Source organism: Streptomyces sp. NPDC058240 (assembly GCF_042882135.1).
Taxonomy (GTDB): domain Bacteria; phylum Actinomycetota; class Actinomycetes; order Streptomycetales; family Streptomycetaceae; genus Streptomyces.
In genome coordinates this window covers 436,503-492,574 of record NZ_JBHVWT010000001.1, presented here as the reverse complement: position 1 = coordinate 492,574, position 56,072 = coordinate 436,503, and the positions used below count along the sequence as shown (strand labels likewise).

Sequence of the window (56,072 nt, the reverse complement as noted above, 5' to 3'; positions counted from 1 at the left end):
CCCTGCTGACGAATGCCGAGGGCAAGGTCGGCAGCGACGGAAACTTCGTCTTCTTCAACAACCTGAAGAGCCCCGACGGCTCCGTCGAGCACACCGGTGACAACCTCACCGGTGAGGGCGAGGGCGACGACGAGGTCATCAAGGTGAACCTGGCCGGCGTCCCGGCCGATGTCGACAAGATCGTCTTCCCGGTCTCGATCTACGAGGCCGAGACCCGGCAGCAGAGCTTCGGCCAGGTGCGCAACGCGTACATCCGCGTGGTCAACCAGGCCGACAACAGCGAGCTGGCCCGCTACGACCTGAGCGAGGACGCCTCGACGGAGACCGCCATGGTCTTCGGCGAGCTGTACCGCAACGGGGCGGAGTGGAAGTTCCGTGCCATCGGTCAGGGGTACGCCTCGGGCCTGCGCGGCATCGCGCAGGACTTCGGCGTCAACGTCTGAGAAGGCGCGACCGGGCCGGGCCGCTGAGGCGCGGCCCGGTTCACGCCAGCATGTACCTCGTCCGGCGCCGCACCCTCGTGCGGCGCCGGACGCGCTCGACAGACGGCTCGGGGGCTGCACGGCCCAACGGGCCCAGCAGACGGTTCATCGACTCGGGGAGGACACACACCATGGGCGTCACGCTCGCCAAGGGAGGCAATGTCTCCCTCTCCAAGGCCGCACCCAACCTCACCCAGGTGCTGGTCGGTCTCGGCTGGGACGCACGATCCACCACGGGCGCCGACTTCGACCTCGACGCCAGCGCGCTGCTGTGCCAGTCGGGCCGGGTGCTCGGCGACGAATGGTTCGTGTTCTACAACAACCTCACGAGCCCCGACGGCTCCGTGGAGCACACCGGCGACAACCTCACGGGCGAGGGCGAGGGCGACGACGAATCGGTCATCGTGAACCTCACTCAGGTGCCGGCGCACTGCGACAAGATCGTTTTTCCGGTCTCCATCCATGAGGCCGACAACAGGGGTCAGACCTTCGGCCAGGTCAGCAATGCATTCATCCGCGTGGTCAACCAGGCGGACGGTCAGGAACTCGCGCGTTACGACCTCAGCGAGGACGCCTCGACGGAAACCGCAATGATCTTCGGCGAGCTCTATCGGTACAACGGCGAGTGGAAGTTCCGTGCAGTGGGACAGGGGTACGCGTCCGGGCTGCGCGGCATCGCTCTAGACTTCGGGGTCAACGTTTCGTAAAGCCGCGCACGGCGCGGGGGAGCCCCGTACACCTCGGGGGAGACCCGTTACATACACGATGGGGTAGCCAGTGCTTCTGAAAACCTTCGGCTGGTCGTTCGCGATTACCGCGCTCGGCCTGGTCGCAGCTGTGATCTACGGGGGGTGGGAAGCCTTCGGGGTCGTTGCGATTCTTTCCGTCCTGGAGATCTCGCTGTCCTTCGACAATGCGGTGGTCAACGCCGGAATCCTGAAGAAGATGAATGCCTTCTGGCAGAAGATCTTCCTCACGGTCGGCGTGCTCATCGCGGTCTTCGGTATGCGGCTGGTGTTCCCCGTCGTGATCGTGGCCATCACCGCCAAGCTGGGTCCGATCGAAGCGGTCGACCTTTCGTTCAACCAGCCCGACCGCTACCAGGAACTGGTCACGGACGCCCACCCGGCGATTGCCGCCTTCGGTGGCATGTTCCTGCTGATGATCTTCCTCGACTTCATTTTCGAGGACCGTGACATCCAGTGGCTGCGCTGGATCGAGCGTCCGCTCGCCAAGCTCGGCAAGGTCGACATGCTGTCGGCCTGCATCGCGCTGATCGTGCTGCTGATCTCGGCCATGACCTTCGCGACCAGCGCGCACCAGCACGGTGGCGGTCACGCGGACAAGGCGGAGACGGTCCTGCTCGCCGGTGTCGCCGGTCTGATCACGTACCTCATCGTCGGCGGTCTCTCCGGCTTCTTCGAGAACAAGCTGGAGGAGGAGGAAGAGCGCGAGCACGAGGTCGAGGAGGAGGCCAGGAAGAGTGGCAAGAAGGTCTCCGCGATCGTGCTCTCCGGCAAGGCCGCGTTCTTCATGTTCCTCTACCTGGAAGTGCTCGACGCGTCCTTCTCGTTCGACGGTGTCATCGGCGCCTTCGCCATCACCAACAACATCGTGCTGATGGCCCTCGGCCTCGGTATCGGCGCCATGTACGTCCGTTCGCTCACGGTCTACCTGGTCCGCCAGGGCACGCTCGACGACTACGTCTACCTGGAGCACGGCGCCCACTACGCCATCGGCGCGCTGGCCGTGATCCTGCTCGTCACCATCCAGTACCAGATCAACGAGCTCATCACCGGTCTCGTCGGTGTCGTGCTGATCGCCTGGTCCTTCTGGTCCTCGGTCCGGCGCAACAAGGCGCTGGAAGCCGAAGGCGGCGACGACGCCGGTTCCAAGGCGGAAGTCCCGTCCGGGGTGTGACCCGGTAGGGATTGAGGAACGCTCTACGCGGGGCGGTCCGTGAGGCAACGGTTCTCCGGAGACATCCGGACCCGGCCCCGCGGCCGCCCCGCAGCGATGTGGGCGTCCCCGGCGAGGCACGGGGCGGCTGCGGGGGCCGGGGCACTTTTTCTACACGTGTGGGGGTTGGGGATGGCGTTCTGGGACAACCTGTGGCCGCGGCGGGAGGCACAGTTCGAGTCGGGCAGCGCGGCGACGAGCTCCATCGTGCTCTCCAGGCGGCACGCCACGGTCTCGCTCACCAAACAGGGCGCGCTGACCGGCAATCTGCGGGTCAACCTCTCCTGGCAGATGCGTACGTCGGACATCATGGGCCGGTCGCGGCAGAGCGGCCGGCTGCTGCGGCCGATGAATCTCTTCAAGCCCGAGGTGGTCCAGGCCCACACCCAGGGCATGGTCAACGTCGACCTGGACCTGGGCTGCATGTACGAGCTGAAGGACGGCACCAAGGGCGTCGTCCAGCCGCTGGGCAACCTCATCGGCGACCTGAACGGGCCGCCGTACATCCGGCTCAGTGGGGACGACCGCTTCGGTGCGCCTTCGGGTGAGACCGTCTACGTCAATCTCGACCAGCGCGACCAGATCAAACGGCTGCTGTTCTTCGTCTACATCTACGACCAGACGCCGGCCTTCGACCGTACGCACGCCAAGGTGACGCTCTACCCGGGCAACGGTCCGCGGATCGAGATCGAACTCGACGAGCATGCCCCGGAGGCCCGTTCCTGTGCCGTGTTCACGGTGGAGAACATCAAGGACGAGCTGATCGTGCGGCGCGAGGTGAAGTTCGTGTACGGATTCCAGTCGGAGCTGGACCGGCTGTACGGCTTCGGCATGCAGTGGGGGCGCGGCTACAAGTCCCGGACCTGAACGACGCCCGGGAACCGGGCCCTGAACGACGCCCCGGAACCCGGCCTCACCGGGGCCCGGGGGGCTTCGGAGCGATCCCGGCCCTCACCGGGGCCCCGGGGGACCTCGGAGCGATCCCGGCCCCGTCCCTCAGGACCGTACGAACTGCGGCCCCTGCGGCGGCAGCACGAAATTCGGGTCCGGGGCGGGCGCCGCGGCCGCGGCGGGCTGCGGATAACCGTAGGCCGGCTGAGCGGTGGCGGGCTGTGGGTACCCGTACGCGGGCTGGGGGGCGTGCTGGGCCGCCGCGGGCTGCGGGTAGCCGTACGCGGGCTGCTGGTGCTGGACCGTGGCCTGCGCGTCGGGGCCGGGTGCCGCTGCCGGCGGGAAGTCGGGCGCGGGCGGGAACCCGGGCGCCGTCACCGGCACGGGCGCGGGAGCCGCCGCGTGCGACGGGGCCGGCCCGGGTTCGGCCGCGGTCTCGTCGACCGAGATGCCGAAGGCGGTCGCCAGACCGACCAGCCCGGTCGGATAGCCCTGTCCCACGGCTCGAAATTTCCAGCCATCGCCGCGCCGGTAGAGCTCGCCGCAGATGATCGCCGTCTCCTCGCCGGTCTCCGGCCGCACATCGAAGACCGCGAGCGGATCGCCGTCGGCCGACGCCGCGTCGTACAGCAGGATGCGCAGATCGTGCACCTGAGCGAATGCGGCTCCGTCGGAGGACGCGGCGACGACCACCTGCTCGACCGAGGCGTCGAGCCCGCCCAGATCGGCCTCGATGGTGTCCGTGAGGCCCTCGGGGACACTGCGCTTCGGCAGCCGTCGTACCAGGCCGGAGGGGTGGCGGGGCTGGTTGTAGAAGACGAAGTCCTCGTCCGAGCGCACGCGGCCACCGGCTCCGAGCAGCAGCGCCGAGGCGTCCACATCCGGAACTCCGGTGCCCGGGGTCCAGCGCAGCACGGCCCGTACGGCCATGGCGTCCAGAGGGACGTTCGAGCCTTTCACCATCGCGTGCGTCATGCCCGTCATCCTGCCTGCTGGCTGCCCACGCGGACAACGCGGGGGTCGTACCAGGTGTCCGGGCGGCATACCGGAAGCACACGGTCCGCAGCGCCCCCACCCGTCGGGAAATGGACGAGTTACCCGGAATTCATGCACGTGGGGAACTGTTGACACCCGTCCATACGTACTATTACCGGCCATGCGTTGTCCGGCCGGTCCGGCAGTTCGGGGGAGTTACATGCGTCATTTCGGGCATATTGCGCCCACTGAGAGGGAGAGGCTGTTCTTCCAGGAGCCGTGCGAGTTCGGTCCGGGCTCGTCGGCCCGCGTGCTCGCGGCCGCCCTGGGGGCGACCCTGTACAGCCCTGCCACCCGGCCGAGGCTTGCTGACGACGTCATCAAGCAGGCCGGACGCGGTGTCGTCTCGATGGTGCTGTGCCTGGAGGATTCGATCGACGACTCCGAGGTCGCCGGTGCCGAGGAGAACCTGGTCGGACAGTTCGCCGACCTCGACGCGCGTGGCGCCGAGGTGCCGCTGCTCTTCATCCGGGTCCGGGAGCCGGGTCAGATTGCCGACCTGGTGCAGCGGCTCGGCTCTACCGCCCGAATGTTGTCTGGTTTTGTACTTCCGAAGTTCACCGAAGAGCGTGGCGTGCCCTTCATGGAGGCGCTCACCAACGCCGAGAAGACGTGCGGCCGACGCTTGTTCGCGATGCCCGTTCTCGAATCTCCCGAGCTGCTGCACCTGGAGACCCGCGGGGAAACTCTCCGGGGAATAGCCCGCACCGTCGACAAGTACCGCGAGCGGGTGCTCGCGCTGCGGCTCGGCGTCACCGACTTCTGCTCGGCGTACGGACTGCGCAGGGCGCCCGACATGACGGCGTACGACGTGCAGATCGTCGGCGCCGTGATCGCCGACGTGGTCAATGTGCTGGGCCGCGCGGACGGCACCGGCTTCACGATCACCGGGCCGGTGTGGGAGTACTTCCGGCTCCAGGAGCGCATGTTCAAACCCCAGCTGCGCCGCAGCCCCTTCCTGGAGGGCCGGGCCGAGGAGCTGCGCACGGCGTTGATCGAGCACGATCTGGACGGCCTGCTGCGCGAGATCGAGCTCGACCGGGCCAACGGCCTGCTCGGCAAGACCTGCATCCACCCGTCGCATGTCGCGCCCGTGCACGCGCTGTCCGTGGTCAGCCACGAGGAGTTCAGCGACGCGGAGGACATCCTGCGGCCGGAGCGCGGCGGCGGTGGCGTCGTGCGCTCCGCGTACACGAACAAGATGAATGAGGTGAAGCCGCACCGCGCCTGGGCCGAGCGGACCCTGCTGCGGGCCGAGGTCTTCGGAGTGGCCCGGCAGGACATCGGCTTCGTGGAGCTGCTGGCCGCGGGCCTTGCCGAATGAGCGAGCACTCGGCAAGGACGGAGAAGGCACGGCCGGAGAAGGCAAGAACAGAGAAAGCACGGACAGAGAAAGCACGGACAGAGAAAGAGACGGCGAACGTGGTGTGGTCGGGCAGCTGGGTGGCGGAGCGACTGGGCGTCGAGCTCGTCGGTGACGGGAAGCCCGACGGCGACAGCGAGCTGAGAGAGCTGCTGGGCCTCGCCCTGCGCCGCAACCCCAAGCGGGCCCACCTCCTCGTGTCGAACGTGCTCGGCAAGCACGTGCCGCAGAAGCCCTCCGTGGTGTACGGCGCCGGCTTCGAGCTCGGCCGGCGGGTGCGCGAACTCCTCGGTGACGCCGAGGCGCGCCGGGCCGTGGTACTCGGCTACGCGGAGACGGCCACCGGCCTCGGCCACGCGGTCGCCGACGGGCTGGGCGTGGCGCCGTACCTCCACTCGACGCGCCGCCCCGTCGAGGGCGTGGCGCGGGCGGGCGGCTTCGAGGAGTCCCACTCGCACGCCACCTCGCACCTGCTGCTCCCGGAGGACCCGGATCTGCTGGCGGGCGAGTGCGGCCCGACGGGCGCGGACGTAGACCCGGATGTGGGCGCAGACGCGGACGCGGGCATGGGTACGGGCGCAGACGCGGATACGTACGCAGGCGCGCCGCTGGTCCTGGTGGACGACGAATTCTCCACGGGCAACACCGTGCTCAACACCATCCGCGCACTGCACGAGCGGTACCCGCGCAGCCGTTACGTCATCGTCGCCCTGGTGGACATGAGGTCGCCGGCCGACCGGGGAAGGCTGACCGAGTTCGCCGCGGAGATCGGTGCCCGCGTCGACCTGGTGGCGCGCAGCTCGGGCACGGTCGCCCTCCCGGAGGGCGTCCTGGAGAAGGGCCAGGCACTGGTCGCCGCGCACGAAGGGGCCGGTCCCGCCGCCCCCCGAGCGGCCGTCGAGCCGGGGCGCCGGCCCTGCACCCGGGTGGACCTCCAGTGGCCCGCCGGTGTGCCCGACGGCGGACGGCACGGCTTCACCCCCGCCCACCGGGCGACCCTGGAGCCCGCCCTCCCCGCCATGGCCGCCCGCATCGCCGAAGCGCTGGGCGACGCCCGCCGCGTACTGGTCCTCGGCTTCGAGGAGCTCATGTACGCCCCCCTGCGCCTGGGCACGGCCCTGGAGGACCACACCGACGCCGAGGTGCGCTACTCCACCACCACGCGTTCCCCCGTCCTCGCCGTGGACGACCCGGGCTACGCGATACGGACCCGGCTGGTCTTCCCGGCCCACGACAACCCGGCCGACGGACCCGGCGACCGGTACGCGTACAACGTCGCGGGCGCCGGTTTCGACGCCGTGGTGCTCGCCGTCGACTCCGCCGCCGACACCCCCGAACTCCACGCCCCCGACGGCCTGTTGGCGCAGCTCGCCGCACACACCGACCACGTCCTGCTCGCGGTCGTCCCCTCGTACGTCCCGACGCGCCCCCGCACGGACACCCCTGAACGGCAGGAACCCCCCATGCTGCCCGAGCCCCTCCGCGGCCCCGCCTTCTCCTCCTACGCGCCGGACGAGGTCGGCTGGCTGCTCCAGGACCTCTCGGACACCGAGCTGGAGGCGCCCACCGAGGAGCGCGAGGAGGCGATACAGAGCGGTGGCGCGCACTACGCCGAGTCGCTGCCCGTCGAGTACCAGCCGTCCGCCCAGTACCAGGACCTGTTCAAGGCGGCGCTGGAGCTGTCGGCCGCCCGCGTCGCCCGCGCCGTGGGCACCGTCACCGAGACGGTGCTCGCCGAGCGCACCCCCCGCCCGGTCCTGGTCTCGCTCGCCAGGGCGGGCACGCCGGTCGGCGTACTCATGCGCCGCTGGGCCCTGCACCGGTACGGCATCGATCTGCCGCACTACGCCGTCTCCATCGTGCGGGGCCGCGGTATCGACGCCAACGCCCTGCGCTGGCTGGCCGCCCACCACGACCCGGCGGACGTCGTCTTCGTCGACGGCTGGACCGGCAAGGGCGCGATCACCCGTGAACTCTCCGTGGCGCTCGCCGAGTTCGAGGGCTTCGACCCCGAGATCGCGGTACTGGCCGACCCGGGCGGCTGCGTCCGCACCTACGGCACCCGCGAGGACTACCTCATCCCGTCGGCCTGCCTCAACTCCACCGTTTCCGGGCTGATCTCGCGGACCGTCCTCCGCTCCGACCTGGTGGGCCCCGAGGACTTCCACGGCGCGAAGTTCTACCGGGAACTGGCGGACACCGATGTGTCCGGCCATTTCCTCGACACCGTCGCCGCCCACTTCGACGAGGTCGTCGACGCCGTGGACGCCGAGGTCAAGGAGCTGCTCGCGGCCGACCGCGCGCCCACCTGGGAGGGCTGGGCCGCCGTGGAGCGGATCAGCGAGGAGTACGGCATCCACGACGTCAACCTCGTCAAGCCGGGCGTCGGCGAGACGACCCGGGTACTGCTGCGCCGCATCCCGTGGAAGATCCTCGCCAAGCGCGGCGCGGGCGCGGACCTCGAACACATCCGCCTGCTGGCCGAGCAGCGGGGCGTACCGGTGGAGGAGGTCGACGCACTCCCGTACACCTGCGTCGGTCTGATCCACCCGAAGTACACCAGGGGCGCGACGGGCGCGGACGGCAAGGCGGTGGAGTCGAAGTGACCACCCCGACGGCCCCGGCCACATCTGCTCCTGCTCCCGGTCCGGCCGCCGCCCCCGTGACGCTCGTCGCCAGCGACCTCGACCGCACCCTGATCTACTCCGCGGCGGCGCTCCAGCTCGCCATGCCGGACGCCGAAGCCCCCCGGCTGCTCTGCGTGGAGGTCTACGACCACAAGCCGCTCTCCTATCTCACGGAGACGGCCGCGGCACTGCTCGACGAACTGGCCGGCACCACGGTCTTCGTCCCGACGACCACCCGCACCCGCGAGCAGTACGGACGCATCCACCTGCCCGGCCCCGCACCGAGGTTCGCGATCTGCGCCAACGGCGGACACCTGCTCGTCGACGGCGAGTCCGACCCCGACTGGCAGCGGCAGGTGGCCCGCAGGCTCGCCGACGAATGCGCCTCCCTCGCCGAGGTCCGCGCCCACCTCCTGGCCGCGGCCGACCCCGCCTGGCTGCTCAAGGAACGGGTCGCCGAGGACCTCTTCGCCTATCTCGTCGTGGAACGCCCGCTGCTGCCCGAGGACTGGGTCAAGGAACTGGGGGAGTGGGCGCGGACGCGTGGCTGGACGGTCTCCCTCCAGGGCCGCAAGATCTACGCCGTTCCGGGCCCGCTCACCAAGAGCGCCGCGATGAACGAGGTGGCCCGCCGCACCGGCGCCACGCTCACCCTCGCCGCCGGCGACAGCCTCCTCGACGCCGATCTGCTTCTCGCCGCCGACCGCGCCTGGCGCCCGGCCCACGGCGAACTGGGCGATACCGGCTGGCACGCCCCGCATGCCGAGGTGACGGCCGCGCACGGCGTGGCAGCGGGGGAGGAGATCCTTCGGCACTTCCTCCGGGCCGCGGGCGAGGCAAGATCGTCCTGACGCCGGGCGCAGGCGCACCGGCCGATCGACGCATGAGGAGCGCAGGATGACCAAGGGCAACGAAACCAAGATCACGGACGAGCTGTACGCGTACATGCTGGCGCACAATCCACCGCTCGACTCGGTGCAGCGCGAGCTCGTCGAGACCACGTACGCACGCCTGCCCGAGCACGCCGGCATGCAGTCGGCCGAGGAGCAGGGACCGCTGCTCGCCTTCCTCGTACGGCTGACCGGGGCCCGGCACATCGTGGAGGTCGGGACGTTCACCGGATTCTCCGCCCTGTCGATGGCGCAGGCACTGCCCGCCGACGGACGGCTGATCGCCTGCGACATCTCGGAGGAGTGGACCGCCTACGGCAGGGAGGCCTGGGCGAAGGCGGGCGTCGCGGACCGGATCGAGCTCCGTATCGCCCCCGCGCTCGACACACTGCGGGCGATGCCGGCCGAGCCGCACATCGATCTCGCCTACCTGGACGCCGACAAGGGCAACTACATCCCGTACTGGGAGGAACTGGTGCCCAGGATGCGGCAGGGCGGTCTTGTCGTCACGGACAACGTGCTCTTCCATGGCGGGGTGACCGACCCGCGGGCGACCGGCGGAGCGGCGGCGATCAAGGAGTTCAACGACCATGTGGCCGCCGATCCGCGGATGGACAGCGTGCTGCTGACCGTGTCCGACGGCCTCACGCTCTCCCGCAAGCGATAGCGGAAGCGGCCCCGGGCCGCCGAGGGCTGCTCGCCGCTCAGCCGCAGCAACCCCCACCGCAGCAGCCGCCCCCGCCCCCGCCGCCGGCCGACGGGGCGGCGGGCGCGGACTTGGCGGACGACCCGCCGACGGCCACGGTGGAGAGCAGCTTCACGGTGTCGGCGTGCCCGGCGGGGCAGGAGGCCGGGTCGGAGGACCGAGCCATGGGGCGGCTGAGTTCGAAGGTGTCTCCGCAGGAGCGGCAGCGGAATTCGTAACGAGGCATGGCCCCAGGCTAACCGTCACCGCTCTGCCGGAGACAGACACCACGGGCGGCGGATGAGGGGCGGGTACGCGCACGAGTACGGGTACGGAGACCGGTACGGGCTCGGGCAGGGTTACGGACACCGGTACGGGCACGGGTACGGCGCCGGGTCAGGGACTACGCCGTACGCCTGGCATCGACGGCGTGGTCGCCTTCCGGTTCAGCCGCATTTCCCGCGCGGCTTCCTCGGGGTGGCGGGCCCGCCAGTACGGGTTGTCGTGCGGAAGGCCGCCGCTGACCCGTCCGTACATCCCGAAGACCATCAGCATCAGCCCCACCACAAAGCTGAACAGCACGTTCTGGATGTGGAAGGCGAGGAAGTTGTAGTCGGTCTCCAGCAGCGCGAGATTGACGAAGCCACTGAGGATGAAGGCGATGCCCAGAATCATGTTGAGCGTCGAGGCGAAGTTGCCGCCGATCACCATCCCGATGAACAGGAGCAGGCCGACGCAGATGGACAGGACGCTCAGGGCACCGTTGGTGTTGAGGCCGGCGACGGTGGCTCCGCCGGTGTTGAAGAAGCCGATCTTGTCGATCAGTCCCAGGACACCGAAGGCGAGCAGCACCAGCCCCATCAGCCCCGCCCCGACCCGATAGACGCGGCTGAGCCGGTGATCGACCGGCAGATGCTGGTCGAGCCGGGTGACCTTGCGGCGACGGGGCGACCGCCGTCCCGTGGCGTGCAGTGCATGGGTGGCCATGTCGGTCGGCCTCCTTCGGGCGTACTACCAGGATCCGCCCAAGGTGTGGCTGCCGCACACCAGAGAACCCGAGAGCCCGTACGCAGCCCGTGACCGAGCCCGTATGCACGGAGCCCGTGACCGACCCGTACGCACGGAGCCCGTAGCCGAGTGCCCGTACAGCTCAGGCGCCGGCCCCGCGCTCCTCACGGATCTCGGAGACCACCCGCGCAGCCGTCCGCCGCACCGCTTCGGTCTCGGTCAGGAAATGCCAGTAGTCGGGGTGACGCCCATCGAGTCCGGCGACGGCGCGATCCAGCCGGGCCACGGCATCGTCCAGCGGACGGGCGTGGCGCGGATCGGGCGTGCTGCGACCGGCCATGGCCAGGCGCTGCGCGTCCCGGACCGCGAACCGGGTCCGCTGGATCTCCTGCTGCGGGTCCTTGGCCACGTCGTCCAGCCGGTGCAGCCGGTCACCGGCCGCGGACACCGCCTCGTCCGTGGCGTTCAGCAAGGCGCGGACCGTGCTCAGCCGGGACGTCGCATCGGCCCACCGCTGCTCGTCCCGCGCCTGGGCGGCTTCCTTCAGCTTCTCCTCGGCCTGCCGCACATTGACGGCCGCCTGCTCGGGCACCGGCTGGAGATCCTGCCAGCACGCCGCCGAGAAACGCCGCCGCAACTCGCTCAGCACCGGCTCCACCGAGCCCGCCCGGGTCGTCAACGCCTGGGCGCGCGTACGCAGCGACACCAGCCGGTGGTCGATCTCGGCGGCGCGCTCGGGCAGCTGGGCCGCTTCGGACCGCACCGCCTCGGCATCGCGCAGCACCCGATCGGCGCGCTGCAAGGTTTCCGGAACGCCGTGCTGTCCGGCGCCCTGGTTGAGCTTGGTCAGCTCGGGGGCGAGCGCCGCCAGCCGGGCGGCGAGATCATCCGCCCGCAGCCCGGACGCGCGCACCGCGTCGAGAGCGTTGCTCGCACCGAGCAGGGCCTGCCGGGCCCGCTCCACGGCGGGCGCGAGCCGGGCGAGCTGCGTCTCCGCGCTGCCCAGCAGCGGACCGAGTCCCTGCGCGAACCGGTCCAGCTCGGCCTTGACCCGTACCAGCTCGTCCTTGGCCGTGGTCAGCTCGGTCCGCGCGCGGGCGGCGACCGACGGTTCCAGATCGTCCCGGTCCAGGTCGTGCGCATCGACCGCGGTGATGTACGTATGACTGGCCTCGTCGATCCGCCGCCCCAGGGCGGCGAAGTCGTCCACGGCCCTGCGCGCGGCGGGCGAGCTGTCCACCGCGGTGATCGTCTCGATCGAGATGCGCAGATCGCGCTGGGCCGTGTCCAGCTCGTAGAAGGCCGACGCTGCGGCGTCCTTCGCGGCCTGCGCCTCGACGCGCTGACCCTCCCCGCGCCCGCCGAACCAGCGCCTCGTACCGCCACCGGCGAAGGCGGCCGGCAAGGCGGCGGCGAGCAGCGGCACCGGCAACAGCATCAGCACGAAGACGTCCCTGACGGCGGAGCTCCCACCCGCTCTCGCTCGCGGCTGCGCGTGTGTCGCCGTCACATCCCTCTCCCGTGCCGTTTCGCCCTGCCCGGTACATTCTCCCACCAGGTAAGGACGAACACACAGGCCGGTTAGTTCACGCTTCGCACGGTGACTTCGCCGTTGTCGCTCCGGGCCTTCACCACATGGCTGCTGCCGTCGCTGCGCGGTGCGTCCACCGAGGTGCTTCCGTTGCGGGCGACGGCATCCACCGCATACCTCACGGAGCCGCCCGGCAGATCGATGGTGATCGCCCCGTTGTCGCTCACGGTGTCCACGAGATCCGGCACGGCCGCGAACCCCAGCCGGATGCTGCCGTTGTCGGACCGCGCCGACACGGACTTGGCCGAGACCCTCTCGGCGACGATGCCACCGTTGTCGCTCTCCAGCTTGAGCGGCCCGGTGGAGTCCCGGACGGTCACCTTGCCGTTGTCGGCGTGGAGGGTGAGGGGGGTGCGGAAGCCGGAAGCGACGACCGTCCCGTTGTCCCCCTTGACGACCACGGCCACCCCGCGCGGCACCTTCACCTGATGCTCCGCGGCACAGTCGCTGATCAACGCCTCGCACTTCACGCGAAGCGTGAGCGTGTCGTCCTGCATCTCCCATTGCGGATCGGGCCCGTTCCCGAACGCCACCCACCCGTCGACCCGACGGGTCACCTCGACCTTCTGCACATCGGCCGGTACGAGCTCCAGCGACGACTGCCCGGAATCGATGGTCAGCGTCTTCCCGCCCAACGCGAACGACTTGTGCTCGGTGGGCGCGCCGCCCACGTCCGTACTGCCACAACCGGCAAGAGCAAGAACCATGAACACGGCGCCACCGGACGCGATGAGAGTGCGGGTGCGGGTGCGGACTGCCACGATGATCTTTCCCCCAGGTCGTACGGCGGACGCTGCCGATACTGCGGACCTCACCGTACGTACGCGACCGCCTCCGACAGAATCCGGACGGCTACCGTATGCGGGGTGGGGATATCCCCCGTATACCCCCGCCACCACGCTCCGCCGTCTCGCCGGCTGCCGTCCCGTTCGCTCGTCCCGTTTGCTGCCGCCGGGGATCGTTTGTGACCATGGGCCGTAGTCCATGTACGCTGTTGCCTCATCCACGGGTGCGTAGCTCAGGGGTAGAGCGCTGCTCTTACAAAGCAGATGTCGGCGGTTCGAAACCGTCCGCGCCCACAGTAGGAAACCGCAGGTGAGAGCCTGATATGGCCCTCCGGTCGAACGTGACTGGAGGGCCTTTTTCATGATCGAGTCCACATGGATGCCACATCCCCGAAGAGATGAGCGCCTCTCATCATTCGATAGAGGTCTGGTCCAAGGTGCCGGCAGCGGGTGCACATCGGTCTCGTCGAAGTGCCCAGTCTGCCCAGCCTGCGCGCTTCTCCCGCTCGGCGTACAGATCGAATCCAGTGGTTGCAGGTCCAGAGACCGAGCTCTGCTACCCGTGATGACGGTCCTGCCTCTCTGAACCACGGAGGCAGGACCGTACACCTACTACCGGCCGACCGAAGCCTGCCGGAGGACTACTCCTAGGACGGGGGCATGAGGACCGTGTCGACGAGATAGACCGTGGCGTTGGCCGTCTTGATGTCCCCACAGACGATCTTCGCGGTGTCGTTGACCTTGAACGACGTGCCCGACCCGGAGGTCTTGAGCATGGAGCCCTCCAGCGTCTTGAAGCTGCCGTTGGGAAGCTCGCTGGGGGTGATGGTCTTGTCCACGACGTGGTAGGTCAGGACCTTCTTCAGCTGCGCCTTGTCCTTGAGGAGGCCGGCAAGCTGCATCTTCGAAACCTTGTCGAAGGCCGCGTTCGTGGGGGCGAAGACCGTGATGGGCTTCGCGTCGTTGAGCTTGGTGGTGAGCCCGGCGTCCTTCAACGCGAGTACCAGCATGGTCAGTTTCGGATTGTTGGCCGCTGCGGTGGCCACGCGTTCCTTGGACATGCCAGCGGCGCTGCCCTTGCCGCTGTGCGGCAACGAGGAGCATCCCGGACCGAACGGGCTCGGTGTGTCCGCGAACGCTTGTGGAGCGAGAGCACCGAGCGAGAGCGGGAGGGCCACCACAGCGGTGAGTGCTGCGGTGCTCGTGCGGATGCGATGTGAACTCATACCGATTCCTCTTCCCTCTAGGAGGAGGTCCGTGAGGTGTCGATGCCGACCCTCGTAGGACGAGGAGTGTGGCCGCTTCTGGCCGGGGTGTCGCGTGCACCGCTCCGGCGTACCCAGTGGGCCATCGGAACAAGGTTAGGCATCGTCAGCGAGAATCGCACCCCGAAGACGATCGCCTGGTTGTGCCACGCGCCCACCACATGCGAAGCCGCCTGATCTACATCGATCCGACTCCGGCTCCGCCCGTGATCCGCCGGACAGGACCTGGCGGTGAGGCGTTCGAAAACCAGTGGAGCAGCGCCGCTGTGCGCCGCTACCGTGCTGCCGAGCCAAGTCGTCTAGTAGTCAAGGACGTTCCGTTGTACACCCTGTGAGACCTCCCGAGTGCTGATTCGTCGCGCGTCGCGCCTGTGCGCCGCGCTCCTTTCTGCTGCGGTCTTCTCACTGAAACCGGTGTACTTCTGTGCTCAATAACTGGGTGGTCGTGCCCACCTGCCTGCCGCTCGTGCTCCGCCGTTGCCATGTGTGCGCGTCCGAGCGCTTCAAGGCAAGCGGTAAATTTCGCGTCAACGCAAACCACAAGCTCATCGACGCCTGGCTCCTCGCGCTCTGTACCGCTTGCGGGGAAACTGCGAAGCTCACGGTCCTGGAGCGGATGAATGTGCGCTCCGTACGACCTGAGCTGCTGGACCGGCTGCATGACAACGACCTTGGCCTGACAGCTGAGCTGCTCCAGGATCCGGTCGTGCGGCGCCGTAATCGCATCGCCCTCGACTGGGACAACGCCTGGCGCCTCGACACCGACGGATCGGATCACCTGGACCGCGAGGTGATCGACGTCTCGGTCCGCTTTGCGGCGCGGATCCCTGTCCGGCCGGTGCGACTGATCGCTGAAGGTTGCGGTCTTTCGCGGGCCGAGGTCGAGAGGCTGATCACGGAGGGGAAGCTCGTTTCGGCAGTCCGGCTGACCGGCAAGCTCTCCGGCGACTTCACCTTCATGCTCAAGCGCTGAGCCCTCCTCGAGGCCAGGGGCCTGTCCGGCAAGATCCGCCGGGCAGGCCCCTGGTCCGCCATGGTTGACGAGGCGAGGCACGATCTCCACCGCGGCGGAGGCTGGTTCTCGTACGTCATCCAGAAGCGCAAGGAAGCCGAGCGCAAGGAAGCCGAGCGCAAGGCGAAGGCGCCCGCCGGCGCGAAGGCCCCCAGCAGCTGTCATCATCAGCGGATGACGGGCGAGCAGCTGCCGGCAGGGTGGACTCTGGAGGAGATCCGCAGCGTCTCCGGCGACCGGGAGGCGACAGTGCTCGACAGCGGTCGCTCTGTGAGGTGGCTGGGCTGGCCGGGGGAAGACGAACAGCTCTGCCCTGAAATCGTCTTGGGATTCCACGGACTGTGTCTGGTGAAGCCTGTCGGCGACGACGACTGGTACATGGGGAGTCTGAACGACGACGGCAGCGTCGACTGTTGGAGTGCCTACGCCGATTTCCGCGAGGCGCTGCGCGGACTGTAGTGCCGAGCGCATCTGCCGGTGCCCCGGGAGGCACGTGCTCTTCCCGGGGCACTACGGAGCAGGGTTCCAGGGAACTCGGTGGGTTCCGTTCAGGCGTTGGGGCGCTTGCCGTGGTTGGCGTTCTTCTTCTTGCGGGCGCGGCGCTTGTTTCCTCGCTTGGCCATGAGATACCTCCCTCACCTGGGGTTTTCGTGCCTCCGTCAGTTTAGGTTCGGCCTGCCTCGGGCGCATCAGCGGTGTTGTCCGAGGCCAAGGCCTCGATGAGCCAGGTGAAGGCCGGTCTCGGGTTGTCCGGGGGTGGCCAGGAGTTGATTACGGCGAGCAGGTGGAGGTAGCGCTGACGGCGGGGGTCGTTCGCCGTTTCCAGGAGTGGCAGCAGGTCGTGGCCTGTGGTGTGGGCGTATTCGGCCGTGATCGCCTTGACGACCGGGGCGGCCTGGGGCGATGTCGGGGCGATGCCCGCTCGCAGGGCCGGGGTGACGTGGTCGCGGACCATTGCGGCGGGGTCGGGGCGGGTGACGTCGGTTGTTACGTGGTCGGCCATGCGTCGCACGAGGGCGGCGAAGTCCGGGTCCTGGGTCAGTTCGGCCAACTCGATCCAGGCTTCGACCTGTTCGGTGTCGGGGTTATCGGGCAGCTCCGGGGTCATCGAGCGCCTGATTCCGGCGAACCCCGGCGCGGCGTCCGGGCCGCCGAACGCGGTGGCGAGGAAGTCGTCGATCAGGTCGCGGCGTTCGTGCTCGGAGAGCCTGGCCAGTTCGTGCATGGGTTCCAGCTCCTCAGGTGCGGAACCGCGCCTGGCCGCTGCCGCCGGCACCGCGCGTCGCATCCGCAGCGTACGGATCTGCACCGTCAGCGCCTGGGCGTGCGCTGCGGCGACCTCGGGGAGGGAAAGTTCGCGGTCGGCGACCTTGCGGATCGTGGGAAGGTCCAGCCCCAGCTCGCGCAGCGTCCGGACCAGGCGGAGGCGTGCGACGGCGTCGGGACCGTAGCGGCGGTAGCCGGCCGGGGTGCGGTCGGCAGGGGGCACGATCCCGCGGTCGGAGCAGAACCGGATGGTCTTCACCGTCAGCCCGGTCAGCCTGGCCAGATCCTCGATCGGGAGGAGCGCGTCGCCGTTCATGTCCGCGACCTTCGAGCCTCCCCCTGCGGGAGAGTCAAGGCCGGGCCCGCCGTAACGTGTCTTGTTCACGTCAGCACCATCCCAGGGGGGATACATGTCGTACGGCTATCCGCCGCCCCAGCCCGGTCAAGAGCCTCAGCCGGGTCAGCAGCCTCAGCAGCCTCAGCCCGGTCAGCAGCCGTCCTCGTCGCCGTACGAGCACTGGCCGCAGCCCGGCCCCGGGGCGTACGGCTATCCGCAGCCGCCGAGGAAGTCCCGTACCGGGCTGATCGTCACGCTGTCCGTGGTCGGCGGGGTGGCCCTCGTGCTGGCAATCCTGCTGGCGCTCGGGGTGCTGATCGCCGTGATGAGCGGCGGCGGCTCGTCGTCGACCTCCAGGACGAAGCCGTCGACGGTGGAGGCCACGAAGAGCGAAGCGCCGGTGCCGGGTGATGCCTCCGATGCGCCCACGGAGCTGCCGGCCCTCGAAGGCACGGATGCCTCGGGCGATGTGCGGATCACCCGGTGCGAGGTGGACTCGTTGACCGAGTGGCCCGACGCGGATGTGGAGATCGTGAACCACTCCGACACCCAGGCGTCCCACATCGTGTCCGTGGAGTTCGTGGACGGGGAAGGCACGCGCCGGGCCTCGGGGCTGGCGACGGCCACCGACCTGGCCGCGGGGCAGAAGTCGGTGCAGAAGGCCCAGGGGCTGGGGAAGGTCCCGGGCAAGATGACGTGCAAGGTCTCGAAGGTGACGCGGCTTCCCTCCTCGTAGCGAAGGCCGCGGAGCGGCTCCTCGGCCCCGCGCGCCGCGGTCCGGGCCGTCACCCGCATGGGCGCGTCCGAGTGGTTGTGCGGGACGGTGCCCGGCAGGGTCGGTTCTGTCCCACAGTCCCGATCCGGCCAAGGAGTCTCGATGGCACACTCAGCGTCCACGTCCGGTCCGGCCGGTTCCGCCGGCCAGACGGACATCAACCCCTGGGCGGCCAGCGGGATCATCTTTGCCGGTGTTCTGCTGCTCGTCGACGGCGTCCTCGGAGTGATCAAGGGCATCTCCGGTATCGCCTCCGACGATGTCTACGCGCAGGTCAGGAACTACACGTTCAAGTTCGATGTGACCTCATGGGGATGGATCCACCTCGTCCTCGGCATCGTCCTCGGCATCGTCGGCTGGGGCATCCTCAAGGGCGCGGCCTGGGCCCGTGCCACGGGTGTGGTGCTCGCTGCCATCAGCCTGATCATCAACTTCGTCTGGCTGCCGTACCAGCCGATCTGGGCGATCGTCTCCATCGCCATCGACGGGTTCGTGATCTGGGCCCTGTGCACGGAGAGCTCGAAGGCGGTCATCTGAGCGGGGGACGGCGCCAAGGGCCGGAGGCAGAGGTGGAACTTGCCGCTCTTGCCGCCGAGGCGTACGTCTACGGGTATCCGCTGGTCCGTGACCTGTCGGTGGTCGAGGGCTTCATGCACACGGGTTTCGGGCCGCTGCCGCCCGCACCCTTCAACCATTTCGCGCACGCGGGCCGATCAGCGCCGCCCGGCGCGCCCCTCATGTCCGTCGACGACGACACCGTCCGCTCCATCGCCCACCTCGATCTCTCCGGTGGGCCGGTGCTGCTCCATGTCCCCGGTGCGGACGGGGTGGACGGTGCGGGCGGTGCGGGTGGTGCGGACGGTGCGCACTGCGTGTTGCAGTTCGTCGACGCCTGGACCAACAACTTCGCGTACGTCGGTCGCCGCGCGACCGGCATCCGGGCCGGGGAGTGGCTCGTCGTGCCGCCCGGCTGGGCGGGCGATGTGCCCGACGGTGTGCTCGGGGTCATCGACGCGCCCACCTCCGTCGTCTCCGTCATCGGCCGCGACGCCTCCGACGACTCCGAAGACCCGGAGCGGGGCCGCGTGCTCCGGGCACAACTGGGCGTCACGTATGTCGAACCGGGCACGCACCGTACGGGACTGCCCGCGCCCGACCCCGACGTACCGGAGTCGCTGCGGTTCTTCGAGCAGCTCAGGGTGTGGATGGCCGACTTCCCGCCGTCCGCGCCCGACCAGGCGTATCAGGACCGGTTCCAGCCGCTGGGGCTGCTGGAGGAAGGTCCCTCGCCGTACACCCGTGCCGATCCCGCCCTCGTACGCGCGCTGACCGAGGGCCTGGCGCGGGGGAGGGCATGGGTGGAGGAGGCCGGCCGGGCCTCGGCGGGGCGCGGGGGATGGGTGATGGATCCGCATCTCTTCGACTACAACCTCGACCACTACGGTGTCGGAACCATCGACTCCCCGGAGTGGCGGATCGCCGACCGGGAGGCGTCCTACCGGACCAGGGCGGTGGCGGCACGGTGCTCGCTGTGGGGCGTCCACGGCTACGAGGCGGTGTACGCCCATACCTTCCGCGACGCCGGGGGCGAGCGGCTGAACGGGGCCTGCTCCTACGTCCTGCGCTTCGATGGACGGCCGCCGCCGGTCGAGGCATCCTGGTCCCTGGCCGTGTACGACACGACCGGTCAGCACCTCGTCGAGACCCCGGGGACGCGACGGCGCCCGGTCGGTGACCGTACGCCTGGCCTGGTGTACGGGGAGGACGGTTCGCTGACGGTCCACCTCCGGCGGGAGCGGCCGGAGGACCCGGTCGCGGTGGCGAACTGGCTGCCCGTGCCCGACGGGGACTTCCGGCTGGTGCTCAGGCTCTGTGCGCCGGGGCCCGAGATCCTCGACGGGACGTACGAGATCCTCGCAGTCGAACGGATTCGGTGAAGGGGACGGCGGACGGGCCGGGACGGACGGGCCGGAGAGTCGGGCGACTGTCAGTGGTCCGGTTCACACTGGAGACATGTGCCGCAGCATCAAGACCCTTCGCCCGCCCGCCATCCCCGAAGAGGCCACCGAGGAGGAGATCCGGGCCGCCGCCCTGCAGTTCGTACGCAAGGTGTCCGGCTTCCGCGCTCCGGCCGCGCACAACCAGGAGGTGTTCGACCGGGCCGTCGACGAGATCACCGAGGCGACCGTCGGACTGCTGGACGGGCTGGAGATCCGGGGTGTGGTCAGGACGCCGTAGGGGCCGTCGCGGTCGCCGACGCGGCGGCGGCCGCTTCCGCCGCCGGGCGGCGCATGAGATACGCGGCCAGGGCGCCCGCCATGAACAGGGCGAGGACCGAGACGGCCGTGCCCACCCACGTCGCGCCGAGCCACTGGCCGCCGAAGTAGCCGAGGCCCACGCTGTAACCGGCCCATGCCACGCCCGCCAGGGCCGACCAGGGCAGGAATTCCTTGACCTCGCGATGCGCGGCGCCCGCGCCCAGGGAGACCACCGAGCGTCCGGCCGGGGCGAAGCGGGCGATGATGACGAGGATGCCGCCGCCCCGGGCGAGGGCCGCGCCGAGGCGTTCCTGTGCGGAGGTGAGGCGGCGGGAGCGGGCGATGGCCCGGTCCAGGCGTTCCCCGCCACGCCAGGCCAGCCGGTACGCGACGAGGTCGCCGAGCACCGAGGCGGTGGCCGCACAGAGGATCAGGGCGAGGAGCGAGGGAACCTCGGTCACCTGCTCGGCGGCGCCCGCACCCGCGACGGTCGTCGAACCGGCGGCGGCAGCCGTGGCGGCGGTGATCACCAGCACCCCGCTGGGCAGCAGGGGCAGAAAGACGTCCAGGAGCACCGAAAGCGCGACCACGGCGTAGATCCATGGGCTGCTGGTCAGCGCGCCCACACTCTCAAGCACCTACTACTCCCCGATTCGGAACAACGCCGCGACGTCGCAGGGGAGCGGCAGGAGCGGCAGGGTCAGCTGTACAGCGTACGCCTGGCGTTCATCCGGTGATCCACAAATACGAGCGATGTTGGGAACCTCACGTACATCCGGAAATGGGAAGCCTCGGTTCCGGGCGCATGCCCGGATGTACGTGAGGAACGACCCGCGCGGGCGCGGGAAACGGACGCGGGAAACGGCCTGCGCGGATGCGCGGATCAGACCGTGACGGGCGGTGCCTGCTCGGACTCGCGCTCCTTTTCGCGCTCCGTGCCGCCCCGGCTGAACAGCCGGTCCAGGGCCAGTGCGCCGGGGCCGGTGAAGACCAGCAGGAGGAACGCCCAGCAGAAGACGGCCGAGGGCTCACCGCCGTTCTGCAGCGGGAACAGCGCCTCGGGCTGGTGGACCTTGAAGTACGCGTACGCCATGGAGCCGGAGCAGATCAGGGCGGCGATACGGGTGCCGAGCCCGAGCATCACGAGGATGCCGCCGATGAACTGGATGACCGCCGCGTACCAGCCGGGCCAGGTGCCGGCGGGTATGGAGTCGCCGTTCATGGCGCCGCCGAGGACGCCGAAGAGTGAGGCGGCGCCGTGGCAGGTGAAGAACAGGCCTATGACGATCCGGAAGAGGCCGAGTGCGTAGGGCTGAGCCTGGTTCAAGCGTGTCTGCATGGGGGGGAGGGCTCCTTCGGTCTGGTGGGGACGTGAACCGATTGAGTGCCTCAGATTAGGCAAACCTCACCAATGCTTGCAAGTTCAACATTCTGTCGACTGGCTGAAAATCGCCCTGTGGTTGTCGGTCAGCCTTCGGTTCGGAACCGCCTTCAACTGCGAACCTCCCTTCACTGCCTTGGCCTGAACCAATGGCAGCGCAGCTTTCCGGCCACGCAGGGGCAGGGGCGTGGGCCGGTTGCCGAATCACGGTTCGCAGGTTCTGTACCACTGGACCGGCGATGCGGCCGTCCGCACGCGCCGCGCGAGCGGCCCGCCGATCCGTCGTCCCGCCCGGCTCCGGCCGAAGCGGAAGCCGGCCTGGGGCGGGCCGGGGATCGCGTGGTGCGCGGGCGGGCAGGTCAGCCGCGTGTTGCGGGCCTCGGGGGCGCCGCCCGGCGCCGATGTGGACGGTGGGGGCTCCGCGATGTGCGCGCGGCGCACAACGCCCGACAGCACACAAACCGCGTCGGAGCGTCCGGACCCCGGCCCGCCCGCCGGGATCGGCTCCCTCGGCTCCCGGCGGGAACCGGGGAAGGTCGTTCAATGTGGCAGGTCGCGGCGCCGGTGCGGCTTCTCGCCGACGGGTGCCAGGCGTCCCCCGGGCCTGCCGGGTCCGCCGTGATGCAGCGCCGCGCTCCACTGCTCCGTGCTGTGGACCAATGGCGGCCAGGAGCCGCGGCGGCGAGGTGTCGATCGAGAGGCGGTCGTACGAACCGGGGGGTGGCGACAGCCTCCTCGCGGCCCCGGGCCTCCTCGGCGCCGGGCGCCGACCGCCGCTGCTCGGCGAGCGCGCGGGGCGCGCGGGTGTCGGCCACGAGCGGCCGTACTCGGCCGAAAACACGCCGATGGCTCCGGCGCGTGCGAGTGGAGTCTGCGGCCGGTTCGGCGACTGTCCCGGTGGCGAAGTGCCCTCCTCGCGTCGTCCCGCGAACACGGATACGGAGCACGCGGCGATGCGAGGAGGGCGGGGCGGATCCGCTCAGGGGCCCTCGTCGGGGCCCGAGTCCGGTGCGGGGCTCAGCAGTTGTTCAGGATGGACTGCAGAGCGCTCTTCTCGGCCGGGTCGACCGTCAGGTCGTAGTAGTGCTTCACGTGCACCCAGGCGCGGGCGTACGTGCACTTGTACGCGGTGCGCGAGGGCATCCAGTTGGCCGGGTCCTTGTCGCCCTTGGCCTGGTTGACGTTGTCCGTGACCGCGATGAGCTGCGGGCGCGTCAGGTCGTTGGCGTACGCCTGCCGCTGGGCGGTCGTCCAGCTGCTGGCGCCCGACCGCCAGGCCTCAGCGAGCGGGACCATGTGGTCGATGTCCAGATCGGAAGCGGCGGTCCAGGTGGCGCCGTCGTACTCCGAGTACCAACTGCCGCTGACGGCGGCGCAGCTGGAGTCCTGCTGCACGTTCGTGCCGTCGCGCTCCAGCACGACCTCACGGGTGTTGCAGGAGCCCGACTGGGTGATCCAGTGCGGGAACTTGTCGCGGCTGTAGCCGCTCGACGAGCCCTCTGCGGAGACGGTCAGCTCGCCCAGGTAGGTGCGGGCGGTCGAAGCGGAGACCGGGGTGGGCATGGCCGCCTGGGCGGTGGGTGCGGTGAGCAGGCCGGTGGTTGCGGCGAAAGCGGCGGATGCGGCGACGACGGCGATGCGACGCGCGTAGACACCAGACATGCGAACTCCCTTGATGTGGGGGGACCTTGGACGGGTGACCCGTGGGGCCCGGCCATCGTGGCGGTGCCAGGTTTCCGTGGGGTGGGCACCAGGTAACAGAGTGGCGACATGGGCACGTCACATCAAGGGTTCTGACGAACAGGGCTGGAGCATGGGGGCGTACGTCCGCATCTGCGCGGGCGCACAGGCTGACGCGGCGACAATTCGGCTGCACCGGTGGCCGATTCGCGCGGGTGGTCCGAGCCGGGCCGGTCATAGGGTTGCGGCGTGCTGCTACCGGTCAACATCACGCTCGGAGTCGTTCTCGCCGTGCTGCTCGCGGCGGCGGCCGGGGTCGCCGCTCTGGCCTCGCTCGGCCGGTCGCGCGAGATTCTGCTGGCCGGGCTGCGGGCCGCGGTCCAACTCGCCGCGGTTTCCCTGCTCATCGGCTGGGTGGTCCATTCGCTGCCGCCGCTGCTCGGGTTCGTGGCGCTGATGTACGCCGTGGCGGTACGGACCGCGGGCCGCCGGATCACCCGCAATCGCACCTGGTGGTGGGCGGCCCTGCCGATCGGGGCGGGGGTCGCGCCGGTGATCGTCCTGCTGCTGCTCACCGGACTCGTCCCGGTCCGTGGCATCGCGCTGATCCCGGTGACCGGCATCCTCATCGGCGGTGCGCTGACCGCGACGGTGCTCGGCGGGAGACGGGCGCTGGACGAGCTGACGACCCGGCGCGGGGAGGTGGAGGCGGGGATGGCGCTCGGGCTGCTCGACCGTGAAGCGCGGATGGAGATCGCCCGGCCTGCGGCGTCGGACGCGCTGCTGCCGGGGCTCGATCAGACCCGGACGGTGGGGCTCGTGACCCTGCCGGGTGCCTTTGTGGGCATGCTGCTGGGCGGCGCCTCACCGGTGCAGGCGGGTGCCGTGCAGTTGTTCGTACTGGTAGCCCTGATGGCCGTGCAGGCGGTGGCCGTCACGGCGGTGCTCGAACTGGTGGCGCGGGGCCGGGTGCACCGGGACTGAGAGCCTGTCGGGTGACCTCTGATCGGGCGTCACCCGACAGGCTCTGAGGCCCGCGGAGACGACGGTACGGGTCGCTCGTGCCGAGGCCGGGGCCGGGTTCGAGGCCGGGTTCGAGGCCGAGGTCGGGTTCCGTCCGGGTCCGGCTATCGCGCGCTGATGTGCAGCCGGATCGAGCCGTCGGGTGCCGCTTCCACCCGGACCTGCGTCAGGTCGTCGACGTGCGCGTCGGGGGAGAGCGCTCCGGCGCGCGGGCCGACGCCCACGACCCGCATGCCCGCCGCCCGGCCCGCCGCGATGCCCGCCTCCGAGTCCTCGAAGACGACACAGTCCGCCGCGGCGAAGCCCAGCTCGGCCGCGCCCTTGAGGAAGCCCTCGGGGTCGGGCTTGCTGGCGCCGACGCTCTCGGCGGTGACGCGGACCTCCGGCATGCGCAGGCCCGACGCGGCCATCCGGGTCCGGGCCAGCGCCTCGTCGGCCGAGGTGACCAGGGCGTGCGGGAGCGCGGCGATCGCGTCCATGAAGGCGGGTGCGCCGCCGATCGGTACGACGCCGTCGGTGTCGGCGGTCTCCTCCGCGAGCATGACCCGGTTGTCCGCGTAGTTCTGCTCCATCGGGCGGTCCGGGAGGAGCACCGCCATGGTGGCGTACCCCTGCCGCCCGTGGACCACCTTGAGCGCGGCCTCCGGGTCCAGTCCCTCGCGCAGAGCCCAGCGCCGCCAGCAGCGTTCCACGACGGCGTCGGAGTTCACCAGGGTGCCGTCCATGTCCAGAAGGAGGGCGCGGGCGGTGAGGACGGTGGCCGGCATGGGCGGGCTCCAGAGCGCGGGGAAGCGGGGACGCCGGGAGGCGGCGACGCGAGGAAGAGAACAGAACGCGGAATAAGGAACAAGCAGCCTCGCCCGCCGGTCAGGGGGTGGCGGGCGGAGGCTACTTTGTTCCATCACGATACAAAAACCTGTCCGAGAAAGCCAATCCGTGCCGTTCCGGGTGGTCGGGTCCGTTCCGTCCGGGGTGGTCGATCTTTTCCGCCCGAGGCGTTCGATCCCTTCCGTCCCGGGTGGTCGCGGTGGCTCGGTCCAGGGGTCAGGAGGGCCCCCGGCCCGTCGTCTCCGCTTCCAGTGCGTGGCGGGTGTTGGGGCCGTACACCCCCGAGGGGTCGCCCTCGATGGACTTGTACGACTGGTAGACGCTCACCGCGTGCTCGACCTGGTCCGAGTAGGTGCCGTCGTCCCGCCCGTGGTACAGCCAGACCTCCTCCAGGCGGCGCTGCAACTCGGCCACCGCGGGGCCCTGGTCGCCGGGGCGCAGCGCGGTCCCGGCCAGGGACGCGGGCGGCGCCGCCGACGGCGTACCGCTCGCGGATCGCGAGGGTGCGATGGAGGGAGGCTGCGAGGAGGCGGTGGGCGCGGAGGGGGACGGCGAGGCGCTTGCCGAGGGCGGGCCCGAGGCCGAGGCGGACGTGGAGGGTGACGCGGCAGCCGATGCGGAGGGCGGGGGCGAGGGTGATGCGGAGGCCGGTGCCGACTCCGTTGCATGGACGCTCGCCCCGGGGATGTCGGCCGCCGTGCCGGGCAGGGCCTGTTGCTGTCCCGTGTCCCCGTTGTCGCCTCCGCCGAGGAGTCCGCTCGCGAATGCCGCCGTGCCCACCGCGGCGATCAGGGCCGCTCCCACGGCGAGGGCCACGAAGGGGCGGCGGCGTTGCGGCGGGCCGGGCTCCTCGCCGGGCGCGACGGGCTGCGCGAGGGTCGTGGTGCCGGGTGCCCCAAGAGGATCGGCGGGATCGAAAGGACCGGCAGGACCGGCGGTGCCCGGCGACGGTGGGCCCGCCGTCGTCGGGCCGAGGAGGAGTGGCATCGTCGCGGCCGCGTCCTCCGCGGGGCGGTGCGATCCCCGCTGCTCCGGCCGCTCGTCGGCGTCGGCGGCCGGAACCGTATCGTTCCCCAGCGTCACGTACGGCCGTATCCGCAAGGGATCGAAGTCCTCGGCAGCCGCCATTTCCGCCTTGTCGGCCGCCGACCGCTCGGCCCGGTGCCGCTCGGCGGTGCGGTGCTGCTCCGCGGTCGGCTGCCCGCAGGCGCACGCGGGCCGGGCTCCGGGTCCTCCGTCGGGTCTGCTGTCCGTACCGCACTCCGGGCATATATGTCCGGTCATCGTGGGCCCCTCCCCTTGATTGCCTGTGATTATGCAGCTCGCTTCCGGCCCGTTCCTGCTCAGCAGGCCATAACCGTACGGAAAGGCCAGGATAGGGATGTAGCGGACCCGAGGAGATGTTCCATGGCCCAGCATCTGAGCGCCCCGGCCCCGGCCCCTGCCCCCGGCGGAGAGCGCTCCACGCGGTCGGTCCTCGTGGCCATCGGAGCACTGCTCCTCGGCATGCTCGTGGCGGCACTCGATCAGACCATCGTCTCCACCGCACTGCCGACCATCGTCAGCGACCTCGGCGGACTGGAACACCTCTCCTGGGTGGTCACGGCCTATCTGCTGGCGTCGACCGCCGCGACCCCGCTCTGGGGCAAACTCGGCGACCAGTACGGCCGCAAGAAGCTCTTCCAGGCCGCCATCGTCATCTTTCTCATCGGCTCGGCGCTCTGCGGCATCGCCCAGAACATGCCGCAGCTCATCGGCTTCAGGGCTCTTCAGGGACTCGGCGGCGGCGGCCTCATCGTGCTCTCGATGGCGATCGTCGGCGATATCGTCGCGCCGCGCGAACGGGGCAAGTACCAGGGCCTGTTCGGGGCGGTCTTCGGCGCGGCGAGCGTCCTCGGACCGCTCCTCGGCGGTCTGTTCACCGAGCACCTCAGCTGGCGGTGGGTCTTCTACATCAACCTGCCGATCGGCGTCGTGGCGCTCCTCGTGATCGCCGCCGTACTGCACATCCCGGTCCGCAGCACGAAGCACACCATCGACTACCTCGGCACCTTCCTCATCGCCTCCGTCGCCACCTGCATGGTCCTCGTCGCCTCGCTCGGCGGCACCACCTGGGCCTGGAACTCGGCGCAGATCATCGGTCTAGCCGTCCTGAGCGTGCTGTTGCTGATCGCCTTCGTGCACGTCGAGCGCCGGGCCACCGAACCCATCATCCCGCTGAAGCTCTTCCGGATCAGGACCTTCGCCCTCGTCGCCGTCATCAGCTTCGTGGTCGGCTTCGCGATGTTCGGCGCGATGACCTACCTGCCGACCTTCCTGCAGGTGGTGCACGGCATCTCACCGACGATGTCCGGTGTGCACATGCTCCCGATGGTGCTGGGCCTGCTCCTCACCTCGACCGCGTCCGGACAGATCGTCAGCCGCACCGGCCGCTGGAAGGTCTTCCCGATCGCGGGCACCGGCCTCACGGCCATCGGCCTCCTGCTGCTGCACCGGCTCACGGAGACCAGCAGCACCTGGGTGATGAGCAGCTACTTCTTCGTCTTCGGCGCGGGGCTCGGCCTGGTGATGCAGGTCCTGGTGCTGGTCGTGCAGAACGCCGTCACCTACGAGGACCTCGGCGTCGCCACCTCCGGCGCCACCTTCTTCCGTTCCATCGGCGCCTCGTTCGGCGTTGCCGTCTTCGGCACGATCTTCACCAACCGGCTCATCGACAAACTGGCCGCCGCACTCGCCGGTCACCCGCTGCCCCCAGGGGCCGGTGTGGACGGACTGGCCTCTGACCCCCGAGCCATCGGGCAACTGCCGCCCGCGCTGCGGCCCGCGGTGCTCCACGCGTACTCGACGTCGATCACGGACGTGTTCCTGTACGCGGCTCCGGTCGTGCTGATCGCCTTCGTCTTCGCCTGGTACCTCAAGGAGGACAAGCTGCGCGGCTCGGTGACCGCTCCGGAGGCCACCGAGACCCTGGCGTCGAACCCGGTCGAGCGGTCCTCGTACGACGAATGCGCCCGCGCGCTCTCGGTGCTCGCCACACGGGCGGGGCGCCGCGAGATCTATGTGAAGATCACCAAGAGGGCGGGCTACGACCTGCTGCCCGCGGCGAGCTGGATGCTGCTGCGCATAAGACGGCACGGCACGGTCGAACCGGCCAGGCTCGCCGACATCGCGCCGGTGCCGCTGCGGGTGATCAGCGACGCGGCCCGTCAGCTGGAGGAGCGCGGACTGGTGCGGCGCGAAGGCGTGCAACTGGTGCTCACCGAGGCCGGCTCGGAAGTGGTGGTGAAGCTCGCGGAGGCGCGTGAGGAGTCCATGGCCGAGCTGCTGGGCGACTGGTGGGGGCCGGACCGCCCGACCGATCTGGTCAGGCTCGTGGAGGAACTGACCGCCGAGACCAGCGGGTCGAGCAGGGAACGGCCGCACAGCCCCGAACCGAAGCGGGACCACGCGGCCTGAACCGCGCTACGACCTCGCGGACGTCGAGGCCGTCGCGGGGAGCTCCTTCGCGAACCAGTGCTCCGCGAACTGCCGCCGGTGGAACGCCGGGACCTCCCGGTAGCCGTGCTTGGCGTACAGCCCCCGCGCCTCGACCAGGTCGTTGCGGGTGTCGAGCCGGAGCGTGCGGATACCGAAGGCGCGCGCCGCGTTCTCGACGGCCGCCAGGAGCAGTCCGCCGCCGCCCGTGCCGCGGTGTTCGGGGCGTACGAACACCCGCGTCAGCTCCGCCGTGTCCGCGTCCACCACCAGCAGCCCGGCGCAGGCCGCCGCCTTCCCGCCGAACCGGCCGACGACGAACTGACCGGTGGGCGGGACGAGCCGGTCGGCGCCGTCGTCGGTGAGCCCCTCGTCGATCTCCTCGGCGGTGGCGGGCCGCCCCCAGTACCGGCTGGCGACCTCGTCGTAGTAGTCGCGGCGCAGCAGTGAGGCATCGGGCGAGTCGAACGGTTCAGGGGCCAACGTCCAGGTCATGCCGGTCATTCTGACCTGGGCACGATCAAGACGGCCAACGATTTCACCGGGCACCCGCCACACCCGTCGCGCACGTCGCCCCCGTCGCGCACGTCGCCGTGCCGCACCCACTGCCCCGCCACCCCGGCGCTCAGCCCAGTGGCGGCGGAACCGTGACCGGTGCCGGAGGCGGTACCGGCCGCCGCCGGGCCCGCATCATCATCATCATCACCACCAGCAGCAGCACCGCGGCGACCGCCACCAGCACGGCCCCGAGCAGCGACAGCACCCAGGCGGGGATGCCGCCCACGGTCAGCAACTGGTTCCGGTACGTCACGGTCCGGTACGGGGTATCGGCGTCGGCCGCGCGCAGCTCGTGATCGCCGTCGATCCGCTCCGGGTGCGGGAACGACTGCTCGATCGCGGTGAGGAACACCGGCTCCGCACCCGTCAGCTCCTCAAGGGCGTCCGTGTCGTCCGCCGCCGACCGGGGATCGATCCTGCCCGCGTACGTCACCTCCGGCGCATCGCCGCCGATCGGGCCGCGCGGCTTCATGCGGTGCGCGGCGAGGATGTACAGGCCGAGCTGCTGCGGCGTCGAGGCGAGCTTCGACAGCCGCATCGGGTAGACCAGCCGGTCGCTGGCGAAGCGCAGCCGCAACGGGTCGAGCGTGCCGCTGAGCGGATTGCCGCTGTCCCGGGGAGCGAGGCGGATCGCGACGTACTCCCACTTCTGGTCGACATAGGGCTTCAGCGCCGTCGCCAGCCGGTCGGGCAGGTCGAAGCCGTTGTCCTCCAGCCACTTCTGCAGCGCCTCCGGGTCGGTCGCGGCCAGCCGCGCCACATCGAAGGGGCCGAGCCGCTCCCGGCCGACCACCTGGACCGCCGGGGCACCGGCCGAAGGAGCCGCGGCCCCGTCCCCGACGTTGCCGGAGCCGGTGAACGGCCAGTCGTGGGAGCGGGGCCAGAAGTAGTGCCTGGTCACTCGTTCCGGCGCGGTGAGCACGGAGAGCTCGGAGAAGAGACCGGGATCACCGAGATCCACGCTCGCGCGGTGCGGCACCGGCATGATCCAGGCCGCCTCGGGAGCGTTCCCGCGGACCGTGAGCCGCATGACGATCTGCTCGGTCCGGCCGTCCCAGTCGACCACCGACGTCTCCCGGTCGACCGAGACCTGGGTCTCCTTGCTCGGGACCATCGCCCCGCAGCCACAGGCGTACGCCGGACTGATCAGCGACCCCAGCTGCAATGACACCAGCATCAGCAGCAGTGACAGCGCACGCACCGGCCACGCGCGCCCGTCACCCCGCACACCCCGCTTCACCCCTGTGCACCACATGTTCCGCCTGCCTCCCCCTTGAACGACGAACACGGGGGAGGACGTACGAACCGGAGTTCCGGTTCCGGCCACAGTTGCGTTTCCGGTGGCCCGGTACGGCCGTACGTCCGGACATTCTTTCGGACAGAAATGGGATGACGGTCAGGTGGAGAGGGGGGTTGATTGGGCCTACCTCGTGGCGTAATGCGAAGGTTTCACGGACGCCCGGATCGAGGGACGGGCACCGGAACGGCGGGAGGGTCGGCGCAGCGTGGCGAATGCGGAGCACAGTGTGCGCGGAGACGCGGCGGCGGGGACGAGGACCGGGACTGCCCGAGCTCTGCTCTGGCTGGTTGTGGCCGCTCTGGCTGTACGGCAGATGGCGGTGGTGCTACGACAGCCGCCGGGCGAACGGCTCACCGATCTGGAGACCTGGATCGGTGAGAACGGCGTCCTGCATGTGACGGGCTCGCTGTACGACAGCGACCGGTTCACCGGCACCCCGTTCGCCGGGCTGGTGCTGAAACCGCTGACCCGCATCGCGGAACAGAGCCTGGGCGTCGCCTGGACCTTCGGCTCGCTGCTGCTCGTCGCCGCGCTGGGCATCGTCGCCGCCCGTGCGCTGCCGGGACCGGTGTCCCGCCGTACCGCGCTGCCGGCCGCGCCCGTCGCGATCAGCCTGCTGATGCTCTCGCTGCCGGTCCGCAACGCGCTGCACCTGGGGCAGACCAGTATCCTGCCGGTCCTGCTGGTGCTGCTGGGCTGTCTCGCGGTCCGCGGGGAACGCACCGCGGGCATCCTGATCGGGCTGGCGGCCGCGCTCCAGCCGACCGTGCTGCTCTTCGCCGTACTGCTGCGGCTGACCGGGCGCCGACAGGCCGCGGCGACCGGCGGCGCGGCGTTCGCCGCCTGCACGGCGCTGGCCTGGGCCGCGATGCCGGGCGACTCGTGGACGTACTGGGTGCACCATGTCGCGGGCACCGGGCTCGGCGGCGACGCGGACAGCCTCGCCAACCAGTCCCTGCACGGCGCCCTGCTCCGGTTCGGCCTCGCGGGCCCGCTGGAGAACGCGCTGTACGTGGTGCTGGCGGTCGCCGTCTGCTTCTTCGGGCTGCGCCGCGCCGCACGGTACGCGGGGGACGGCCAGCTGCTGCTCGCCGTCGCCGTGACCGGCTGCGTCGCCGTCGCCGTCTCGCCGACCGCCTGGCAGCACCAGTTGCTGTGGGTGCTGCTCGCCGTGGTCGGCCGGGTCGGGAAGCGGGCCTCCGACCGGCTGGTCTGGCCCGCGGTCGTGGTCCTGGTGCTCACGCTGCCGGGGCAGATTCTGCTGCCGAACATCGAGGCGGTCTCCCCCGTACGCGACAACGTGCTGCTGATCGCCGCGCTCGCCGCGGCCTGCGCCGTGCCGTTCCTGCCGCGTACCTCGGAGTACTGGCAGCATCCGATTCCCACGGACTGCGCCGCCCCGGTCCCGGCCCGCTGGAGCCGTGTCCCGCTGCTGCCGTTCTGGCGGCGGGTGCTGAGCCGGCCCAACCTGTTGCTGGAACTGCTCCTGATCAGGGTCGTGTACTCCGCGTACTCCCATGTCAGGCTCGCGGCGACGGCCGGCCGCGCCACCGCCGAACACCACGGCCGCCAGATCCACTCCATCGAGCAGTGGCTGCACATCGACATCGAGCACTGGGCCAATCACGCGGTCGTGAACATCGGCTGGCTGAGGGGCTTCCTCGACTACTACTACTCGACGTTCCACTTCATCGTGCCGCTGGTGATCCTCGGCGTCCTCTACGTACGGCGTCCCGCGGACTACCGCTGGGCCCGCAGCACCATCGGCTTCGCCACGCTGCTCGCGCTGGTCGGCTTCTGGCTCTACCCGCTGGCCCCGCCGCGCCTGATGCCGGGGTTCGGCTTCATCGACACGGTCCACGGCGTCCAGGACTTCGCGAAGCCGGACTACGGAAGCCTGACCGCGATGACCAACCAGTACGCGGCGATGCCTTCGCTGCACTTCGGCTGGTCGCTCTGGTGCGGTGTCGTCATCGTCATGCTGGCCCCGAAGGCGTGGATGAAGGCGCTGGGGCTGCTGCACCCGCTCTTCACGGTCTCCGCGATCATCGCCACGGCCAATCACTGGGTGCTGGACGCGGTGGGCGGAGCGGCCGTCGTCGCGCTCGGCTTCGGGCTCACCCATCTGCTGGCCGGGCCGCGGAGGCTGCGGCCGGTGGCCGTACCGGCGGCGGCGAAGCCGCAGGACGACCTGGCGCGGTCGGTGCCGGTTCCGGTGCCGAGAGCGCCGGACGAAGGGGTGGGCAGCAAGCAGCTCTGAGGGCCGGGCGGCAAACGGCTACGAGGGTGCGGCACTCGCGGGCTGAGCCCTCGAAAGGGCCGAAGGGGTGCCGGGACGAACACCTCGTCCTGGCACCCCTTCGGCGTGGATCGCCGCTCGACCAGCATCCGCCCGCCGGAGCCGGTCCGCCACTCGAACGGCTCAGGAGCCGGTCGTTCCCAGGGCCCAGGTGGCGAGGGAGAGCGTGGCCATGGAGACCACCGTCGAGGCCACCACGGCATTGCGGGCCACCCGGGTGTCCAGTCCGTACTGCTGGGCGTAGATGAAGGCATTCTGAGCGGTCGGCAGTGCCGAGCAGAGCACCACGGCAAGGAGCTGGTGTTCCGGCAGATGCAGCAGCGGGCCACCGACGGCGAAGGCGATCAGGGGCTGGACCAGCGTCTTGAGCGCCACCGCCACGACGACCTCGGTACGCGCAGTGTGCCCCGCGCCCTCCGCGCCCTCCGCGCCCTCCGCGCCCTCCGCGCCCTCCGCGCCCTCCGCGCCCTCCGCGCCCTCCGCGCCCTCCGCGCGCACCGGGTGTGCCGCGTCCTGCGCGAGGTCCGTTTCCGCGCGCACCGGGTGTGCCGCGTCCTGCGCGAGGTCCGTCGAACTGCCGGCGGCCGGGCGGGCGTTCAGTGACAGGCCCAACGTGATCAGGGCCGTCGGCACGGCGGCGGCGCCGAGCAGGTCGCAGGAGTGGGCGAGGGCGTGCGGCAGCCGCAGTCCGAGCGCGGACACGGCCACACCGAGCAACGAGGCCATGATGACGGGATTGCGGACCGGCATGGTCAGCATCCGCCGCAACACGACGGCCTTCCCGGAACCCGTCCCCGACCCGGCCCCCGTCCCCGTGTCCAGCAGTGTCAGGATCACCGGGGAGACCAACAGGACCTGGAACAGGATGATCTGGGCGACGAACGACGCGTCACCGAGCACCTGGACCGCCACCGGAATGCCGAGATTGGCGGAGTTGACGTAGCCCGACGCCATGCTGCCGATCGCCCGGTCGGCCGTGCCCCGCCCGAAGAGCCGACCGGCCGCCAGGAACCCGAGACCGCAGACCAGCGCGGTACCCGCGGCGAAGGCCACCATCGAGGAGTTGGCGAAGGAGCTCAGCCGCGCCCCGGACACCATGGTGAACAGGGCGGCCGGCATGGCCACATGGAAGACGAACCGGCCGAGCACGGCCTCCGCCTGCTCGCCCAGCAGACCGCTGCGGCCGACCGCGTAACCGATCGTGGTGAGCATCCAGATGGGGGCGAAGGCGGAGAGCAGGGCGTGCATGCCCGCCATGATCCTCGCGCCGTTGTGCGCCTCCCGCGCGAGGGTTCGGCAGGGCGCGGTGCCGGGTGCGGACGGCGGGGGCCGGGGCGTGAGGAACGAGACCCCCGCCGTCCGAAACGAGCCCCCACCGCCGGAACCGACGGCAGCGGTCAGCTCCCGGCGGCGGTACCGCCGGCGGCGTTGCTCGCGGCGGTGCTGACCTGGAGCTGCTTGATCCCGTTGAGCCACGCCGAGCGCAGCCGCCGCGGATCGTCGACCAGCCGCAGGTCGGGAAGTACGTCCGCGACCGCGTTGAAGATCAGGTTGATCTCCATCACGGCAAGGGACTTGCCGAGGCAGAAGTGTGGACCGCCGCCGCCGAAGCCGAGATGGGGGTTGGGATCGCGGGAGATGTCGAAGGTCTCCGGGTTCTCGAAGACCTCGGGGTCGTTGTTGGCCGACGAGTAGAACAGCCCGACCCTGTCGCCCTTCTTGATCTGCTGCCCGCCCAGTTCGGTGTCCTGGGTGGCGGTCCGCTGGAAGGAGACCACGGGGGTGGCCCAGCGGACGATCTCCTCGGCGGTCGTCTCCGGGCGCTCGCGCTTGTAGAGCTCCCACTCGTCGGGGTGGGTGAGGAAGGCGTGCATGCCGTGACTGATGGCGTTGCGGGTGGTCTCGTTCCCGGCGACGGCGAGCAGGATCACGAAGAAGCCGAACTCGTCGGAGGAGAGGTTCCCCTCGCCCTCCGCGGCGACCAACTGGGAGACGATGTCCTTGGCCGGGCACTCCTTGCGGGCGGCCGCCAGATTCATCGAGTACGAGACGATCTCCATGGCCGCCTCGGTGCCGACCTCCTCGGTGATCGCGTACTCGGGATCGTCGTACGCGGCCATCTTGTTGGACCAGTCGAAGAGCTTGGACCGGTCCTCCTGCGGTACGCCGATGAGTTCCGCGATGGCCTGCAGCGGCAGCTCGACGGCGATGTTGGTGACGAAATCGAACGATCCGTCGTCGTCGGCGGAGGCGAGCGCGGTCTCGACGATCGAGCGGGCGCGGCTGCGCAGGGCCTGCTCCAGGGAGCGCACCGCCCGGGGCGTGAAGCCCCGCTGGACGATCTGACGGACCCGGGTGTGCTCGGGCGGGTCCATGTTCAGCATGATCAGCTTCTGGACCTCGATCTGGTCCCGGCTGATCGACTCGTTGAAGCGGATGACCGCGGTGTTGGTGTGGGAGGAGAACAGTTCGGGGTGGGTGGAGACGTACTTGACGTCCGCATGCCGGGTGACGACCCAGTAGCCCGCGTCGTCGAAACCGGAGATGCCGGTCGGCTGGGTGCACCACCAGACCGGTGCGGTCTGCCGCATCTGTGCGAACTCCGGGTGCGGAATACGGGATTGGAGCAGATCGGGATCGGTGAAGTCGAACCCTTCGGGCAGATGGGGGCAGGACATCGGCATCTCCAGGTCGGTCCGAGGGCCGCCCGGACGCTGCCTGACGACCCATCAGATGTTGACGGAAAGGTAGTAACGAGTTCTACAACTGGCAAGAGAGGTGGTTCGTTCTGTTGCGTGACGAGTGGGTGGGGCCGGTATGAAGCGGACGCAAGGAGCGTGCAGCCCTCTTGCGTACCGGGGGTAAGCCTCATAAGACTGCTAAAGAACTAGAACGCGTACTAGTTCCATCCGCGGGCGCCGGGACGCCCCTGCGGAAGTGCGAGGAGAGGACGAGCTCATGGCCGCGGAACCCGTCATCGTCGAAGCAGTACGCACGCCCATCGGCAAGCGCGGAGGCGCGCTCGCCAATCTGCATCCCGGCTATCTGCTGGGCGAGACCTACCGAGAACTCCTCGGCCGCACCGGCATCCACGCCGACTGCGTCGAACAGATCGTCGGCGGCACGGTCACCCACGCCGGCGAACAGTCCATGAACCCGGCCCGTAACGCCTGGCTCGCCGTGGGTCTTCCGTACGAGACCGCCGCCACCACCGTGGACTGCCAGTGCGGTTCCTCGCAGCAGGCCTCCCACATGGTGGCCAACATGGTCGCGGCCGGAGTCATCGACGTCGGCATCAGCTGCGGTGTCGAGGCGATGTCGCGCGTGCCGCTGGGCAGCGGCTCCAAGCACGGGCCGGGCAAGCCCTGGCCCGACGAGTGGAACGTCGACCTGCCCAACCAGTTCGAGGCCGCCGAGCGCATCGCCCGCAAGCGCGGGCTGACCCGGGAGAACGTCGACTCGCTCGGGCTGATCTCGCAGGAGCGGGCCGCCGTGGCCTGGGCCGAGGAACGGTTCAAACGGGAGACGTACGCCGTCCAGGTGCCGACCACCGAGGAGGAACAGGCGGCCGGACAGGGCATGTGGCGCCTGGTCGACCGGGACGAAGGGCTGCGCGACACCACCATGGAGGGGCTCGCCCGGCTCAAGCCGGTCATGCCCACCGCCATCCACACCGCGGGCAACTCCTCGCAGATCTCCGACGGCGCCTGCGCGATCATGTGGGCCTCCAAGCGGATGGCGCGCGCGCTCAAGCTCAAGCCGCGCGCCCGGATAGTCGCCCAGGCCCTGGTCGGTTCGGACCCGCACTTCCACCTCGACGGGCCGATCGACGCGACCCGTGCGGTGCTCGGCAAGGCCGGGATGTCGCTCAAGGACATCGACATCGTCGAGATCAACGAGGCCTTCGCGTCCGTGGTGCTGAGCTGGACGCAGGTCTTCGGGCAGGACCTCGAAAAGGTCAACGTCAACGGCGGTGCCATCGCGCTCGGTCACCCGGTGGGCGCCACCGGGGCCCGGCTGATCACCACGGCCCTGCACGAACTGGAGCGCCGTGACAAGGAGTTCGCCCTCATCACGATGTGCGCGGGCGGCGCGCTGGCGACGGGGACGATCATCCAGCGGCTCTGACCCGGGGCGCTGCCCGGCGGCTCCGCGGAGGGTGGACCCCCGCCCGGGGGGTGTTGTCAGGTGCACCCCGGGCCGGGGGTCCACGCCGATGTCGGCGCGGCGCCCGGCTGAATAGCGTCGTGGTCATGGATGACAACAACAGCCGTACCGGATACCCGACTTCGCGCAGGCGCCGGCGCATCGCCCGTCGGACGACGGCGGCCGCCGCGGTGATGGTCCTCGCCGCCCTGGGCGCCGTGCCCGCCGTCGCACAACAGCCCGCCGGGGCACCCGGGGCACCGCACTCGGACACCGTGCACGGCAGAGGAACCCTGCTGGGCATCACCCCCGTGGCCGACCTCGACCGTGCGGACGTCGCCCGGTTCCTCGCCGCGGGCGGCATGGACACCGGCACCGTCCGCCACGGACTGCGGGCCTACCGCCTCACCTACCGCACCGTCACCCCGCAGGGCGCACCCACCACCGCGACCGGTCTCCTCGCCCTCCCCAAGGGCGGCCCCCACCGTCTCGACGTGGTCTCCGACACCCACGGCACCATGGCCCACCGCGACTACGCACCCTCCGTCGGCGAGGACTTCGGCCGCTTCGCCCCGTACCTCCACGCCTCGGCGGGCCGCGCCGTCGCCGCGCCCGACTACCTGGGCCTCGGCAAGGGCCCCGGACGCCACCCGTACATGGACACCAAGTCCTCCGTCAACGCCTCCGTCGACATGCTGAGGGCCTCCCGCACCGCCGCGCAGCGTCTGGACCGGCCGCTCACCGGCGATGTGTACGCCAGCGGCTTCTCGCAGGGCGGCCAGGTCGCGATGGCCCTGGGCAAGGCCCTCGACAACGGCGTGGACCGGCACTTCAGGCTCCGGGCCCTCGGCCCCGTATCGGGCCCCTACGACATCGAGCACGCGGAGACGCCCGCCCTCTTCGACGGCAGGGTCAACGACACCAGCGCCGTCTTCTACATGACGTACTACCTCACCGCGCAGAGCAGACTGCACCCGCTCTACAAGGACCCCTCCGAGGCGTTCCGGAAGCCCTACGCGGGAATCGTGGACGAGCTCTTCGACACCCACCACACCGAGGAGGAGATCATCCCGGCGCTGCCCGCGACGCTGAAGGAGCTACTCACCGACGACTACTACCGCCGGCTCCAGCACCTCACCGGCGGTCTGCTGGACGCGGCGCGCGCCCAGGACGGCAACTGCGCCTGGAAGCCGGACGTCCCGGTACGTCTCTACTCCTCGTCCGGCGACACCGATGTCCCGATCGCCAACGCCCGCAACTGCGCCGCCGATCTGGCCGCCCGGGGCGTCGACGCCCCGGTGATCGACCAGGGATCGGCCGACCACAACACCACGTACATGAAGTCGGGGCCGCAGATCGTCCGCTGGTTCGACACGGTGGCCGCGCGGCGCTGAGCGCGGTGGGCCCGTGGGGCGGGAGGAGTGGGGGAACCCCGGCCGGTCGTCCGGCCGGGGCCCGCGTCGCCGGGGCGACGGGGGGCGTGCCTCAATACGGCACGTGGGTGGGGAAGGTGGCGGTGGGGCTGAACAGCGCCGCGTATCCCTCCTCGTGGTGGCGGCGGTGCCGCCCGGACCGGCCGATGTCCGCGACCGGGGTCGCGAGCGTGAGCAGCCCGTCGTTGGCGAGTTCCTGTACGCGCATCAGCAGTGCGCGTACCTCCAGGCCGAGTTCGGCGGCCACCGTCTGCAGATCGAGACCGGACTCCCAGCTCCACAGCAGCACGGAGTCCATGCTCGGCGACCAGACGACGGTGTTCTCCATCTCGACGGGCGGAGACGGCGACGGGATGTAGGCAAGGGTCCCGGTCGTGGCCGGCGCAGGGGCCGGGGCCGGGGGCGCAGCCGGTGGTGTGGCGGGCTGCGGGGCCTTGGGCGGCGGTGAAGAAGGGGTCTCGTCGGCCGGGTGCGGCAGGGCGTTCTCCTGCACGGCGGCAGGCTCCGCCGCCGATTCGCCCGCCGGGGACGAGGGCCGGTTCAGGAGCTCCTCGGCCAGGGACCGTGCCTCGGTGCGGCCGACGGTGCGTCGTGCTAATCGCACTTCGCGTTCGTTCAGGCCCATCATGTCCGCGATCGATCCGTCGTCACCGACCGTGACGGCGAAGGCGGCCAGCGTCCTGCTCCGCTCCGCCTGCATTTCGTCCAGCAACGCCTGTGCCTGGCGCATGCGTTCGTCGCTGGCGCAGAAAGCTTCCGCCAGGACGGTGTTCCGCTCCCAGAATTCTCGTGGTTCCACGAGATTCACAACGCGCCGGTGGCCGCCGGGAAAGGATGGACAAGCCAAATGCGCCTAGATGGCCTAACCGGTAATTATGTTGGCCAAATGATATCAAGTGCCCTATTCGCTCGGGTGGGTGACCGGGGCGGGGGCCGAGGCCGGGGCGGGGGGCCGCATGGGGCGAAGGCCCCGACCGGTGGTCGGGGCCTTCGTACGGGGAAGTCGGCGGTGCCGGCTCAGTACCAGCTGTTGGACTGCCAGAAGGACCGGGCGGCGCACGGGCTGTCCTGTGGGAGCCCTCACTCGCGGGGGCCGTCGAATGTGACCTGGGCCTCGAAGTTGGCGCGGCGGGTGGCCCGGCGCAGCGCCTTCAGCAGCGCCGGACCGACGGCCAGGGTCAGTACCGCGGTGAGCACCGCCCGGCCCAGGTCCCAACCGAGCGAGGTGGCCGCGCAGTACGCGAGGAAGCGGACCAGGTTGTCGGCCAGCGGGTCGCCCGGGTGGAAGGCGATGCCCGAGCCGAGACCGGGCACGATCGTCCAGCCGTAAAGGTTCATCACCGTGCCGTACGCGAACGACGCCACGAACCCGAACCCCGCCAGCATCAGCAGCTCGCCCCGCCCGCGCAGCCGGTCCGGGCCCGGCAGCAGGCCCGCGCCCATCGCGAACCAGCCCATCGACAGCATCTGGAACGGCATCCACGGCCCCACACCACCGGTGAGCAGCGCCGAGGCGAACATGGTCACCGAGCCGAGCACGAAGCCGAAGCCGGGCCCGAGCACCCGGCCGCTCAGCACCATCAGGAAGAACATCGGCTCCAGCCCCGCCGTGCCCGCCCCCAGCGGGCGCAGGGCCGCGCCGACCGCGGCCAGCACCCCCAGCATCGCCACCGCCTTCGCGTCGAGACCGGAGTCCGCGATCATCGCGACGACGACCCCGACCAGCAGCGGCAACAGCGCGGCGAACAGCCACGGCGCGTCCCGGGAGTGCGCCAGACCGGCGCCGGGGCCGGCCAGCAGCGGCCAGCCGAACGCGACCACACCGATCGCGCTGACGAGGACGAGCGCGGCGATCGCGCGCGGCCCGAGCCGTACCGGCCGCGCCTGGGGCGCGCTCACGACGGCTCTCCCAGCGCGGCGCGCACCTGTGGCACGGTCAGCCATTCCTGCGGGGCGAGGATCTTCGCGGTCTGCGGGGCGAACGCCGGCGACGAGACCACCACCTGCCGGGTCTCCCCGTCCGCGACGGTCTCCCCGTCGGCGAGGATCACCACCCGGTGCGCCAGCTCGGCGGCGAGCTCCACGTCGTGCGTGGCCAGGACGATCGCGTGGCCGTCGGCCGCGAGGCCGCGGAGCACCCCGACCAGCCGGGTCTTCGCCGCATAGTCCAGACCGCGGGTCGGCTCGTCCAGGAGCAGCAGTGGGGGCCGCGCGGTGAGCACGACGGCCAGGGCGAGCGCGAGGCGCTGGCCCTCGGAGAGATCGCGGGGGTGGGTGTCGTCCGGCACGCCCGGCAGCAGTTCGGAGACCAGGGCCCGGCAGCTGCCGGGGGCGGCGCCGGCGTCGCTGTCGGCCGCGGCGCACTCGGCGGCGACGGTGTCCGCGTACAGCAGATCGCGCGGCTCCTGCGGTACGAGCCCGACCCGGCGCACCATCTGGCGCGGCTCGGTGCGGTGCGGGGTCCGGCCGCCGACCAGGACGGTGCCGGTGGTGGGCTCGACCATGCCGACGAGCGTGGCCAGCAGGGTGGACTTGCCCGCGCCGTTGCGGCCCATCAGGGCGACGGTCTCGCCGGGGGCGACGGTGAGCGTCACCCGGCGCAGCGCCTCGACCCGCCCGCGCCGTACACCGAGCCGCTCGACCCGGGCCGTGGCGCCGACGGTCGGCTCGGGAACGTCGGCGGTCTGCGCGCCGCGGCCCAGCAGCCGGGCGAGGGCGCCGCGCCGTACGGGGGAGGGCGCGAGGGGCAGCGGTGCGGGAGCGGCCACCGGCTCCGGGGCGGGCGGGCGCACCGACGCCAGCCGCTCGCGCAGGTCCGCCGCCCGGCGCCGGGCGTCGCGGACCGAGAGCGGCAGCGGCTCCCACCCCGCCAGCCTGCCCAGCGCGACGACCGGCGGGTGGACCGGGGAGACGGCCATGACGTCCGCGGGCGCGCCCATGACCGGGGCGGCCCCCGGCGACGGCAGCAGGACGACCTGGTCCGCGTACTGCACCACCCGCTCCAGCCGGTGCTCCGCCATCAGGACCGTCGTGCCCAGGTCGTGCACCAGCCGTTGCAGCACGGCGAGGACCTCCTCGGCCGCCGCCGGGTCCAGCGCGGACGTCGGCTCGTCGAGGACCAGCACCTTCGGGTGCGGGGTGAGGACGGAACCGATCGCGACCCGCTGCTGCTGGCCGCCGGAGAGCGTGGCGATCGGCCGGTCGCGCAGCCCGGCGAGCCCCAGCAGGTCCAGGGTCTCCTCGACCCGCCGCCGCATCACGTCGGGGGCCAGGCCCAGCGACTCCATGCCGTACGCCAGCTCGTCCTCGACCGTGTCGGTGACGAAGTGGGAGAGCGGGTCCTGGCCCACCGTGCCGACCAGATCGGCGAGTTCGCGCGGTTTGTGGGTACGGGTGTCGCGCCCGTCGACCGTGACCCGGCCGCTCAGCGTGCCACCGGTGAAGTGCGGCACCAGACCCGAAACGGCACCCAGGAGCGTCGACTTGCCGACCCCGGACGGACCGACGAGCAGCACCAACTCACCCTCGGGGACGGTCAGATCGACCCCGGAGAGGGTGGGGCGCTCCGCCCCCTCGTAGCGCACCGAGACCTGCTCGAACCGGATCACTGGATCTCCTTGGATTTCGGGGCGCCCGCCGACGGCGGCACTGGCGCCACCACCGCGGGCAGCAGCCCGATCAGCACCGCGGCCGCGGGCCACAGCGGAAGCACCGGCGCGACCAGCGGTACGACTCCGGGGTGCAGCGCCGCCCCGTCGACACCGCCCGCCCAGATCATCGCCACCGCCACCACGACACCCGAACCCGCCACCAGCCAGGCCCGCGCACCCCACCGGTCGGGCCGGTAGCGGGTACGGACCGAACGGGCCCCGCCGAGCCGCAGCCCGGCCATCGCGGCGACGAGCCCGGTGATCAGCAGCGGCAGCCCGTACACCGCGCCCTGCGCGGCCAGCAGACCGTACGTACCGGCACACACCCCGAGCAGCCCGCCGAGCGTGAGCACGTTCGTGGTGTGCCGGACGGCGGTCGGGACCCGGGCGGTACGCCCGTATCCGCGCGCGTCCATCGACGCCGCCACCGCGACCGACCGCTCCAGCGCGCCCTCCAGGACCGGCAGGCCGATCTGGAGGACCGCCTTGATGCCCCCGGTCGGACGGCCCCGCAGCCGCCGTGCGGTGCGCAGCCGCAGCACGTCGGCGACCATGTTCGGCGCGAACGTCATCGCGACGACGACGGCGACGCCCGCCTCGTACAGCGCGCCCGGCAGCGACTTCAGCAGCCGGGCCGGGTTGGCGAGCGAGTTCGCCGCACCGATACAGATCAGCAGCGTGGCCAGTTTCGCCCCGTCGTAGAGCGCGAAGAGCAACTGCTCGGCGGTGACCCGGCCGCCGATCCTGACCCCCTTCGCCCAGTCGGGCAGCGGCACTTCGGGGAGCGTGAACACCAGGTGCGTGCCGGGGATCGGCGAACCGAGAAAGACGGAGAAGATCAGCCGCACAGCGACGACGAACAGCCCGATCCTGATGAACGCCCCGTACGAACGGGCCCACGGCGCGTCCGTGCGGCGCGCCGCCACGACGTAACCGGCCACCCCCACCAGCAGCCCGAGGAGCAGCGGATTGGTGGTCCGGGAGGCGGCGGTGGCGAGGCCGAGCGCCCACAGCCACCAGGCCCCGGCGGGAAGGGCGTTGCTCCGGTTCGCCTCGGGGGCGCGCAGCGGACGGCGGCGCGCCAGGACCGCGGAGCTGGTCGAGGCGGTCATCCGCGGCGGCGGCGGGCCTGCACGACCGCGGCGATGCCGAGGAGGAGAACGGCGCCGACACCGACGAGCACCCCGGCGGACGGGCCGCCGCCGGAGCCGCCCGAGCCGGTGGCGGCCGCGGATCCGGCCGGTGAGGCGGAGGCGGAGGCGGAGGCGGACGCGGCAGGCGTGCCGTGCCCGTCGCCGGAGACCTGTTCGCCGCAGCCGGAGGCCGGGTAGCCGGTGATCGCGCAGAGCATCGCGTCGCTGCTGTACCGCAAGGGCTCGGCCACCGAGGCGAGCGCCTCCGCGGCGCTCGCCTCGGGGTCGACCCGCGCGCACGCGGTGCGCAGCGCGGGCGGTGTCCCACCGGCCGGGGCGTCACCGGCCGTGCCCGGGTCGATGACGAGCGCGATCCGCTTGGTGCCGTCCTGGGCCGGGGTGTTCGCGCAGATCTTCGTGAAGTCGGGGGCGCGGCGCGGCTTCGCCGAGTCCTGGGAGTCCTCGCTCACCGAGAACCGGAAACCCTGCACCGCCCCGTCGTCGGGCCGGACCAGGGACGGGCCCTGGGCGGCGTACGTCCAGTCGGAGCCGGAACCTTCCCAGAACGACCAGTACCGGTAGCCGGCCGCCTGGGCCGGACCCGCGCCGAGCACGGCCAGGACGGCGCCCAGGACCACCAGCAGCGCGGTGGCCCTTCCCGTGCGCCTCACGGCTGCCTGTTCTTCCGGCGACCACTGATCAGGAAGAACGCGATTGCCGCGAGGACGAGGGCGATGCCGATGTACCACCACACGCCCCCGATCACGTCGTCGCCGCTGTGGACCTGGTCCTTCTCGGTGGCCTCGTACCCGGTGTCGGCGGACGGGTCGGGCGTCACGACGGCGGCGGGCGCGGGGCCGGCCGCGTTCAGCCGGGCGACCAGGTCGACGCCGCCGAAGTCCCGGGCGTTGTCGCCGGTCGAGTGGGCGGCCAGGATCAGCTGGGCGTAGGCGGCGGGGCCGTTCTGGGCGGCCCAGTCCGCGGAGTTCTTCTTCAGCCAGCCGATCGCCCCGGCCGCCTTGTCCTGGTGCCCGGCCGCGGACAGCGCGACGACCGCGTCCGCGGTGTTGCCGAAGTCGGGCTGCGGGGTGGAGTCGGTGGCACCCGGCATCGGCGCCTGGTTCAGGTGGCCGTTCCCGGCGAGGGCGCCGGTGAGGTAGCGGGCGCCGTTCTGGGCGGCCTGCTCGGGCGTGAGGCCGGAACCGGGGTGGCAGCTGGGCGCCTTGCCCGCGGCGTTGTTCCCGACGGCCAGTGCCTTGCCCATCGCGCCGAGCACGGCGGCCGCGGTGGCGTCCGCGTTCGCGACGAGCTTCCCCTTCTTGTCGGGCTGGTAGGCGAAGGCGCCGCCGTCCTTGCCGCCGCACGGGATCGCGAGCGCGAGCAGCGGGTCGTACGGGGTCTTGCCGCCGGGGGTCGTGATGTCCGCGAGCCGCTGCCCCTGCCGGGCGAGGGCGCCGATCACCAGGGAGGTGGAGTTGGCATCGCTGGGCGCGCCCGCGGTGTAGCCCCAGCCGCCGTCCTCGTTCTGCACGGACTTCAGCCAGCGCACCGAGTTGTTCACGGTCTCCCGGTGTCCGCCGACCTCGACCAGCGCCTGGGTGGCGGCCGCGGTGGCATTGGTGTCCCGCATCGTCTTCGCCTCGCACGGCTTGGAGACATCGGGCCGGAACGCGGCGTAGGAGCCGTCGGCGCACTGCTGGGAGATCAGCCAGTCCACCGACTTCGCGGCCGGTGTGACGCCTTCGAGCCGCTGGGCGAGGAAGGCCAGAGACTGCCGCCACACCCCGTCGTAGGTGGGGTCCTTCGTGCCGTACAGCCCGGCCGGCAGTGCGGCGGACGGCGAGGGCGAGGGGGACGGCGCTGCGACCGCGACCGGCGCTGCGGCCGCGCAGAGCACGGCGGCGGTGGCGGCGAGCGTTGCTGCGCTGCGGCGTACGGTCATGGCGGGCGGGGCCTCTCCTGCGGGGTGAACCGGGCACAGGCACGCTCAGGCACCAGGCTCCGGCTCCGTATACCTCGACGGTGCCGACCACCGGTGGGTCCGGTGGTCCGAGCCGGTCACGACCGCGGACAGGGCATTCCGACTCACCGTCTGCGACGACGGCTCACGGCTGCGTGGTCAGTGCCGGATTCGCACCGGCTTCCCCCTGAACGGGCATGATGACGACCCGCACACTCTACCGGGCGGCCCCGGCCGGGCCCGGGGCGGCTTCGGCTCGACGGCAACACGGAAAACCCACTGGCGGGCAACGGGGGAAACCCACTGGCGAGTTCGGCCCCGAACGGACGACCATGTCTCGCATGAGCGATCAACCCGCACGCTGGACCCAGGCGACCGTCTACCCCGACATGTGGGCGGACCCGGACGACGACCCCCGCAGCAAGGAGGGCACGAGCCCGGAGGGCGAGCTCGCGACGCTCGCGGAGTATCTGACCGACTACCGGCTGACCCTGCGGATGAAGTGCGACGGCCTGGACGCGGAGCAGCTGGCCCGCCGGTCCGTCCCGCCGTCGACGCTGTCGCTGCTCGGCCTCCTGCGCCACCTCGCCGAGGTGGAACGGGACTGGCGCAACTGGATCACCGACGGCGAACCGCTGCCGAAGCTGTACGGCAAGCGTGACGCGGACTTCGACGGAGCCGTCGCCGAGCAGGCCGTGGTCGACGCCGCCTACGCCGATCTGGAGCGCGAGCAGGCCGCGACCGACGCCGCGCTGGCCGGGCACCCGGATCTGGGCGAGCGGCTGGGGAAGGACAAGATCTCCGTCCGGGAGCTGCTGGTGCACAGGATCGAGGAGTACGCCCGGCACTGTGGGCAGGCCGACCTGTTGCGCGAGTGCATCGACGGACGGGTGGGCCAGTGAGGCCCGGCCGGTGAGCTGAACCGTGCGGGGCGGCCCGCCCGCCCCGCACTCACACGGCTGTGTACGTCACCGGCTCGCTCCCCGGCACCGCCTCCGCGCGCCCGAGCTTCACCAGTCGGCGCAGATGCGCCTCGGCCTCCGAGACGGCGATGTTCCGGGAGCCGTGCGGGATCTGTTCCCAGGGCCGGTTCCACTCCATCCGCTCGGCCAGCTCCCACGGCGTCAGCGGCTCGGCCAGCAGCCCGAGCAGCCCGGTCAGCCGCTCCTCGTGATGGCCGAGGAGTTCCCGTACGCGCCCCACCGCGTCGGTGAAGGCGTACTGATGGGCGGGCAGCACCTCGGCGGCCCCGAGACGGCCGATGCGCTCCAACGAGTCGAGGTAGTCGCCGAGGGGGTCGGCGACCGTCGCGTCGTCCGGGTCCTCGTACAGCCCGATGTGCGGACTGATCCCCGGCAGCAGATGATCCCCCGAGAAGAGCCGCCCCCGGCCCGGCAGATTCCCCGGATGCTCCTCCTCCAGGTGCAGGCACACATGCCCCGGCGTGTGCCCCGGCGTCCAGATCGCCCGCAGCCTGCGCCCCGCCAGATCGAGCAGCTCACCGGGCACGATCTCCCGGTCCGGCAGCGCGGCCCGCAACCCCGGCAAGGTACGCATCCGCCCCCCGCCGGCCGCGGCGGCCCGCAACGGCGCGAGATGCTCCTCGGGCGCACCGACCGCCGTGAGCTTGGCCGCGAGATACGTCAGCCACCTGCCGGGTTCGGACTCCCGGGTACGGCGCACGATCGCGGTGTCCGCCGCGTGCATGGCGATCCAGGCCCCGGAAGCCTCGCGCACCTGCCCGGAGAGCCCGTGGTGGTCGGGGTGGTGGTGGGTGATGACCACCCCGTGGATGTCCGCCATCTCCGTACCGACGGCGGCGAGCCCGGCACCGAGCGTGTCCCACGCCTCGGGATCGTCCCACCCGGTGTCGATCAGGACCGGTCCCCGATCGGTGTCCAGGACGTGCACGAGGGTGTGGCCGAGCGGATTGTCCGGGATGGGCACCTTGATGCTGTGCACGCCCCCGCCGTGGTCGGTCACCTGCGTCATGAGGTCCCCATCTCTCCGGACGACGTGCGGCTCTGCGGCTCCGATGCGCCGCCCCCACTGTAACGAGAACTTGTTCCAGTAGTAGCCCCGGTCGACCATCTCGTCCGGGGTGCCGTCGTGCCCGTGGACTCCTGGAACTGGAACTGGTATCAGTTCTGACACAGAGTCAGATGTCGAGTCGGATACCGATTCGGGCAACGCGCCGGGCCGCGGGAGGCAGCAGCCATGACCGAGCTTGTCGAACACGGAAAACTGTTCATCGGCGGGGAGTTGGTCGATCCGCTGGGCCGGGACACGATCGAGGTCGTCTCGCCGCACACCGAACAGGTCATCGGCCGGGTGCCGCACGCCTGCGAGGCGGACGTGGACCGTGCCGTCGCCGCCGGGCGGTGGGCGTTCGACGAGGGGCCCTGGCCCCGGATGAGCCTGGACGAGCGGATCGCGGTGGTGACCCGGATCAAGGACGCGTTCGCCGTCCGGTACGAGGAGATCGCCCGGGTCATCAGCTCGGAGAACGGCACCCCGTACACGTCGAGCGTCATGGTGCAGGCGCTCGCCGCGATGATGGTGTGGGACTCGGCGATCACCGTGGCCCGCGAGTTCCCGTACGAGGAGCGGCGGACCGGGGCGCTGGGGCCGTTGCTGGTGCGGCGGGAGCCGGTCGGGGTGGTCGCGGCCGTGGTGCCGTGGAACGTTCCGCAGTTCACCGCTGCCGCCAAGCTGGCGCCCGCGCTGCTGGCCGGCTGCTCCGCCGTGCTCAAGGTCTCGCCCGAATCGCCGCTGGACGCCTACATCCTGGCCGAGATCGCCGCCGATGCCGGGCTGCCGGAGGGCGTGCTCTCCATCCTCCCGGCCGACCGCGAGGTCAGCGAGTACCTGGTCGGGCATCCCGGCGTCGACAAGGTGTCGTTCACCGGGTCCGTGGCCGCCGGGCGCCGGGTGATGGAGGTCGCCTCGCGCAATCTCACCCGGGTCACCCTGGAGTTGGGCGGCAAGTCCGCCGCCGTCATCCTCCCGGACGCCGATCTGGACGCCGCCGTCGCGGGCATCGTCCCCTTCGCCTGGATGATCAACGGCCAGGCGTGCGTGGCCCAGACCCGCATCCTCGTACCGCGCTCCCGCTACGACGAGACGGCCGAGGCGTTCGCCGCGGCGGCGGGTGCGCTGAAGGTCGGCGACCCGCTCGACCCGGCCACCGAACTCGGCCCCCTGGTCGCCCGGCGCCAGCAGCGGCGCTCGCTCGACTACATTCGGATCGGGCAGGACGAGGGCGCCAAGATCCTCACCGGCGGCGGCCGCCCGGCGTCCCAGGAACGGGGCTGGTACGTCGAGCCGACCCTCTTCGGCGACGTCGACAACTCGATGCGGATCGCCCGCGAGGAAATCTTCGGCCCCGTCATCTGCCTGCTGCCGTACGGAGACGAGGACGAGGCCGTACGGATCGCCAATGACTCCGACTACGGGCTCAGCGGCAGCGTCTGGACCGCCGACACCGAGCGCGGCATCGACATCGCCCGCCGGGTCAGGACGGGCACGTACAGCGTGAACACCTTCAGCCTCGACATGCTCGGCCCGTTCGGCGGGTACAAGAACTCCGGCCTGGGCCGGGAGTTCGGGCCCGAGGGGTACGGCGAGTTCTTCGAGCACAAGATGATCCACCTGCCGGCCGGATACGAGGGGGCGTGATGGGCGACCGCTGGACCGTCGAGGTCGACCGAGGGGTCTGCATCGGATCCGGGATGTGTGTGAACCACGCTCCGGGCGCCTTCGCCCTGGACACCGCCCGACAGTCCCGCCCGTCGGCCCCGGAGACCGACGCCGACGAGAAGGTCCTCGCGGCCGCGGAGGGGTGCCCGGTCGAGGCGATCACGATCACACTGACCGACTCGGGAGAGGTCGTCTTCCCACCGGAGGAGTAGACGACGGTTCTCCCTGCGAACGCGAATGAAACACGTGAAGTCGGCCCGTACCGGAACGAATCCGGTACGGGCCGACTCTATGTCTCCGCGCTGCCGGGATCAGCTCAACGTCTGGAAGCCCAGCGAGCCCGCAGTGCCCACGGCGACCCCGCTGCCCGAGATGTTCGGGTAGAAGTAGAACTGATCGTTGCCCCCGGTCGCCCAGACATCGGCCTTGGCGTCTCCGTCCGCATCCGGGACGGCCGTGATCAGCGGCCGGTTGGCAGGTGTCCAGCCGGTGCCGAGGACGACGGACGCCGACGTGAAACCGAGCCCCTCGCCGGAGTACCCCGTGCCCTCGAAGAGGTGTAGTCGGCCGGTGCCCCTGTCGCGGGCGATGAGGTCCACGTGCCCGTTCCCGGTGCAGTCCCCCGGCGCGACGAGGTCGTAGTCGGCCCATGACCCTTCACCGAGCAGGACAGGTGCCCGGCTCTGGTCGAGGTAGAAGGAATCGGAGCCGAAGTACAGCCAGAGCAGGTTGCAGTTGTGGAAGGCCAGGGGGGCCGTCTCCGACGAGGTGAAGCGGGGCGTGTTCATCGTGGGGACGCCAGACAGTTTTCGCCAGGAAGGGAAACCCCTCGCAGGGGCACTTCCCAAAGGTTTCTTTGTCGAGGTCGAGGAACTGTCACATGACGGAGGGTCAGGCGGCGGCAGGGGTGAGTGGATTGATCTGTCCGTCCAGCCGTCACGTCCCCTGAAGGCAGGGGAGTATCTGACGTCGGATGGGGAAATCGTCAGTCGGCAGTGGGTGAATGATCAGCTGAGATGCGGAAAGAGGCCCTGAGGATCTCCGCAGGTGCGGCCCTCGCCCGAGGCCCACGCCAAGACCTCCGGTGCGTGAGGCGGTGCGGCTTCGCCGTGCTCCCGCCGGCTCAGGCGTACCGGCGCAGCAGTCCGTCCACGTATGCCTCCAGCCGTTCCCCCAGTGCCTCGGGCGTCAGATCGTCCCGCCCCAGCTCGCGCCACGGTCCGGCCAGTTTCGCCGCGTCGGGGCAGTAGTGCAGGGCGTCGAGCAGCCGCCAGTACAGGTGGTCGGGGCCGGTGGCGAGGCCGTGGCCGCCCTGTGCCTCGTACCGGTCGCGGAAGTCCAGCCCGTACGCCGGTCCGTGCAGCAGGGCGAGCGCGGTCGAGCAGTGCGCCACGTCCAGGTCGGCAGGGCCCCACGAGGTCTCGACCCAGTCCACGACACCGGTGATCCGCAGCTCGGGCCCGGTTCCCGTGAAGAGCACGTTCCCGGGGTGGAAGTCGCGGTGCAGGAAGCGGCCTTCGTACGGCGGCGGGTCGCGGCGGATCACGTCCACGGCCCGCTCCCACAGGGGTCCGTCCGGGGTGTGGACGCGTTCCGCGGACGTCCATGCCTGGTAGGGGCGCGGCCTTTCGGCCGGTACGACGCCGTGGACGCGGACGAGTTGGGCCGCGAGCAGGTCCAGGCGCCGGTCGAGGTCGTCCCCGTCGACGCGGACGCGGCCCGGCAGCGCGGACATCAACAGGGTCGGGTGGTCGCAGTGTTCGGTGGTGGCGTCCACGGCGACGAGGCCGGGCGCGGGGATGGAGTCCTGTTCGGCGAGCAGCGCCAGGACGGACGCCTCGCGGTTCAGCAGCCCGGGCCCGTGGTGGCGGAAGAAGGGCTTCACGAAGGTGCGTTGCACCAGGTCCGTGCCGTCGTCGAGGGTGAGCCGGCGCATCTGGGAGCTCCAGCCGCCGACCAGGAGACGGGAGTCGGCGACCGAGCGGCCGGGGCCGATCTGCTTGGCCACCCACGCGCGCGTCGCCGTCCAGCCCCGGTTGTCGAGCCCGGTCAGCACCGCCGCCACGAACTCCCGCCGGTCGTCGCCGTGGTCGCCGAGCCACAAGCCCAGTTGGTGCGATGCGTCCGGCAGGTCGAGCCGTGTGTACTGGGCGCGCGCGGCCAGCGCTTCCTGTACGGCCTCGGCCACAGCCGGCGGGATCACCGCGTCCGTGCCCGGCACGGCGAGCACGGCCCGGCTCTCGTACGCCCGCAGCGTGTCGAGCGCGGGTGCCTCCCGCCAGCTGTCCGGCCGCCGGATGATTCCGCTGAACCGGCCGTTCCCGTCCCCGAAGGGCTCGTCCCACGCCTCGGCGGCGTACACGGCGGGCGCGCACAGTCCCATCGCCGCCACGCGGTCCCCGTAGTGCCGGGCGAGATCGGCCACCGTCTGCCCGCTCATGCTGAACCCCACCAGGACCAGCGGCCCGTCCGCCCCCGCGTACGCCTCGATCACCGCCACGGCCTGCTCGAACCGTCGCCGTAGGCTCAGCTCACCGAGCCTCCCGGTGCTTTCGCCGTGCCCGGAGAAGTCGAAGGCGATCGTGCGGCAGCCGTGGGCCACGAACTCCCGCACCAGCGGCAGCAGTCGCTCCTTGCTGCCGGTGCCCGCGCCGTGCAGCAACACGGCGGTGGTCCCGGACGGCTCACCGCCGTACACACCGCTGAGCCGTTCGCCGCCGTGGTCATGGGTGAAGTCGAGGAGCATGCCCCCATTCACTCACGAACCACTCACGCACGGCCTCTGTCCCCCGCAGGGGGGCGTAGCGTACGCCGGCTTTCTGTGGGGAGTGCCGGGTCGGCTCCCTTGTGCCGGAATTTAACCTAATTTCTTGTTGAATTTTATGCGTGTATGGAGCATGCGGTTGTGTGGGGCGGGGTGCTTTCGTGGGCTTGCCTTTCGGTCAAAAGGTGGATGTGGAATGTTCAACACCTGGCTAAGGATTTCGCCGCGGAGGGGGTTTGGGGTGACTGTCGGCGCGGCTTGGAGGGGCGTTTAGCTGGGGGTATCGCTGAGGGTTGATGAGGTGTCGCACTACGTGGTCGCATCTTGTCGATGCCTTTGTGTCGCTGCCGGGCGTACCGTCTCAACGGATTGTTGACCAAGATCCACATCTCCCGAATGTGGCGATGTGGATGTATTCGGTGTGCCCTCATTCGTCATGTCTCAAAGGAGAAGACGTGCCCGCAGCAGAACAGGCGGTGCGGATACGGGGCCGGGTATTTCCCCGGGGCCGGGCGGTTCCACGGACCGGGGCGGCGCAGTTGCGCGGCATCGCGCAGGTGGTGCTTGTCGGCAGTCCGTGGTCCGGGCTGCTGTTCGCGGTCGCGCTGTTCGTCGGCGGGTGGCGGCTCGGGGTGTTCGGGCTGCTCGGGACCGTCGCGTCCACCGGGGCGGCGGTTCTGCTCGGGGCCGACCGGAAGGGCGTGGAGCAGGGGCTTCAGGGCTACTGCGGGTGCCTGACCGGCATCGCCCTGGTGATCCGGCTCGGCGCCTCGTGGCGGACGGCCGTGCTGGTCGTGCTCGCGGCGGCGGTCTGCGCCGTGCTGAGCGGGGCGGTGGGCCGCCTGCTCACCCCCCTCGGGCTGCCCGTGCTCACGGCCCCCTACTGTCTGGTCGTCAGCGCCTTGACGGTCGCCCTGTCGACGGGCCCGGTCACCGTCGGCGCGACCGCGCGTGTGCCGGGGTTCACTGAGCTGACGGCCGCCGAAGCGGGGCGGGCGCTCTGCGCCAACATCGGCCAGATCTTCTTCCTCGACACGTGGTACGCGGGCCTGATCGTGCTCGCCGGGCTCCTTGTCGCCTCCCGGACCGTGGCGCTCGCGGCGGTGGGGGCCAGCGCCGTGGCGCTCGTGACAGCCTGCGCGGCCGGGCTGCCCGCCGCCTCGATCACCGACGGGCTGTACGGCTACAACGCGGTGCTCTGCGCCATCGCGCTGGGCGCCGTGTTCCTGACCCTCACCGCGTGGACCGCCGGTTACGCGGTACTCGCCGCCGTCGCCTCGGTCCCCTTCGCCGCCGCCTGGGAAGCCTTCGCCCAGTCGTTCGGCACAACCCCCTTCACCTGGCCGTTCACCGTGACGACCTGGCTCTTCCTGGCGGCCGGTCCGGCGCTGGACCGCCCCGGGCTCTCCTTCGGACAAGCACCTTCGAGAAAGCAGACGTGACGTCATGAACCTCGCACCGCGGGAAATCGACAAACTCCATGTCTACGTGGTCGCGGACCTGGCCCGCCGCCGCCGGGACCGGGGAACCAAGCTCAACTACAGCGAAGCCGCCGCCCTGATCACCGAGGCCGTCCTGGAGGCCGCCCGCGACGGCCACACCGTCGCCGAATGCATGGAGCTGGGCCGCAGGGTCGTCACAGGCGACGACGTGATGCCCGGCGTACGGGAGATGCTCACCGTCCTCCAGGTCGAGACGGCCTTCGTCGACGGGACGAAGCTGGTCACCTGCCACGACCCGATCAGCGCCTGAAAGACCGAGGAGACACAGATGTCGGGCGGAGCCCACTACCTCTACGGGGACGACCCCGTGGAGATCAACGCCAACCGGGCCAGGACCAGGCTCACCGTCGCCAACACCGGTGACCGTGCCGTCCAGATCGGTTCCCACTACCACTTCTTCGAGATCAACCGCGCGCTGCGTTTCGACCGCGAGGCCGCCTACGGCATGCGCCTGGACATCCCCTCCGGAACCGCCGTGCGCTTCGAGCCCGGCGACACCCGCGAGGTGGAGCTGTGCGCCTTCGCCGGCACCGGCCGGCTCACCGGCTTCGCCGGACTCGTCAACGGGGGCCTGTCCGCCCCGGACACCCGGCGCGACGCGCTCCGCCGCGCCGCGGAACTCGGCTTCATCCACTCCGACGCCGACAGCACCGAGACCGAGAACGAAGGGGACCGGGCCTGATGGCGATCATCCCGCGCAAGCAGTACACGGATCTGTTCGGTCCCACCGTGGGCGACCGGTTCCACCTGGCCGACACCAACCTGATCGTCGAGGTCGAGTACGACCACAATGCCGGTTCCTACGGGGAAGAGGCCGTCTACGGCGGCGGCAAGGCCATCCGGGACGGCATGGCCCAGGACCCGTCCGCGCTCAACCGCGAGGGCGCCCTGGACCTCGTCATCACCAACGTCGTCGTCCTCGACCCGGTCCTCGGCGTGGTCAAGGGCGACATCGGGGTCCGCGGCGGCCTGATCGTCGGCGTCGGCAAGGCGGGGAACCCGCACCTCCAGAGCGGCGTCGATCCCAAGCTCGTCATCGGCCCCGGCACCGAGGTGATATCCGGCGAGCACCTCATCGCCACCGCCGGGGGCGTCGACACGCACATCCACTTCATCGCGCCCCAGCAGGCCCAGGAGGGCCTGTCCAACGGCATCACCACCTTCTTCGGCGGCGGCACCGGCCCCACCGACGGATCCAACGGCACCACCTGCACCCCCGGCCCCTGGAACATCCACCGGATGCTGGAGGCCGTGGAGGACCTGCCGGTCAACGTGGGGCTGCTCGGCAAGGGGAACGGCAGCCTGCCCGAGGCACTGCGCGAGCAGGTCGAGGCGGGGGCCGCCGGGCTGAAGGTGCACGAGGACTGGGGCGCCACCCCCGCTTCGATCGACACCGCGCTGCGGGTCGCCGACGAGTACGACGTACAGATGGCCATCCACACCGACACCCTCAACGAGGGCGGTTTCTACGAGGACACCCTCTCGGCGATCGACGGCCGGACCATCCACACCTTCCACACCGAGGGCGCGGGCGGCGGCCACGCCCCCGACATCATCCGGGTGTCGGGCGAGGCCAACGTACTGCCGGCCTCCACCAACCCGACCCTGCCGTACACGGTCAACGCGGTGGACGAGCTGCTGGACATGGTGATGGTCTGTCACCACCTGTCCCGTGACATCCCCGAGGACGTCTCGTTCGCCGACAGCCGGGTCCGCGCCGAGACGATCGCGGCCGAGACCGTGCTGCACGACCTCGGGGTCATCAGCATCTTCTCCTCGGACTCCCAGGCCATGGGCCGGGTCGGCGAGTCCTTCGTCCGCGCCTTCCAGACGGCGCACCACTGCAAGGAGATGCGCGGTCCGCTGGCGGAGGACAGCTCCCGCAACGACAACGCGCGGGTCCTGCGCTACCTGGCCAAGCTGACGATCAACCCCGCGACGGCGGTCGGCGCCGCGGACGTGATCGGCTCCCTGGAGCCCGGCAAGCTCGCCGATATCGTGCTCTGGCCGATCCACTCCTTCGCCGCCAAGCCCAAGCTGATCATCAAGGGCGGCATGGTCAACTGGGCCCTGATGGGCGACCCCAACGCCTCCCTGCCGACGCCGCAACCGGTGTACTACCGACCGATGTTCGGCACCCACGGCCGCGCGAAGCAGCGCACCTCGGTGACGTTCATGTCGCAGGCGTCCATCGCCGCCGGGGTCCCCGAGGAGCTGGGGCTGCAACGGCGGATCGAACCCGTGCAGCGCTGCCGGACCATCGGCAAGCAGCACATGGTGCGCAACGACGCGCTGCCGCGCATCGAGGTGGACCCGGAGACGTACAAGGTCACCGTCGACGGAGAGCCCGCCACCATCGAGCCGGCCGAACGGCTCCCGCTCAACCACCTCTTCTACATCGTCTGACGACGGCCCGAACGCACGACGTCGTCCGACGACCCGCCCGAACGGAAACCCCGGTGTGAACGACCCGATACCGATCCCGGCCCTGCTGACCGGACTCCAGCTCACCGACTCGGCCTTCCCCAGCGGCTACTACACCCTCTCCCACGGCCTGGAGGGCTTCCAGCAGGCCCGCGCGGTCACCCCGTCCGGCCTGCCGGCGCTCCTGCACGACCTGCTGCGCCACAGCGTGGGCCCGGCCGACGCCACCGCCCTCGCGCTCGCCCACCGTGCGGTCACCGCCGACGACTGGGCGCAGGTGGTGGCCGTGGAACAGCGGCTGCACGCCACCAAGCTGGGCCGCGAGGCCCGGCAGGCCGCCGTCCGCACCGGACGGCAGCTGCTGGACCTGGCCGGCGAGGTGTATGGCACCGCGCAGATCGAGCGGTACCGGGTCCTCTACCGGGACGGCGCCGTACGCGGCTGCCAGCCGGTCGTCGCCGCCGTCGTCCACGCGGGCAACGGGCTGCCCGTCCGCCAGGCGGTCACCTGCGAACTGTTCGCCTTCGCGGCCAGTTTCGTGGGGGCCGCCATGCGGCTGCGGCTGACCGACCACCGCCGGGCGCAGGTC

General features: G+C 70.8%; 53 protein-coding genes, 1 tRNA gene and 1 riboswitch (2 of these 55 cut by a window edge). Of the genes, 28 read left to right on the top strand and 26 right to left on the bottom strand.

Translation table 11 applies throughout. From position 1 onward, the window contains the following. From ACFVX4_RS02230 to ACFVX4_RS02215, 4 genes are all read left to right on the top strand, one after another. On the top strand, positions 1-443 hold the 3' portion of the coding sequence (locus tag ACFVX4_RS02230; protein WP_037696943.1) for a TerD family protein. Its footprint begins 133 nt before the window's first position; 443 of the gene's 576 nt are visible here — the last part of the coding sequence; its start codon lies off the left edge, out of view; its stop codon occupies positions 441-443. 170 nt (positions 444-613) lie between these two features. Beyond that, positions 614-1,189, top strand: coding sequence for a TerD family protein (locus ACFVX4_RS02225; RefSeq protein WP_266733268.1), 576 nt, complete (start codon positions 614-616; stop codon positions 1,187-1,189). Between the two features lie 70 nt (positions 1,190-1,259). Further along, a complete protein-coding gene (locus ACFVX4_RS02220) occupies positions 1,260-2,402 on the top strand; it encodes a DUF475 domain-containing protein (protein ID WP_389971079.1) in 1,143 nt (380 codons plus the stop codon). A 171-nt stretch (positions 2,403-2,573) separates the two neighbouring features. After that, the gene (locus tag ACFVX4_RS02215) at positions 2,574-3,308 is read left to right on the top strand and encodes a Tellurium resistance (protein WP_266419652.1); all 735 of its coding nucleotides are present in this window, start codon (positions 2,574-2,576) and stop codon (positions 3,306-3,308) included. A gap of 129 nt (positions 3,309-3,437) precedes the next feature. On the opposite strand, the gene ACFVX4_RS02210 is transcribed toward ACFVX4_RS02215, so the two are convergent. Then, a complete protein-coding gene (locus ACFVX4_RS02210; protein WP_389971077.1) occupies positions 3,438-4,307 on the bottom strand; it encodes a TerD family protein in 870 nt (289 codons plus the stop codon). Between the two features lie 220 nt (positions 4,308-4,527). On the opposite strand from ACFVX4_RS02210, the gene ACFVX4_RS02205 reads away from it, so the two are divergent. From ACFVX4_RS02205 to ACFVX4_RS02190, 4 genes are all read left to right on the top strand, one after another. Next, complete coding sequence (locus ACFVX4_RS02205; protein WP_389971075.1) at positions 4,528-5,691, top strand: HpcH/HpaI aldolase/citrate lyase family protein; 1,164 nt, start codon at positions 4,528-4,530, stop codon at positions 5,689-5,691. A gap of 98 nt (positions 5,692-5,789) precedes the next feature. Beyond that, the gene (locus ACFVX4_RS02200; RefSeq protein WP_389971073.1) at positions 5,790-8,336 is read left to right on the top strand and encodes a phosphoribosyltransferase; all 2,547 of its coding nucleotides are present in this window, start codon (positions 5,790-5,792) and stop codon (positions 8,334-8,336) included. After that, positions 8,333-9,208 (top strand): HAD family hydrolase, encoded by an 876-nt coding sequence (locus ACFVX4_RS02195; protein WP_389971070.1) that lies wholly within the window; start codon positions 8,333-8,335, stop codon positions 9,206-9,208. Before ACFVX4_RS02200 ends, ACFVX4_RS02195 begins: the two co-directional genes overlap by 4 nt. 46 nt (positions 9,209-9,254) lie before the next feature. Further along, positions 9,255-9,914 carry an O-methyltransferase gene (locus ACFVX4_RS02190; RefSeq protein ID WP_389971068.1) on the top strand — a complete coding sequence of 220 codons (660 nt, stop codon included), beginning with the start codon at positions 9,255-9,257 and terminating at the stop codon, positions 9,912-9,914. A gap of 37 nt (positions 9,915-9,951) precedes the next feature. Here ACFVX4_RS02190 and ACFVX4_RS02185 read toward each other — a convergent pair whose 3' ends face one another. The 4 genes from ACFVX4_RS02185 to ACFVX4_RS02170 form a co-directional block, all read right to left on the bottom strand. Beyond that, positions 9,952-10,179 (bottom strand): zinc ribbon domain-containing protein, encoded by a 228-nt coding sequence (locus ACFVX4_RS02185; RefSeq protein ID WP_389971066.1) that lies wholly within the window; start codon positions 10,177-10,179, stop codon positions 9,952-9,954. Between the two features lie 149 nt (positions 10,180-10,328). After that, positions 10,329-10,919 (bottom strand): DUF4383 domain-containing protein, encoded by a 591-nt coding sequence (locus ACFVX4_RS02180; RefSeq protein ID WP_389971064.1) that lies wholly within the window; start codon positions 10,917-10,919, stop codon positions 10,329-10,331. Positions 10,920-11,082: 163 nt separating this feature from the next. After that, positions 11,083-12,450 (bottom strand): hypothetical protein, encoded by a 1,368-nt coding sequence (locus ACFVX4_RS02175; RefSeq protein ID WP_389971062.1) that lies wholly within the window; start codon positions 12,448-12,450, stop codon positions 11,083-11,085. A 71-nt stretch (positions 12,451-12,521) separates the two neighbouring features. After that, positions 12,522-13,238: a DUF4097 family beta strand repeat-containing protein gene (locus ACFVX4_RS02170; protein WP_389972066.1), complete on the bottom strand. Its 717-nt coding sequence runs from the start codon at positions 13,236-13,238 to the stop codon at positions 12,522-12,524. A gap of 300 nt (positions 13,239-13,538) precedes the next feature. Between ACFVX4_RS02170 and ACFVX4_RS02165 the strand changes: the two genes are divergently transcribed. Beyond that, positions 13,539-13,610 (top strand) — tRNA-Val (locus ACFVX4_RS02165). Positions 13,611-13,963: 353 nt separating this feature from the next. On the opposite strand, the gene ACFVX4_RS02160 is transcribed toward ACFVX4_RS02165, so the two are convergent. Then, positions 13,964-14,542: a fasciclin domain-containing protein gene (locus ACFVX4_RS02160; protein WP_389971060.1), complete on the bottom strand. Its 579-nt coding sequence runs from the start codon at positions 14,540-14,542 to the stop codon at positions 13,964-13,966. 463 nt (positions 14,543-15,005) lie between these two features. On the opposite strand from ACFVX4_RS02160, the gene ACFVX4_RS02155 reads away from it, so the two are divergent. Further along, positions 15,006-15,554 (top strand): DUF1062 domain-containing protein, encoded by a 549-nt coding sequence (locus tag ACFVX4_RS02155; RefSeq protein ID WP_389971058.1) that lies wholly within the window; start codon positions 15,006-15,008, stop codon positions 15,552-15,554. 60 nt (positions 15,555-15,614) lie between these two features. After that, positions 15,615-16,052, top strand: a complete 438-nt coding sequence (locus ACFVX4_RS02150; RefSeq protein ID WP_389971056.1) for a hypothetical protein — start codon at positions 15,615-15,617, stop codon at positions 16,050-16,052. Positions 16,053-16,141: 89 nt separating this feature from the next. Here the strand turns inward: ACFVX4_RS02150 and ACFVX4_RS02145 are convergent, their stop codons facing one another. After that, complete coding sequence (locus ACFVX4_RS02145) at positions 16,142-16,216, bottom strand: 50S ribosomal protein bL37 (protein ID WP_015034725.1); 75 nt, start codon at positions 16,214-16,216, stop codon at positions 16,142-16,144. A 41-nt stretch (positions 16,217-16,257) separates the two neighbouring features. Then, a complete protein-coding gene (locus tag ACFVX4_RS02140) occupies positions 16,258-17,175 on the bottom strand; it encodes a MerR family transcriptional regulator (RefSeq protein ID WP_389972064.1) in 918 nt (305 codons plus the stop codon). Between the two features lie 94 nt (positions 17,176-17,269). On the opposite strand from ACFVX4_RS02140, the gene ACFVX4_RS02135 reads away from it, so the two are divergent. The 4 genes from ACFVX4_RS02135 (at position 17,270) to ACFVX4_RS02120 (ending at position 20,209) form a co-directional block, all read left to right on the top strand. Further along, on the top strand, positions 17,270-17,932 hold the full coding sequence (locus ACFVX4_RS02135; protein WP_389971054.1) for a hypothetical protein: 663 nt from the start codon (positions 17,270-17,272) through the stop codon (positions 17,930-17,932). A gap of 141 nt (positions 17,933-18,073) precedes the next feature. Next, entirely contained in the window at positions 18,074-18,508 is a 435-nt protein-coding gene (locus ACFVX4_RS02130) for a hypothetical protein (RefSeq protein WP_389971052.1), read from the top strand. Between the two features lie 32 nt (positions 18,509-18,540). After that, on the top strand, positions 18,541-19,908 hold the full coding sequence (locus ACFVX4_RS02125) for a DUF1254 domain-containing protein (RefSeq protein ID WP_389971050.1): 1,368 nt from the start codon (positions 18,541-18,543) through the stop codon (positions 19,906-19,908). Positions 19,909-19,984: 76 nt separating this feature from the next. Next, positions 19,985-20,209 (top strand): DUF2277 domain-containing protein, encoded by a 225-nt coding sequence (locus ACFVX4_RS02120; RefSeq protein ID WP_389971047.1) that lies wholly within the window; start codon positions 19,985-19,987, stop codon positions 20,207-20,209. Here ACFVX4_RS02120 and ACFVX4_RS02115 read toward each other — a convergent pair. The 3 genes from ACFVX4_RS02115 to ACFVX4_RS02105 all read right to left on the bottom strand — a co-directional run bounded on the left by ACFVX4_RS02115 (position 20,196) and on the right by ACFVX4_RS02105 (position 23,272). Next, complete coding sequence (locus ACFVX4_RS02115; protein WP_385334448.1) at positions 20,196-20,867, bottom strand: DedA family protein; 672 nt, start codon at positions 20,865-20,867, stop codon at positions 20,196-20,198. The two genes, ACFVX4_RS02120 and ACFVX4_RS02115, sit on opposite strands and share 14 nt — an antisense overlap. Positions 20,868-21,112: 245 nt before the next feature. Next, entirely contained in the window at positions 21,113-21,568 is a 456-nt protein-coding gene (locus ACFVX4_RS02110) for a DoxX family protein (RefSeq protein WP_389971044.1), read from the bottom strand. Positions 21,569-22,627: 1,059 nt separating this feature from the next. Next, the gene (locus tag ACFVX4_RS02105; RefSeq protein ID WP_389971041.1) at positions 22,628-23,272 is read right to left on the bottom strand and encodes an HNH endonuclease family protein; all 645 of its coding nucleotides are present in this window, start codon (positions 23,270-23,272) and stop codon (positions 22,628-22,630) included. 267 nt (positions 23,273-23,539) lie between these two features. Between ACFVX4_RS02105 and ACFVX4_RS02100 the strand changes: the two genes are divergently transcribed. Next, positions 23,540-24,274, top strand: coding sequence for an ABC transporter permease (locus ACFVX4_RS02100; protein ID WP_389971038.1), 735 nt, complete (start codon positions 23,540-23,542; stop codon positions 24,272-24,274). Positions 24,275-24,417: 143 nt separating this feature from the next. Here the strand turns inward: ACFVX4_RS02100 and ACFVX4_RS02095 are convergent, their stop codons facing one another. After that, positions 24,418-25,080, bottom strand: coding sequence for an HAD-IA family hydrolase (locus tag ACFVX4_RS02095; RefSeq protein ID WP_389971035.1), 663 nt, complete (start codon positions 25,078-25,080; stop codon positions 24,418-24,420). A 277-nt stretch (positions 25,081-25,357) separates the two neighbouring features. Beyond that, entirely contained in the window at positions 25,358-26,425 is a 1,068-nt protein-coding gene (locus ACFVX4_RS02090; RefSeq protein WP_389971032.1) for a peptidoglycan-binding domain-containing protein, read from the bottom strand. Between the two features lie 123 nt (positions 26,426-26,548). Here ACFVX4_RS02090 and ACFVX4_RS02085 point away from each other — a divergent pair, with 123 nt between their 5' ends. Further along, entirely contained in the window at positions 26,549-28,597 is a 2,049-nt protein-coding gene (locus tag ACFVX4_RS02085; protein WP_389971029.1) for an MFS transporter, read from the top strand. A gap of 6 nt (positions 28,598-28,603) precedes the next feature. On the opposite strand, the gene ACFVX4_RS02080 is transcribed toward ACFVX4_RS02085, so the two are convergent. Further along, positions 28,604-29,110 (bottom strand): GNAT family N-acetyltransferase, encoded by a 507-nt coding sequence (locus ACFVX4_RS02080; protein ID WP_389971026.1) that lies wholly within the window; start codon positions 29,108-29,110, stop codon positions 28,604-28,606. A gap of 130 nt (positions 29,111-29,240) precedes the next feature. Further along, positions 29,241-30,350, bottom strand: a complete 1,110-nt coding sequence (locus tag ACFVX4_RS02075; RefSeq protein ID WP_389972062.1) for a DUF2330 domain-containing protein — start codon at positions 30,348-30,350, stop codon at positions 29,241-29,243. 397 nt (positions 30,351-30,747) lie between these two features. On the opposite strand from ACFVX4_RS02075, the gene ACFVX4_RS02070 reads away from it, so the two are divergent. Then, positions 30,748-32,733, top strand: coding sequence for a bifunctional glycosyltransferase 87/phosphatase PAP2 family protein (locus ACFVX4_RS02070; protein WP_389972060.1), 1,986 nt, complete (start codon positions 30,748-30,750; stop codon positions 32,731-32,733). A 162-nt stretch (positions 32,734-32,895) separates the two neighbouring features. On the opposite strand, the gene ACFVX4_RS02065 is transcribed toward ACFVX4_RS02070, so the two are convergent. Further along, positions 32,896-34,020, bottom strand: a complete 1,125-nt coding sequence (locus tag ACFVX4_RS02065) for an AEC family transporter (protein WP_389971023.1) — start codon at positions 34,018-34,020, stop codon at positions 32,896-32,898. Between the two features lie 149 nt (positions 34,021-34,169). Then, entirely contained in the window at positions 34,170-35,450 is a 1,281-nt protein-coding gene (locus ACFVX4_RS02060; RefSeq protein WP_389971020.1) for a cytochrome P450, read from the bottom strand. Positions 35,451-35,730: 280 nt separating this feature from the next. On the opposite strand from ACFVX4_RS02060, the gene ACFVX4_RS02055 reads away from it, so the two are divergent. Both ACFVX4_RS02055 and ACFVX4_RS02050 read left to right on the top strand, forming a co-directional pair. Then, on the top strand, positions 35,731-36,900 hold the full coding sequence (locus ACFVX4_RS02055) for a steroid 3-ketoacyl-CoA thiolase (protein ID WP_389971017.1): 1,170 nt from the start codon (positions 35,731-35,733) through the stop codon (positions 36,898-36,900). A 125-nt stretch (positions 36,901-37,025) separates the two neighbouring features. Further along, the gene (locus ACFVX4_RS02050) at positions 37,026-38,312 is read left to right on the top strand and encodes an alpha/beta hydrolase (protein ID WP_389971014.1); all 1,287 of its coding nucleotides are present in this window, start codon (positions 37,026-37,028) and stop codon (positions 38,310-38,312) included. 91 nt (positions 38,313-38,403) lie between these two features. On the opposite strand, the gene ACFVX4_RS02045 is transcribed toward ACFVX4_RS02050, so the two are convergent. The 6 genes from ACFVX4_RS02045 to ACFVX4_RS02020 all read right to left on the bottom strand — a co-directional run bounded on the left by ACFVX4_RS02045 (position 38,404) and on the right by ACFVX4_RS02020 (position 45,076). Further along, complete coding sequence (locus ACFVX4_RS02045; RefSeq protein WP_389971011.1) at positions 38,404-39,150, bottom strand: hypothetical protein; 747 nt, start codon at positions 39,148-39,150, stop codon at positions 38,404-38,406. A gap of 281 nt (positions 39,151-39,431) precedes the next feature. After that, the gene (locus tag ACFVX4_RS02040) at positions 39,432-40,295 is read right to left on the bottom strand and encodes an ECF transporter S component (RefSeq protein ID WP_389971008.1); all 864 of its coding nucleotides are present in this window, start codon (positions 40,293-40,295) and stop codon (positions 39,432-39,434) included. Beyond that, positions 40,247-41,959, bottom strand: a complete 1,713-nt coding sequence (locus tag ACFVX4_RS02035) for an ABC transporter ATP-binding protein (RefSeq protein WP_389971005.1) — start codon at positions 41,957-41,959, stop codon at positions 40,247-40,249. The genes ACFVX4_RS02040 and ACFVX4_RS02035 overlap by 49 nt, the downstream gene beginning before the upstream one ends. Then, positions 41,956-43,113 (bottom strand): energy-coupling factor transporter transmembrane protein EcfT, encoded by a 1,158-nt coding sequence (locus ACFVX4_RS02030; RefSeq protein ID WP_389971002.1) that lies wholly within the window; start codon positions 43,111-43,113, stop codon positions 41,956-41,958. Before ACFVX4_RS02030 ends, ACFVX4_RS02035 begins: the two co-directional genes overlap by 4 nt. Continuing rightward, on the bottom strand, positions 43,110-43,805 hold the full coding sequence (locus tag ACFVX4_RS02025) for an SCO2322 family protein (protein ID WP_389970999.1): 696 nt from the start codon (positions 43,803-43,805) through the stop codon (positions 43,110-43,112). Before ACFVX4_RS02025 ends, ACFVX4_RS02030 begins: the two co-directional genes overlap by 4 nt. Next, positions 43,802-45,076 carry a prenyltransferase/squalene oxidase repeat-containing protein gene (locus ACFVX4_RS02020; protein WP_389970996.1) on the bottom strand — a complete coding sequence of 425 codons (1,275 nt, stop codon included), beginning with the start codon at positions 45,074-45,076 and terminating at the stop codon, positions 43,802-43,804. Before ACFVX4_RS02020 ends, ACFVX4_RS02025 begins: the two co-directional genes overlap by 4 nt. Positions 45,077-45,185: 109 nt before the next feature. Continuing rightward, positions 45,186-45,321: riboswitch (cobalamin riboswitch) on the bottom strand. Positions 45,322-45,426: 105 nt separating this feature from the next. On the opposite strand from ACFVX4_RS02020, the gene ACFVX4_RS02015 reads away from it, so the two are divergent. After that, positions 45,427-45,996 (top strand): DinB family protein, encoded by a 570-nt coding sequence (locus ACFVX4_RS02015; RefSeq protein ID WP_389970993.1) that lies wholly within the window; start codon positions 45,427-45,429, stop codon positions 45,994-45,996. Between the two features lie 49 nt (positions 45,997-46,045). Here ACFVX4_RS02015 and ACFVX4_RS02010 read toward each other — a convergent pair whose 3' ends face one another. After that, entirely contained in the window at positions 46,046-47,086 is a 1,041-nt protein-coding gene (locus ACFVX4_RS02010) for an MBL fold metallo-hydrolase (RefSeq protein ID WP_389970990.1), read from the bottom strand. Between the two features lie 225 nt (positions 47,087-47,311). Between ACFVX4_RS02010 and ACFVX4_RS02005 the strand changes: the two genes are divergently transcribed. Then, entirely contained in the window at positions 47,312-48,772 is a 1,461-nt protein-coding gene (locus ACFVX4_RS02005) for an aldehyde dehydrogenase (protein WP_389970987.1), read from the top strand. Then, a complete protein-coding gene (locus ACFVX4_RS02000) occupies positions 48,772-49,005 on the top strand; it encodes a ferredoxin (RefSeq protein WP_389970984.1) in 234 nt (77 codons plus the stop codon). The genes ACFVX4_RS02005 and ACFVX4_RS02000 overlap by 1 nt, the downstream gene beginning before the upstream one ends. 99 nt (positions 49,006-49,104) lie before the next feature. On the opposite strand, the gene ACFVX4_RS01995 is transcribed toward ACFVX4_RS02000, so the two are convergent. Continuing rightward, the gene (locus tag ACFVX4_RS01995; protein WP_389970981.1) at positions 49,105-49,581 is read right to left on the bottom strand and encodes a hypothetical protein; all 477 of its coding nucleotides are present in this window, start codon (positions 49,579-49,581) and stop codon (positions 49,105-49,107) included. Positions 49,582-49,916: 335 nt separating this feature from the next. Further along, on the bottom strand, positions 49,917-51,539 hold the full coding sequence (locus tag ACFVX4_RS01990; RefSeq protein WP_389970978.1) for an alpha/beta fold hydrolase: 1,623 nt from the start codon (positions 51,537-51,539) through the stop codon (positions 49,917-49,919). Positions 51,540-52,012: 473 nt separating this feature from the next. Here ACFVX4_RS01990 and ACFVX4_RS01985 point away from each other — a divergent pair, with 473 nt between their 5' ends. The 5 genes in view from ACFVX4_RS01985 to ACFVX4_RS01965 are tightly spaced (at most 55 nt apart) and all read left to right on the top strand, a layout consistent with a single transcriptional unit that may run on beyond the window. Next, on the top strand, positions 52,013-52,999 hold the full coding sequence (locus ACFVX4_RS01985; RefSeq protein ID WP_389970975.1) for an urea transporter: 987 nt from the start codon (positions 52,013-52,015) through the stop codon (positions 52,997-52,999). Between the two features lie 4 nt (positions 53,000-53,003). After that, positions 53,004-53,309, top strand: a complete 306-nt coding sequence (locus tag ACFVX4_RS01980; protein ID WP_266691068.1) for an urease subunit gamma — start codon at positions 53,004-53,006, stop codon at positions 53,307-53,309. 18 nt (positions 53,310-53,327) lie between these two features. Further along, a complete protein-coding gene (locus ACFVX4_RS01975; RefSeq protein ID WP_389970972.1) occupies positions 53,328-53,741 on the top strand; it encodes an urease subunit beta in 414 nt (137 codons plus the stop codon). Beyond that, positions 53,741-55,465, top strand: coding sequence for an urease subunit alpha (gene ureC, locus ACFVX4_RS01970; protein WP_389970969.1), 1,725 nt, complete (start codon positions 53,741-53,743; stop codon positions 55,463-55,465). The genes ACFVX4_RS01975 and ureC overlap by 1 nt, the downstream gene beginning before the upstream one ends. Before the next feature lie 55 nt (positions 55,466-55,520). Beyond that, positions 55,521-56,072 carry the 5' portion of an urease accessory protein UreF gene (locus ACFVX4_RS01965; protein ID WP_389970966.1) on the top strand. It continues 147 nt past the right edge of the window, so only the first 552 of its 699 coding nucleotides appear in the window; its start codon is at positions 55,521-55,523; the stop codon falls past the right edge of the window.

Coding starts and splice junctions, on each gene's coding strand:
- ACFVX4_RS02225 (WP_266733268.1), top strand. CDS start 614: ATGGGCGTCACGCTCGCCAAGGGAGGCAATGTCTCCCTCTCCAAGGCC.
- ACFVX4_RS02215 (WP_266419652.1), top strand. CDS start 2,574: ATGGCGTTCTGGGACAACCTGTGGCCGCGGCGGGAGGCACAGTTCGAG.
- ACFVX4_RS02210 (WP_389971077.1), bottom strand. CDS start 4,307: ATGACGCACGCGATGGTGAAAGGCTCGAACGTCCCTCTGGACGCCATG.
- ACFVX4_RS02205 (WP_389971075.1), top strand. CDS start 4,528: ATGCGTCATTTCGGGCATATTGCGCCCACTGAGAGGGAGAGGCTGTTC.
- ACFVX4_RS02190 (WP_389971068.1), top strand. CDS start 9,255: ATGACCAAGGGCAACGAAACCAAGATCACGGACGAGCTGTACGCGTAC.
- ACFVX4_RS02185 (WP_389971066.1), bottom strand. CDS start 10,179: ATGCCTCGTTACGAATTCCGCTGCCGCTCCTGCGGAGACACCTTCGAA.
- ACFVX4_RS02180 (WP_389971064.1), bottom strand. CDS start 10,919: ATGGCCACCCATGCACTGCACGCCACGGGACGGCGGTCGCCCCGTCGC.
- ACFVX4_RS02170 (WP_389972066.1), bottom strand. CDS start 13,238: ATGGTTCTTGCTCTTGCCGGTTGTGGCAGTACGGACGTGGGCGGCGCG.
- ACFVX4_RS02160 (WP_389971060.1), bottom strand. CDS start 14,542: ATGAGTTCACATCGCATCCGCACGAGCACCGCAGCACTCACCGCTGTG.
- ACFVX4_RS02150 (WP_389971056.1), top strand. CDS start 15,615: ATGGTTGACGAGGCGAGGCACGATCTCCACCGCGGCGGAGGCTGGTTC.
- ACFVX4_RS02140 (WP_389972064.1), bottom strand. CDS start 17,175: ATGAACGGCGACGCGCTCCTCCCGATCGAGGATCTGGCCAGGCTGACC.
- ACFVX4_RS02135 (WP_389971054.1), top strand. CDS start 17,270: ATGTCGTACGGCTATCCGCCGCCCCAGCCCGGTCAAGAGCCTCAGCCG.
- ACFVX4_RS02130 (WP_389971052.1), top strand. CDS start 18,074: ATGGCACACTCAGCGTCCACGTCCGGTCCGGCCGGTTCCGCCGGCCAG.
- ACFVX4_RS02120 (WP_389971047.1), top strand. CDS start 19,985: ATGTGCCGCAGCATCAAGACCCTTCGCCCGCCCGCCATCCCCGAAGAG.
- ACFVX4_RS02110 (WP_389971044.1), bottom strand. CDS start 21,568: ATGCAGACACGCTTGAACCAGGCTCAGCCCTACGCACTCGGCCTCTTC.
- ACFVX4_RS02105 (WP_389971041.1), bottom strand. CDS start 23,272: ATGTCTGGTGTCTACGCGCGTCGCATCGCCGTCGTCGCCGCATCCGCC.
- ACFVX4_RS02095 (WP_389971035.1), bottom strand. CDS start 25,080: ATGCCGGCCACCGTCCTCACCGCCCGCGCCCTCCTTCTGGACATGGAC.
- ACFVX4_RS02090 (WP_389971032.1), bottom strand. CDS start 26,425: ATGACCGGACATATATGCCCGGAGTGCGGTACGGACAGCAGACCCGAC.
- ACFVX4_RS02085 (WP_389971029.1), top strand. CDS start 26,549: ATGGCCCAGCATCTGAGCGCCCCGGCCCCGGCCCCTGCCCCCGGCGGA.
- ACFVX4_RS02080 (WP_389971026.1), bottom strand. CDS start 29,110: ATGACCTGGACGTTGGCCCCTGAACCGTTCGACTCGCCCGATGCCTCA.
- ACFVX4_RS02075 (WP_389972062.1), bottom strand. CDS start 30,350: ATGCTGGTGTCATTGCAGCTGGGGTCGCTGATCAGTCCGGCGTACGCC.
- ACFVX4_RS02065 (WP_389971023.1), bottom strand. CDS start 34,020: ATGCACGCCCTGCTCTCCGCCTTCGCCCCCATCTGGATGCTCACCACG.
- ACFVX4_RS02060 (WP_389971020.1), bottom strand. CDS start 35,450: ATGTCCTGCCCCCATCTGCCCGAAGGGTTCGACTTCACCGATCCCGAT.
- ACFVX4_RS02055 (WP_389971017.1), top strand. CDS start 35,731: ATGGCCGCGGAACCCGTCATCGTCGAAGCAGTACGCACGCCCATCGGC.
- ACFVX4_RS02050 (WP_389971014.1), top strand. CDS start 37,026: ATGGATGACAACAACAGCCGTACCGGATACCCGACTTCGCGCAGGCGC.
- ACFVX4_RS02040 (WP_389971008.1), bottom strand. CDS start 40,295: ATGGCTGACCGTGCCACAGGTGCGCGCCGCGCTGGGAGAGCCGTCGTG.
- ACFVX4_RS02030 (WP_389971002.1), bottom strand. CDS start 43,113: ATGACCGCCTCGACCAGCTCCGCGGTCCTGGCGCGCCGCCGTCCGCTG.
- ACFVX4_RS02020 (WP_389970996.1), bottom strand. CDS start 45,076: ATGACCGTACGCCGCAGCGCAGCAACGCTCGCCGCCACCGCCGCCGTG.
- ACFVX4_RS02015 (WP_389970993.1), top strand. CDS start 45,427: ATGTCTCGCATGAGCGATCAACCCGCACGCTGGACCCAGGCGACCGTC.
- ACFVX4_RS02010 (WP_389970990.1), bottom strand. CDS start 47,086: ATGACGCAGGTGACCGACCACGGCGGGGGCGTGCACAGCATCAAGGTG.
- ACFVX4_RS02005 (WP_389970987.1), top strand. CDS start 47,312: ATGACCGAGCTTGTCGAACACGGAAAACTGTTCATCGGCGGGGAGTTG.
- ACFVX4_RS02000 (WP_389970984.1), top strand. CDS start 48,772: ATGGGCGACCGCTGGACCGTCGAGGTCGACCGAGGGGTCTGCATCGGA.
- ACFVX4_RS01995 (WP_389970981.1), bottom strand. CDS start 49,581: ATGAACACGCCCCGCTTCACCTCGTCGGAGACGGCCCCCCTGGCCTTC.
- ACFVX4_RS01990 (WP_389970978.1), bottom strand. CDS start 51,539: ATGCTCCTCGACTTCACCCATGACCACGGCGGCGAACGGCTCAGCGGT.
- ACFVX4_RS01980 (WP_266691068.1), top strand. CDS start 53,004: ATGAACCTCGCACCGCGGGAAATCGACAAACTCCATGTCTACGTGGTC.
- ACFVX4_RS01975 (WP_389970972.1), top strand. CDS start 53,328: ATGTCGGGCGGAGCCCACTACCTCTACGGGGACGACCCCGTGGAGATC.
- ureC (WP_389970969.1), top strand. CDS start 53,741: ATGGCGATCATCCCGCGCAAGCAGTACACGGATCTGTTCGGTCCCACC.